This is a genomic window from Mesorhizobium sp. CO1-1-11, assembly GCF_020164995.1.
Lineage (GTDB): Bacteria > Pseudomonadota > Alphaproteobacteria > Rhizobiales > Rhizobiaceae > Mesorhizobium > Mesorhizobium australicum.
Map to the genome: position 1 here is coordinate 55,407 of NZ_JAIUHE010000020.1, position 55,192 is coordinate 110,598.

The 55,192-nt window shown below is 64.1% G+C and carries 58 protein-coding genes and 1 riboswitch (2 of these 59 only partly in view); of the genes, 34 read left to right on the forward strand and 24 right to left on the reverse strand.

Annotation, left to right across the window (positions count from 1 at the left end):
• Together ispG and LB554_RS22505 are read right to left on the reverse strand one after the other, a co-directional pair.
• Nucleotides 1-782 carry the 5' portion of a flavodoxin-dependent (E)-4-hydroxy-3-methylbut-2-enyl-diphosphate synthase gene (gene ispG / locus LB554_RS22500; protein ID WP_140616683.1) on the reverse strand. The gene continues 472 nt to the left of window position 1, outside the view, so only the first 782 of its 1,254 coding nucleotides appear in the window; it begins with the start codon at nt 780-782; the stop codon falls past the left edge of the window.
• A 333-nt stretch (nt 783-1,115) separates the two neighbouring features.
• On the reverse strand, nt 1,116-1,295 hold the full coding sequence (locus LB554_RS22505; protein WP_015315338.1) for a YdcH family protein: 180 nt from the start codon (nt 1,293-1,295) through the stop codon (nt 1,116-1,118).
• A gap of 238 nt (nt 1,296-1,533) precedes the next feature.
• On the opposite strand from LB554_RS22505, the gene LB554_RS22510 reads away from it, so the two are divergent.
• Entirely contained in the window at nt 1,534-1,737 is a 204-nt protein-coding gene (locus LB554_RS22510) for a YdcH family protein (protein WP_015315337.1), read from the forward strand.
• Nucleotides 1,738-1,766: 29 nt separating this feature from the next.
• Here the strand turns inward: LB554_RS22510 and LB554_RS22515 are convergent, their stop codons facing one another.
• Nucleotides 1,767-2,555 (reverse strand): IclR family transcriptional regulator, encoded by a 789-nt coding sequence (locus LB554_RS22515; RefSeq protein WP_140712663.1) that lies wholly within the window; start codon nt 2,553-2,555, stop codon nt 1,767-1,769.
• Between the two features lie 170 nt (nt 2,556-2,725).
• Between LB554_RS22515 and LB554_RS22520 the strand changes: the two genes are divergently transcribed.
• The 10 genes from LB554_RS22520 to LB554_RS22565 all read left to right on the forward strand — a co-directional run bounded on the left by LB554_RS22520 (nt 2,726) and on the right by LB554_RS22565 (nt 11,010).
• Nucleotides 2,726-3,556: a transporter substrate-binding domain-containing protein gene (locus LB554_RS22520; protein ID WP_224587062.1), complete on the forward strand. Its 831-nt coding sequence runs from the start codon at nt 2,726-2,728 to the stop codon at nt 3,554-3,556.
• A gap of 73 nt (nt 3,557-3,629) precedes the next feature.
• On the forward strand, nt 3,630-4,295 hold the full coding sequence (locus tag LB554_RS22525) for an amino acid ABC transporter permease (RefSeq protein WP_015315334.1): 666 nt from the start codon (nt 3,630-3,632) through the stop codon (nt 4,293-4,295).
• Between the two features lies 1 nt (nt 4,296).
• Nucleotides 4,297-4,947, forward strand: coding sequence for an amino acid ABC transporter permease (locus LB554_RS22530; protein WP_224587018.1), 651 nt, complete (start codon nt 4,297-4,299; stop codon nt 4,945-4,947).
• A 5-nt stretch (nt 4,948-4,952) separates the two neighbouring features.
• A complete protein-coding gene (locus LB554_RS22535) occupies nt 4,953-5,747 on the forward strand; it encodes an amino acid ABC transporter ATP-binding protein (RefSeq protein ID WP_224587020.1) in 795 nt (264 codons plus the stop codon).
• Nucleotides 5,748-5,784: 37 nt separating this feature from the next.
• The gene (locus LB554_RS22540; protein ID WP_015315331.1) at nt 5,785-6,246 is read left to right on the forward strand and encodes a RidA family protein; all 462 of its coding nucleotides are present in this window, start codon (nt 5,785-5,787) and stop codon (nt 6,244-6,246) included.
• A 25-nt stretch (nt 6,247-6,271) separates the two neighbouring features.
• Entirely contained in the window at nt 6,272-7,477 is a 1,206-nt protein-coding gene (locus tag LB554_RS22545; protein WP_141906882.1) for an aminotransferase class V-fold PLP-dependent enzyme, read from the forward strand.
• 415 nt (nt 7,478-7,892) lie between these two features.
• Entirely contained in the window at nt 7,893-8,432 is a 540-nt protein-coding gene (locus LB554_RS22550; RefSeq protein WP_041163301.1) for a sigma-70 family RNA polymerase sigma factor, read from the forward strand.
• Nucleotides 8,429-9,340, forward strand: a complete 912-nt coding sequence (locus LB554_RS22555) for an anti-sigma factor family protein (RefSeq protein WP_224587022.1) — start codon at nt 8,429-8,431, stop codon at nt 9,338-9,340. The genes LB554_RS22550 and LB554_RS22555 overlap by 4 nt, the downstream gene beginning before the upstream one ends.
• Before the next feature lie 99 nt (nt 9,341-9,439).
• Entirely contained in the window at nt 9,440-9,937 is a 498-nt protein-coding gene (gene purE / locus LB554_RS22560; protein WP_023773946.1) for a 5-(carboxyamino)imidazole ribonucleotide mutase, read from the forward strand.
• The gene (locus LB554_RS22565) at nt 9,934-11,010 is read left to right on the forward strand and encodes a 5-(carboxyamino)imidazole ribonucleotide synthase (RefSeq protein WP_224587023.1); all 1,077 of its coding nucleotides are present in this window, start codon (nt 9,934-9,936) and stop codon (nt 11,008-11,010) included. The genes purE and LB554_RS22565 overlap by 4 nt, the downstream gene beginning before the upstream one ends.
• Before the next feature lie 12 nt (nt 11,011-11,022).
• Here the strand turns inward: LB554_RS22565 and LB554_RS22570 are convergent, their stop codons facing one another.
• Complete coding sequence (locus LB554_RS22570) at nt 11,023-11,442, reverse strand: lysozyme inhibitor LprI family protein (RefSeq protein ID WP_015315324.1); 420 nt, start codon at nt 11,440-11,442, stop codon at nt 11,023-11,025.
• A gap of 242 nt (nt 11,443-11,684) precedes the next feature.
• Here LB554_RS22570 and ykgO point away from each other — a divergent pair, with 242 nt between their 5' ends.
• The 4 genes from ykgO (at nt 11,685) to LB554_RS22590 (ending at nt 14,284) form a co-directional block, all read left to right on the forward strand.
• Nucleotides 11,685-11,810, forward strand: coding sequence for a type B 50S ribosomal protein L36 (gene ykgO, locus LB554_RS22575; protein WP_006327841.1), 126 nt, complete (start codon nt 11,685-11,687; stop codon nt 11,808-11,810).
• A gap of 109 nt (nt 11,811-11,919) precedes the next feature.
• A complete protein-coding gene (locus tag LB554_RS22580; RefSeq protein ID WP_224587025.1) occupies nt 11,920-12,567 on the forward strand; it encodes a tetratricopeptide repeat protein in 648 nt (215 codons plus the stop codon).
• 93 nt (nt 12,568-12,660) lie between these two features.
• Nucleotides 12,661-13,728, forward strand: coding sequence for an alpha/beta fold hydrolase (locus tag LB554_RS22585; protein ID WP_224587027.1), 1,068 nt, complete (start codon nt 12,661-12,663; stop codon nt 13,726-13,728).
• Nucleotides 13,729-13,780: 52 nt separating this feature from the next.
• Nucleotides 13,781-14,284: a hypothetical protein gene (locus LB554_RS22590; RefSeq protein WP_140616892.1), complete on the forward strand. Its 504-nt coding sequence runs from the start codon at nt 13,781-13,783 to the stop codon at nt 14,282-14,284.
• On the opposite strand, the gene pyk is transcribed toward LB554_RS22590, so the two are convergent.
• Complete coding sequence (gene pyk / locus LB554_RS22595; protein ID WP_224587036.1) at nt 14,254-15,687, reverse strand: pyruvate kinase; 1,434 nt, start codon at nt 15,685-15,687, stop codon at nt 14,254-14,256. The genes LB554_RS22590 and pyk overlap by 31 nt on opposite strands.
• Entirely contained in the window at nt 15,684-16,130 is a 447-nt protein-coding gene (locus tag LB554_RS22600; RefSeq protein WP_174361986.1) for a DUF1036 domain-containing protein, read from the reverse strand. Before LB554_RS22600 ends, pyk begins: the two co-directional genes overlap by 4 nt.
• A gap of 286 nt (nt 16,131-16,416) precedes the next feature.
• On the opposite strand from LB554_RS22600, the gene LB554_RS22605 reads away from it, so the two are divergent.
• From LB554_RS22605 to LB554_RS22615, 3 genes are all read left to right on the forward strand, one after another.
• Nucleotides 16,417-17,214, forward strand: coding sequence for an N-formylglutamate amidohydrolase (locus tag LB554_RS22605; protein WP_224587039.1), 798 nt, complete (start codon nt 16,417-16,419; stop codon nt 17,212-17,214).
• A gap of 11 nt (nt 17,215-17,225) precedes the next feature.
• Complete coding sequence (locus LB554_RS22610) at nt 17,226-17,534, forward strand: DUF1244 domain-containing protein (RefSeq protein ID WP_015315317.1); 309 nt, start codon at nt 17,226-17,228, stop codon at nt 17,532-17,534.
• 98 nt (nt 17,535-17,632) lie between these two features.
• Nucleotides 17,633-18,814, forward strand: coding sequence for an MFS transporter (locus LB554_RS22615; RefSeq protein ID WP_015315316.1), 1,182 nt, complete (start codon nt 17,633-17,635; stop codon nt 18,812-18,814).
• On the opposite strand, the gene LB554_RS22620 is transcribed toward LB554_RS22615, so the two are convergent.
• Complete coding sequence (locus tag LB554_RS22620) at nt 18,772-19,686, reverse strand: LysR family transcriptional regulator (RefSeq protein WP_224587041.1); 915 nt, start codon at nt 19,684-19,686, stop codon at nt 18,772-18,774. The genes LB554_RS22615 and LB554_RS22620 overlap by 43 nt on opposite strands.
• Nucleotides 19,687-19,800: 114 nt before the next feature.
• On the opposite strand from LB554_RS22620, the gene LB554_RS22625 reads away from it, so the two are divergent.
• A complete protein-coding gene (locus LB554_RS22625; protein WP_140712641.1) occupies nt 19,801-20,010 on the forward strand; it encodes a DUF680 domain-containing protein in 210 nt (69 codons plus the stop codon).
• A gap of 89 nt (nt 20,011-20,099) precedes the next feature.
• Entirely contained in the window at nt 20,100-21,077 is a 978-nt protein-coding gene (locus tag LB554_RS22630) for an SDR family oxidoreductase (protein WP_224587043.1), read from the forward strand.
• 44 nt (nt 21,078-21,121) lie between these two features.
• Here the strand turns inward: LB554_RS22630 and LB554_RS22635 are convergent, their stop codons facing one another.
• The 6 genes from LB554_RS22635 to LB554_RS22660 all read right to left on the reverse strand — a co-directional run bounded on the left by LB554_RS22635 (nt 21,122) and on the right by LB554_RS22660 (nt 29,053).
• Nucleotides 21,122-21,280: a DUF3309 family protein gene (locus LB554_RS22635; RefSeq protein WP_015315312.1), complete on the reverse strand. Its 159-nt coding sequence runs from the start codon at nt 21,278-21,280 to the stop codon at nt 21,122-21,124.
• Between the two features lie 96 nt (nt 21,281-21,376).
• Nucleotides 21,377-24,553, reverse strand: coding sequence for an efflux RND transporter permease subunit (locus tag LB554_RS22640; protein ID WP_224587044.1), 3,177 nt, complete (start codon nt 24,551-24,553; stop codon nt 21,377-21,379).
• A gap of 80 nt (nt 24,554-24,633) precedes the next feature.
• The gene (locus LB554_RS22645; RefSeq protein WP_140874806.1) at nt 24,634-25,809 is read right to left on the reverse strand and encodes an efflux RND transporter periplasmic adaptor subunit; all 1,176 of its coding nucleotides are present in this window, start codon (nt 25,807-25,809) and stop codon (nt 24,634-24,636) included.
• A 537-nt stretch (nt 25,810-26,346) separates the two neighbouring features.
• Nucleotides 26,347-26,523: a hypothetical protein gene (locus LB554_RS22650; protein WP_181171150.1), complete on the reverse strand. Its 177-nt coding sequence runs from the start codon at nt 26,521-26,523 to the stop codon at nt 26,347-26,349.
• Between the two features lie 92 nt (nt 26,524-26,615).
• Nucleotides 26,616-27,746, reverse strand: a complete 1,131-nt coding sequence (locus tag LB554_RS22655; RefSeq protein WP_224587047.1) for a patatin-like phospholipase family protein — start codon at nt 27,744-27,746, stop codon at nt 26,616-26,618.
• A gap of 218 nt (nt 27,747-27,964) precedes the next feature.
• A complete protein-coding gene (locus tag LB554_RS22660) occupies nt 27,965-29,053 on the reverse strand; it encodes a citrate synthase/methylcitrate synthase (protein ID WP_224587048.1) in 1,089 nt (362 codons plus the stop codon).
• Between the two features lie 93 nt (nt 29,054-29,146).
• Between LB554_RS22660 and LB554_RS22665 the strand changes: the two genes are divergently transcribed.
• Complete coding sequence (locus LB554_RS22665) at nt 29,147-30,289, forward strand: citrate synthase (RefSeq protein WP_140712630.1); 1,143 nt, start codon at nt 29,147-29,149, stop codon at nt 30,287-30,289.
• Between the two features lie 20 nt (nt 30,290-30,309).
• Here LB554_RS22665 and phaR read toward each other — a convergent pair whose 3' ends face one another.
• Nucleotides 30,310-30,918 (reverse strand): polyhydroxyalkanoate synthesis repressor PhaR, encoded by a 609-nt coding sequence (gene phaR / locus LB554_RS22670; RefSeq protein ID WP_015315307.1) that lies wholly within the window; start codon nt 30,916-30,918, stop codon nt 30,310-30,312.
• 81 nt (nt 30,919-30,999) lie between these two features.
• Entirely contained in the window at nt 31,000-31,227 is a 228-nt protein-coding gene (locus LB554_RS22675; RefSeq protein WP_140616661.1) for a hypothetical protein, read from the reverse strand.
• On the opposite strand from LB554_RS22675, the gene LB554_RS22680 reads away from it, so the two are divergent.
• The 7 genes from LB554_RS22680 to LB554_RS22710 all read left to right on the forward strand — a co-directional run bounded on the left by LB554_RS22680 (nt 31,214) and on the right by LB554_RS22710 (nt 39,240).
• Nucleotides 31,214-32,392 carry an acetyl-CoA C-acetyltransferase gene (locus LB554_RS22680; protein ID WP_015315306.1) on the forward strand — a complete coding sequence of 393 codons (1,179 nt, stop codon included), beginning with the start codon at nt 31,214-31,216 and terminating at the stop codon, nt 32,390-32,392. The two genes, LB554_RS22675 and LB554_RS22680, sit on opposite strands and share 14 nt — an antisense overlap.
• A 106-nt stretch (nt 32,393-32,498) precedes the next feature.
• Nucleotides 32,499-33,224 carry an acetoacetyl-CoA reductase gene (gene phbB / locus LB554_RS22685; protein ID WP_015315305.1) on the forward strand — a complete coding sequence of 242 codons (726 nt, stop codon included), beginning with the start codon at nt 32,499-32,501 and terminating at the stop codon, nt 33,222-33,224.
• Nucleotides 33,225-33,420: 196 nt separating this feature from the next.
• The gene (locus tag LB554_RS22690; RefSeq protein ID WP_140822543.1) at nt 33,421-33,723 is read left to right on the forward strand and encodes a hypothetical protein; all 303 of its coding nucleotides are present in this window, start codon (nt 33,421-33,423) and stop codon (nt 33,721-33,723) included.
• Between the two features lie 232 nt (nt 33,724-33,955).
• Nucleotides 33,956-37,324, forward strand: coding sequence for a helicase-related protein (locus LB554_RS22695; protein ID WP_224587064.1), 3,369 nt, complete (start codon nt 33,956-33,958; stop codon nt 37,322-37,324).
• 10 nt (nt 37,325-37,334) lie between these two features.
• Nucleotides 37,335-37,721, forward strand: coding sequence for an RNA-binding S4 domain-containing protein (locus tag LB554_RS22700; RefSeq protein ID WP_224587050.1), 387 nt, complete (start codon nt 37,335-37,337; stop codon nt 37,719-37,721).
• A gap of 229 nt (nt 37,722-37,950) precedes the next feature.
• Nucleotides 37,951-38,289, forward strand: coding sequence for a ferredoxin FdxA (fdxA, locus tag LB554_RS22705; protein WP_015315302.1), 339 nt, complete (start codon nt 37,951-37,953; stop codon nt 38,287-38,289).
• Between the two features lie 369 nt (nt 38,290-38,658).
• Nucleotides 38,659-39,240, forward strand: a complete 582-nt coding sequence (locus tag LB554_RS22710) for a CarD family transcriptional regulator (protein ID WP_015315301.1) — start codon at nt 38,659-38,661, stop codon at nt 39,238-39,240.
• A gap of 78 nt (nt 39,241-39,318) precedes the next feature.
• On the opposite strand, the gene LB554_RS22715 is transcribed toward LB554_RS22710, so the two are convergent.
• The 3 genes from LB554_RS22715 to LB554_RS22725 form a co-directional block, all read right to left on the reverse strand.
• The gene (locus LB554_RS22715; protein WP_140874794.1) at nt 39,319-40,089 is read right to left on the reverse strand and encodes an amino acid ABC transporter ATP-binding protein; all 771 of its coding nucleotides are present in this window, start codon (nt 40,087-40,089) and stop codon (nt 39,319-39,321) included.
• Nucleotides 40,086-40,766 carry an ABC transporter permease subunit gene (locus LB554_RS22720; RefSeq protein ID WP_141906739.1) on the reverse strand — a complete coding sequence of 227 codons (681 nt, stop codon included), beginning with the start codon at nt 40,764-40,766 and terminating at the stop codon, nt 40,086-40,088. The genes LB554_RS22715 and LB554_RS22720 overlap by 4 nt, the downstream gene beginning before the upstream one ends.
• 135 nt (nt 40,767-40,901) lie before the next feature.
• Nucleotides 40,902-41,675: an amino acid ABC transporter substrate-binding protein gene (locus tag LB554_RS22725; RefSeq protein ID WP_140616657.1), complete on the reverse strand. Its 774-nt coding sequence runs from the start codon at nt 41,673-41,675 to the stop codon at nt 40,902-40,904.
• Nucleotides 41,676-41,976: 301 nt separating this feature from the next.
• On the opposite strand from LB554_RS22725, the gene LB554_RS22730 reads away from it, so the two are divergent.
• A complete protein-coding gene (locus LB554_RS22730) occupies nt 41,977-42,840 on the forward strand; it encodes an RNA polymerase factor sigma-32 (RefSeq protein WP_015315297.1) in 864 nt (287 codons plus the stop codon).
• Nucleotides 42,841-42,856: 16 nt separating this feature from the next.
• Here LB554_RS22730 and LB554_RS22735 read toward each other — a convergent pair whose 3' ends face one another.
• The 4 genes from LB554_RS22735 to thiB form a co-directional block, all read right to left on the reverse strand.
• Complete coding sequence (locus LB554_RS22735; protein WP_023784820.1) at nt 42,857-44,326, reverse strand: M48 family metalloprotease; 1,470 nt, start codon at nt 44,324-44,326, stop codon at nt 42,857-42,859.
• 229 nt (nt 44,327-44,555) lie between these two features.
• Entirely contained in the window at nt 44,556-45,332 is a 777-nt protein-coding gene (gene thiQ / locus LB554_RS22740; RefSeq protein ID WP_140874790.1) for a thiamine ABC transporter ATP-binding protein, read from the reverse strand.
• Complete coding sequence (gene thiP / locus LB554_RS22745) at nt 45,325-46,953, reverse strand: thiamine/thiamine pyrophosphate ABC transporter permease (RefSeq protein ID WP_224587051.1); 1,629 nt, start codon at nt 46,951-46,953, stop codon at nt 45,325-45,327. Before thiP ends, thiQ begins: the two co-directional genes overlap by 8 nt.
• A 68-nt stretch (nt 46,954-47,021) precedes the next feature.
• Nucleotides 47,022-48,020, reverse strand: a complete 999-nt coding sequence (gene thiB, locus LB554_RS22750) for a thiamine ABC transporter substrate binding subunit (protein ID WP_224587052.1) — start codon at nt 48,018-48,020, stop codon at nt 47,022-47,024.
• Nucleotides 48,021-48,063: 43 nt separating this feature from the next.
• Nucleotides 48,064-48,178, reverse strand: a riboswitch (TPP riboswitch).
• 86 nt (nt 48,179-48,264) lie between these two features.
• Between thiB and LB554_RS22755 the strand changes: the two genes are divergently transcribed.
• The 4 genes from LB554_RS22755 to LB554_RS22770 all read left to right on the forward strand — a co-directional run bounded on the left by LB554_RS22755 (nt 48,265) and on the right by LB554_RS22770 (nt 51,439).
• On the forward strand, nt 48,265-48,924 hold the full coding sequence (locus tag LB554_RS22755; RefSeq protein WP_140662666.1) for a thiamine diphosphokinase: 660 nt from the start codon (nt 48,265-48,267) through the stop codon (nt 48,922-48,924).
• A 1-nt stretch (nt 48,925) separates the two neighbouring features.
• A complete protein-coding gene (locus LB554_RS22760; RefSeq protein ID WP_141906743.1) occupies nt 48,926-50,746 on the forward strand; it encodes an ABC-F family ATP-binding cassette domain-containing protein in 1,821 nt (606 codons plus the stop codon).
• Nucleotides 50,747-50,897: 151 nt separating this feature from the next.
• A complete protein-coding gene (locus LB554_RS22765) occupies nt 50,898-51,140 on the forward strand; it encodes a type II toxin-antitoxin system CcdA family antitoxin (protein ID WP_140822558.1) in 243 nt (80 codons plus the stop codon).
• Nucleotides 51,140-51,439, forward strand: coding sequence for a CcdB family protein (locus LB554_RS22770; protein ID WP_015315289.1), 300 nt, complete (start codon nt 51,140-51,142; stop codon nt 51,437-51,439). The genes LB554_RS22765 and LB554_RS22770 overlap by 1 nt, the downstream gene beginning before the upstream one ends.
• A 40-nt stretch (nt 51,440-51,479) precedes the next feature.
• Here the strand turns inward: LB554_RS22770 and LB554_RS22775 are convergent, their stop codons facing one another.
• On the reverse strand, nt 51,480-53,243 hold the full coding sequence (locus tag LB554_RS22775; RefSeq protein ID WP_015315288.1) for a hypothetical protein: 1,764 nt from the start codon (nt 53,241-53,243) through the stop codon (nt 51,480-51,482).
• 77 nt (nt 53,244-53,320) lie between these two features.
• On the reverse strand, nt 53,321-54,619 hold the full coding sequence (locus LB554_RS22780; protein ID WP_015315287.1) for an adenylosuccinate synthase: 1,299 nt from the start codon (nt 54,617-54,619) through the stop codon (nt 53,321-53,323).
• 211 nt (nt 54,620-54,830) lie between these two features.
• Here LB554_RS22780 and LB554_RS22785 point away from each other — a divergent pair, with 211 nt between their 5' ends.
• Nucleotides 54,831-55,192, forward strand: partial view of a DMT family transporter gene (locus LB554_RS22785; RefSeq protein WP_224587053.1) — the 5' portion only. It continues 535 nt past the right edge of the window; 362 of the gene's 897 nt are visible here — the first part of the coding sequence; its start codon is at nt 54,831-54,833; its stop codon lies off the right edge, out of view.

Genomic DNA, 55,192 nt, shown 5'->3' on the forward strand with positions numbered 1-55,192 from the left:
ATGCCTTGCTGCAAGAGGATGCCCATGGCCGCGGAAGACGCGACGATGCCTTTGGAGCCCATGCCGGCCTCGGTGAGGCCGAGATGCAGCGCATGGTTGGAACGGGTCGCAAGCTCGGTGTAGACGGCGATCAGGTCCTGCACGCCGCTGACCTTGGCCGACAGGATGATTTTTTCGCGGCCAAGACCGATTTCCTCGGCCATCTCGGCCGACAGGATCGCCGACTGCACGATTGCCTCGCGCGTCACTTCCTGCGCCGTCAGCGGGAAACCCTTGTCCTGGTTGTCGTCCATCAGCCGCGTCAGGAGCTCCTGGTCAAGCGAGCCCCAGTTGACGCCGATGCGCACCGGCTTGTCATGTTTGATCGCCATCTCGACGATCGCCGCGAACTGCCGGTCCTTCTTATCCTTGAAGCCGACATTGCCGGGATTGATGCGGTACTTGGCCAGCGCCTCGGCGCAAGCCGGATGATCGGCCAGGAGCTTATGTCCGATATAGTGGAAATCGCCGACCAGCGGCACGTTGATGCCAAGCCGCTGCAGCCGCTCATGAATGCGCGGCACGGCGGCGGCACTTTCATCGCGGTCGACGGTGATGCGCACGATCTCGGAGCCGGCGCGGTGCAGCGCCGCGACCTGCGCGACTGTCTGGTCGATATCGGCCGTGTCGGTGTTGGTCATCGACTGAACGACCACCGGCGCGCCGCCGCCGACGACCACGCCGCCGACATCGACGCCGACCGAGGTGCGGCGGGGGAAGGGAGAAGAAAAATATCCGGTCATGCCGGCAGCCTTTTGTCTCTGGAGCGCTATGCGTCTCTCTGAAGCGCGTGCGTCCACCTGGACGCACAAGCCGGGGCCGATGCGTTGAAGTCCGGCATGAGGTGGAGGAGCAAAGATGGCTTGTCAATGGCGACAGGTCGCCACTGGCAGCAATTGGTCCCGGCCGGGACCTGAAACAGCACACGAGCTGGCAGCGGCCAGGCGGGCAAAATGGGTCCGAAGGATATTAGTTTCCGCTTATGGTGCAGCGCTGAAAATCGCAATCACTGCACCGGCGGCTGGCGCCGCCGGCAAGGAAGACCGCCAGTGGTGAGCGGCTATGTCAGGTGAGGATCAATGCGTGGTTGGTTGCGCCCTCAGTTTCTCAATCGCATCCTTGAGTGCCAGCTTGCGTCGCTTGAGATTCCCGATTTCGAGGTCATCAACCGACGGGTGATTCATCGCGTCATCGATTTCGCGTTCGATGTCGCCGTGTTTCCGCTGCAACTCATCAAGATGGGATGCAAGAGACATGATTGGTTCTCCCTTTCATGGTTTCCTCGATTGCAGCCGCCAAGGCACGTCCACCGCAGGTCGTATCTGTGACGGCACAATGACAGTGTGCCACCATCGAGCAGCGATGTCGAATGCTGCGTGGTAGCATTCCACGACAACGTGAAATGTGATATGGGCTGCGCGCCGGTGGCAGAAATTGCCGCCCCCGCCCAACCAGGCCCAGTTTTGGGCGCCGCAGACGTGCAGACGGTAGAGAATGTCCGATCAGGAACAGGCCGATACTCGCCTCGAATTTTCCCGGCTGAAGCAGGAACACGCCGATTTCGATGCCGCGATCAACGCGATGATCGCCATGAATTGCGACCCGCTGCAGATCCAGCGCATGAAAAAGAAGAAGCTGTTCCTCAAGGACCGACTGATGAAGCTGGAAGACAGGATCATTCCAGACATCATCGCCTGAGACGGAATCGCGCCGCCGGCACTTTCCGCCTATGCGCCGATCGAGAGCCCGGCGGCGCGGCCGCGCAGCAGGCCGATGAGATCGGCGGTCCGCTCCTCCGACGTATCGATCGGAACCACCAGGCACATCGTCGCCTCGACCTTGCCTGGCGCTGAAAAGACCGGCACGGCGAGGCATTTCGTATAGGCGTCGACCAGGCCCGAGGTGACGCAGTAGCCGGTCACCCCTGCCTTTGCGATGTCGGCGATGAAATCGTCGAGCCGCAGCTTGCGCCCGTCAGGCAGCACGAGATCGTCATCAGACACCATGGCTTCGATCGCAACTCTATCCAGCCCCGCAAGCAATAGCCGGCCAGACGCGGTCCAGGGCAGCGGTATCTGCAGGCCGGTGGCCGAACTGATGCGGAACGGCCTGGTACCAGGGCTGGAATGGACGATCGTATAGCGGCCGCTCTGCAGCATGCACAATTCCGAGGTCTCGCCCGTCTCGCGCGACAGATGGTCGACCTCCTGGCGCCCGCGCCGCAACAGGTCGTTGCCGCGCACATAGTCCATTCCGTAGAGGTAGAGCTTCTTGCCGAAATAGACGCGATTGCCGTCGCCGGCCATTTCCAGAAGGCCGGCGTCGACCAGCGACCGCACCAGCGTGTAGGTGGTCGAACGCGGCGCATTGACGCCCTTGGCGAGATCGCCAATCCCGATCGCACGCTGCGTCATGTGAAGGAACTCCAGGATCTCCAGGACCCGGTTGAGGCCCTTTTCACGGGACCCCGGCGCCTTCTCGTCGGCCGAAGCAGCCAAAACACTACCATCTTGCATTGTCGATTCCCGGTGCTAGTATCTGTCTTGTACAGGATACATGCGTCTCTTGTAAGAGACAATCTTTGATAATCACTGCCGCGTGTATGGGCTGTGCATAGGGGAACACAACACGAAAGGAGGTCGCCGTGAACGACACATCCGGAAGACGTGATTTTCTGAAATTGGGAATGGCGGGACTTGCCGCGGCCGGCGTGCTGGCAGCCGTCGATGCGCAGAAGGCCGCCGCACAGGCCGCATCCGACAGCCTGCTGCGCACCGTGCTCGACAGAGGCAAGCTGATTGTCGGGACCGGCAGCACCAACGCGCCCTGGCATTTCGAGAACGATGCCGGCGAACTGGTCGGCATGGATATCACCATGGGCCGCATTCTCGCCAAGGGCCTTTTCGACGACCCGACCAAGGTCGAGTTCGTCATGCAGGATCCGGCCCAGCGCATTCCCAACGTGACCACCAACAAGGTCGACATCACCATTCAGTTCATGACCATGACGGCGCAGCGCTCGCAACTGATCAATTTCTCCCGGCCCTACTATGTCGAAGGCGTTGCCTTGCTGACCCTGCCGACCGCCGAGAACAAGACCTTCGACAAGCTGCTGGCCGGTGGTTCGGCGACACGCATTTCCATCCTGCAGAATGTCGACGCCGAAAGTTCCGTCCACTACGCTCTGCCGCAGGCCCAGGTGTTGCAGATCGACACCCAGGCGAACGTGCTGCAGGCGTTGGAGTCCAAGCGCGCCGACGCCGCTGCGGTCGACCTGTCCACCGTGCGCTGGCTCGCCTCGCGCAATCCCGACAAGTATTTCGATGCGGGGAAGAGCTGGTATTCGATGCTTTACGGCGCCGCACTGCGGCAAGGCGATTTGGACTGGCTGACCTTCGTCAACCAGACTTTCACCATCGCCATGTTCGGCCATGAATCGGCGCTCTATGACGCCGCCTTCAAGGACTATTTCGGCCAGGAGCCGCCGGCGCGTCACCCAGGCTTCCCGGTCATCTGATCCCGGATTGCGGAAGGGGGGCGTTGTCGCCCTTCCGCAATCGACCCGACGTCCTTCACACCGAGGCGGATGCATGGGCTATGCCCTTAATTTCAACCTGATCTGGCGGCATTTCGACAAGCTCTGGGGCGGCCTGCTGCTCAGCCTCGAGCTTGCCGTGATCTCGATCGCCATCGGCGTCGTCATCGGGCTGGTGCTCGCGGTCTGGTATGTCTCGGCCGGACGCGTGGTGCGGGCGGTGATCGCCGCCTATGTCGAATTCATCCGCAATGTGCCGCTGATCCTGCTGGTTTATCTCGTTTTCTATGGCCTGCCGACCGTGGTCGACCTGGCCTACAGCGCACCAACCTCGTTTGTATTGACCCTGTCGGTCTATAGCGGCGCCTATCTGGTCGAGGTGTTTCGCTCCGGGCTCGAGGCTGTCCCGCGCGGCCAGCTCGACGCCGGCAAGGCGATCGGCCTGACCCCGTGGCAGAGGCTGTTGCACGTGCGCCTGCCTACAATGCTGCGCATCACGCTGCCGGCGCTCTCCAACACCTTCATCTCGCTGTTCAAGGACACCTCGATCGCCTCGGTCATCTCGGTGCCCGAACTCACCTTCGGCGCCCAGTGGATCAACTTCAACACCTTCCGCATCGTCGAGGTCTACCTGGTCACCACGGCGATGTATCTGGTAACCGGCTATGCCCTGCTTTTCGGGCTGCGGCTCGTCGAGCGCCGGTTCAGGGCGGCGCGCTGACATGCTGAGCCAGATCCTCTACGCACTGCCCTTCCTTGCCGAAGGCTTCGCCGTGACCTTGTGGGTGTCGCTGCTGGTCGTGGTGCTGTCGCTCATCGCCGGCGTCCTGCTGGGCGTCGGCCTGGTCTATGGTCCCGCCCCTTTGCGCTGGGCGGTGCGCATCTTCTCGGACACCATTCGCGGCATTCCGATCCTGGTGCTGATGTTCTTCGTCTACTACGGCCTGCCTGCAATCGGGCTGCATCTGCCATCGTTCTGGGCCGCGGTGTTCGCGCTCACCCTGTTCAAGACGGCGCAGGTCATCGAGTATCTCAGGGGCGCGGTCGGCTCGATCCCGAAGGGACAGTCCGAAGCCGCGATGGCGATCGGGCTGACCTTTCGCCAGCGCCTCACCTACGTCATCTTTCCGCAGGCCTTCAGGCGCTTCCTGCCGCCCTGGATCAATGGCGTCACCGACGCGGTCAAGGGCAGCGCGCTGGTGTCGCTGCTCGGCATCACCGATTTGATGCAGGCTATCAACCAGGTCATCGGCCGCACCTATGAAGCGATGCCGCTCTATATACTGGGCGCGCTCCTCTATTTCGCGGTCAACTACGCACTCTCGCTCGCCAGCCGGCGGCTCGAGCGGCGTTTCTCCTTCATCCGGGAATAGCAACGATGTCCGAAGCCCCAAACGCCGGTCCCGCGCTGCTCGACGTGCGCGATGTCTCCAAGGCCTTCGGCGCCGTCGACGTGTTGCGCTCCGTCAGCCTTCAGGTGAAGCGCGGCGAAGTGGTGACCGTCATCGGCCCTTCCGGCAGCGGCAAGACCACGCTGCTGCGCTGCGTCAACTTCCTGGAGAGCTACGACAGCGGCTCGATCCGCATCGACGGCAAGGAGGTCGGTTTTCGCGAAGCCGGAACGCGTCAGCGCCGTAGCGAACGCGATCTTGCCGCCATGCGCGCCGAGACCGGCATGGTGTTCCAGAGCTTCAACCTCTTCCCTCACCTGACGGCGGCCGGCAACATCATGCTGGGTCTGACCAAGGTGAGGGGAAAGAACGAAGCCGAGGCGCGATCGATTGCCGAACACTGGCTCGGGCGCGTCGGCCTTGGCCACAAGGCCGACAGCCTGCCGGCCGAACTCTCCGGCGGCCAGCAGCAGCGCGTCGGCATAGCCCGCGCCGTGGCCATGGAACCGAAGATCCTGCTGCTCGACGAGATCACCTCCGCGCTCGATCCCGAACTCGTCGGCGAGGTGCTGGCCGTGGTGCGCAGCCTCGCCGAGGATGGCATGACCATGCTGATGGTAACCCACGAAATGGCCTTTGCCCGCGACGCTTCGAGCCGCATCGTCTTCATGGCCGATGGCGGCGTCAGCGCCGTCGGGCCGCCGAAGGATATCCTCGCGGCGGAGACCAGCAACGAACGCCTCCGCACTTTCCTGGCGCGCTTCCGAGCCTCGCATTTCTAAACTCAGGCGGCCAAAGCCGCCCAAGGAGCCTTCATCCATGACGCCTTATATCAGGCTCGCCGAACTCGGCCTGACGCTGCCCGAGCCGCCGACGCCGATCGCCAACTTCGTCACCCATGCCGAGAGCGGGCGGCTGATCTTCCTCTCCGGCCAAGGGCCCCTGCGCGCCGACGGCACGCTCTGCACCGGCAAGGTGGGCGAGGACGTGACGGTCGAGCAGGCCTATCAGCATGCCCGGCTGACCGGGCTCAATCTGCTTGCCGTCATGCATGCAGCCGCCGGCGATCTCGGCCGTATCGTGCGCGTCGTCAAGCTGCTCGGCTTCGTCAACGCGACGCCGACCTTCAGCGACCATCCGAAGGTGGTCAATGGCTGCTCGGACCTGTTCGCCGACGTCTTCGACAAGATCGGCGGCCATGCCCGCTCGGCGATCGGCGTCGGCTCGCTGCCTGGAAACATCACCGTCGAAATCGAAGCGGTCGTCGAGATCGCCGCCTGACCTGCCACCCACGGGATTAGCTCACATGAAAACCTCTTCCGACACCGGCTCCAACACCACCATCCGCGAACGGCTGGGATTGCGGCCGATCATCAACGTCTCGGGCACCATGACCGCGCTCGGCGCCTCGATCATCGTCCCGGAAGCGATCTCCGCCATGGCTGAAATGGCCTCGCAATGGGTGGAAATGGACGATCTGCAGCGCGCCGCGAGCACGGTCGTCGCACGCCTCACCGGCGGCGAGGCCGGCTTCATCACCGCTTGCTGCGCCAGCGGCATCACCATGGCGATCGCCGGTGCGATGACCGGAACCAGCCTGCTCGCCATCGAGCGCCTGCCCGACGACACTGGCGACCTCAAGTCAGAGGTCGTCATCCAGCTCGGCCACATCGTCAATTACGGCGCCCCGATCGACCAGTCGGTCCGCGTCGCCGGCGCCAGGGTGGTGCCCGCCGGCACGGTCAGCGTCACCCAGGACTATCATGTGCGCGAAGCGATCAACGAGCGCACGGCGGCGGGTCTCTACGTCGTCGCCCACCACACCGTGCAATACGGCATGCTGTCGCTGGAGGAATTCTGCGAGATCTGCCACGCCAAGGGCGTGCCGGTGATCGTCGACGCCGCGTCCGAATATGATCTGCGCGGTTTTCTGGCGCGCGGCGCCGATGTCGTCATCTACAGCGGCCATAAATTCCTGAGCGGGCCGACCAGCGGCATCGTCACCGGCCGCAAGGATCTGGTGCGGGCCGCCTATCTGCAGAACCGCGGCGTCGCGCGCGCCATGAAGGTCGGCAAGGAAAGCATCGCCGGCACCATGGCGGCGCTCGAAGCCTGGGAGAAGCGCGACCATGCCGGAATCCGCCGGCGCGAGGAAGCAGCGCTGAACCTGTGGAAGGACGCGCTGCAGGGACTGCCCGGCATCGTCGCCATCATCATTCCCGACCCCACCGCCAATCCACTCGACCGGCTGCAGATATTCGTCTCCCCAGAGAGCCGCTTCACCGCCGCCGGTCTTGCCTCGGCCCTTGCCGCCGGCTCGCCGCCGATCATCGTGCGCAACCACGAGGTCGAGCGCGGCCATTTTTTCCTCGACCCCTGCAACCTTCACCCCGGCGAGGCGGAGATCGTCGCCGAACGTCTGCGCGCCGTGCTGACGGCGAAGGAGCGCCCGGCCGACGCGATGAAGGTCGCCCGCAAGGATTCGTCAGGCGTCTTGCGCTGGCCGGATTGATCGCTAACCGAGCATGCCGACGGCATCGGCTGATCACGCGACTGTGAACAGCCGGATTTGCCCACGCGGGAATAAATCGTCTCTTCAACAAGTCTCCTCGACATACGCCACGGCTGGCGTTGAGGAGACTGGCATGCCCCATCATCGCGAGCACAGCGAACACGGCTGCGGCGTCAGCCGCCGTCATGCGCTGCCGAGCATGATCGTCATCAGTCCCTTCTCCATGGCGCCCCTCCTTTTCATAGCGCCCCTCCTTTCATAGCGCTTGACACTGGTGACGCAGATGAATTCACTTTCAGCAAGGCAGACGACTTTGCCCGTTTCCGGGGGCTTTGCTCCTGCAAGCCAGGCAAAATCGCTGTCGCATCTTGAGGCGGCACGGCCTGTCCGCTCCGGAGAGGATCATGGTGCTGCTTTGAGCGACAGGGCCCTGGCAGAGCGTTTCAACGACGTAGTGCTGCCGCATCTTGGCGACGCGCTGGCGCTTGCCCGCTGGCTGACCGGCAATGCCGCCGACGCCGAGGATGTCGTTCAGGACGCCTGCATCAAGGCGCATGCCGGCATATCAGGCTACGCCGGCGGCAATGCGCGTGCCTGGCTGCTCACCATCGTGCGCAACACCTCCTACACCTGGATGGCGCGCAACCGGCCGCGCGGCATGATGGCCGTCGGCGACCTCGGCGATCTCGACGACATGGCGGCCGCCCATGGCACCAGCCTGCCGGACGAGGATGGTCCGGAAGCGAGCCTGATCGCCAGGGCCGACACGGCGGCACTGGAGGCTGCGATCGCTGCCCTGCCGCAGCCGTTTCGCGAAACGCTGGTGCTGCGCGACATCAACGGCCTCAGCTATCGCGAGATAGCGGCCATGCTCGACGTGCCGATGGGTACGGTGATGTCCAGGCTGGCCCGCGCCCGCGGCCTGCTGGCGTCCGAACTGGGGAGAGCGCCATGACCGGCCATGACGATGGACTGCCCAATGATCCCGAAGGTGTCAGACTGATGATCCACGCCCTTGTTGATGGCGAGCTTGATGCGGCGGCGGCCCTTGCGGTGGAGCGTCGCATCGCCGCCGATCCCCGGCTTGCCGCCGAACATGCCCGCATCCTTGCCTTGCGAGGCGCGGTCAGCCGCTTGCCGCGCCCCGACGTGAGCGACGCCTTTCGGGCCCGCATCGCGGCGATCGGCATGGCCAGCACCGAGCAGCCGGCGACAGCCGAGGCAGCAGAGCCGCAGCGCGGCACGCCGTCGGCGCTGCCGGGCTTGATTGCCGGCGCTGGCGTCGGCCAGCGGCGTGAAGCCGGGACGCGTCCTTCGCTGGCGCGGAGATCGCCGAGGGCAAGCCGCTTCGGCTCGTTCGACTGGCGCGCCATGGCGGCATCGATCATGATCAGCGCGGTGCTGGCCAGCGGCGCAACGCAATGGGTAATGTTCAACGGCGCCGAAGACGGCTTGGCCGCGGCCGTCGCCAGCGGCCATCGCCGCAGCCTGCTCGCCGCGAGCCCGATCGACATCGTCTCCTCCGACCGCCATACGGTCAAACCGTGGCTGGACGCCCGCATCGGCGTCTCGCCGCCGGCGCCGGATCTTGCCCAGGAGGGTTTCGCTCTTATCGGCGGCCGGGTCGAGGTGATATCAGGCCGGCCGGTACCGGCACTGGTCTACCGCCACCGCGAGCACCTGATCACGCTGGTCGCCGAACCGCAGCAGGGCGGCAAGACCACCCAGCCGGAGGATCTTTCCTCCGGCGGCTTTTCGATGGTGCACTGGAGCGACGGCGCCTTCTCCTATTGGGCGATCTCCGACATGGAGCGCCCCGAGCTCGACGACTTCGTTGCTCGCTTCCGCAAGGCGGCGGTATGAGCCGGAATGTGGCCGTCGGCATCTCTCCGATGGCCTGAAATCCTTGCGGCCCCGCACGAATTCCGCTAAGGCGCGCCTTTGTCGCCGGGGAGCAGAAGCTTGGACGATCAACGCGCCGACGTCGCCATCATCATGGGCAGCCAATCCGACTGGGCGACGATGCGTCAGGCAGCGGAGACGCTGGAGGCGCTTGGTGTGCCCCACAAACGGCTGATCATTTCGGCGCACCGCACGCCCGACCGGCTCTATGAGTTCGCCAAGGGCGCCAAGGCCGCCGGCTACAAGGTCATCATCGCCGGAGCCGGCGGTGCCGCGCATCTGCCCGGCATGACGGCGGCGATGACGCCACTGCCGGTGTTCGGCGTGCCGGTGGAGTCGAAGGCGCTGTCGGGCCAGGATTCGCTGCTTTCCATAGTCCAGATGCCGGCCGGCATTCCTGTAGGAACGCTGGCCATCGGCAAGGCTGGTGCGGCCAACGCCGCCCTGCTGGCCGCCGCCGTGCTGGCGCTCAACGACGACAAGCTTGCTCAGCGCCTCGATGCCTGGCGCGCCTCGCAGACCGCCAAGGTCGCGGCCGAACCGACGGATACGCCGTGAGCCTGCCCGCCGGATCGACCATCGGCATCATTGGCGGCGGCCAGCTTGGCCGCATGCTGGCAATGGCCGCCGCCCGGCTCGGCTACCGCACCATCGTGCTGGAGCCTCAACCGGATTGCCCGGCGGCCCAGGTCGCCAACCGGCAGATTACGGCCGCCTATGACGATCCGGCAGCACTTGCCGAACTGGCGGCTGCAAGCGCCGTCGTCACCTATGAGTTCGAGAACGTGCCGGTCGCCGCCGCAACCGCGCTTGCCGCCAAAGTGCCGGTCTATCCGCCGCCGCGCGCGCTTGACGTGGCGCAGGACCGGGTGAGCGAAAAGACATTCCTCAACGGCATCGGCATCGCCACCGCCGCGTTCCATCAAGTCGACACCGACGACGAGCTGGCGGCGGCGCTGAAGGCCTTCGGCGGCAGCGGCATCCTCAAGACGCGGCGAATGGGTTACGACGGCAAGGGCCAGCGCGTCTTCCGCAACATGGAAGCCGGCGGTTTCGCCGGCACCTGCGAGGCGATGGGCAATGTGCCGCTGATCCTGGAAAGCTTCGTGCAGTTCGAGCGCGAGATTTCCGTCATCGCCGCGCGAGGGCTGGACGGCACTGTCGCCGCCTACGATCCAGCCTGGAATGTGCACCGCGACGGTATTCTGCACACATCGACCTTGCCGGCCGGCGTTGCGCAGGCGACCGCGCGGGACGCGAAAGACGCGGCGACGAAAATCCTGTCGGCGCTCGACTATGTCGGCGTCATCGGTGTCGAGTTCTTCGTACTGGCCGACGGCTCCCTGCTGGCCAACGAGATCGCGCCCCGCGTCCACAATTCCGGACATTGGACCGAAGCCGCCTGCATCGTTTCGCAGTTCGAGCAGCATATCCGCGCCATTGCCGGCCTGCCATTGGGAAGCTCGAACCGTCATTCCGATTGCGTCATGGAGAACCTGATCGGCGACGACGTGCTGCGCGTTCCCGCCTTGCTCGCCGAGCCCGACCTGATGCTGCACCTCTACGGCAAGGCCGAGGCCCGGCCCGGTCGCAAGATGGGTCATTTCACCCGCATCAGCCGCCGCGGCTGATACCAGACACGCCTATTGCACCTCGTCGCTGTCCGCGTCGGGGCTGGCGCAACTTGCATCGCCTTCCTCGCAATTGGCGGAGGCGGCGAGCTGCTTGATGCGATCATTGGTCAGCCTGGTCAGGCATTGCGAGACCTCCATCGCATGGATGGACCCGCCTTGGCTGGCGGCGGTGTTATGCGCGCATTCGGCATCCCGGAAGCTGATCCAGGCGCGTTGTGCCACCTGAAGCAATCTCTTGCCATCGGCATCATCGGAGCCGATCAGCGCCTGATAGGCCGCATTGAGCCTGGCGTCGGCCGCCTGATAGTCCTCGCCGGCACAGATATTCATCATCTGCTGGCTGTCGTCGGAGCGGTCGCATTCTTGCCCTCGGGCAGCCGAGCTCGCCGCCAGGATGACGAGGCAGGAGGAGAGGAATATTCGGCGCATGGTCGTTCCCAAATCGCTTGCGATGGACGACATCATCCCAGCCGGCTCATGGCCGCGCAATGCCACGGGGCCGACATGGCGGATATTTGATGATATCGGGACGCGGAGCGCGCTTGCGGTTGACTTACGGTTGACATGGGCAAGTCTCCTCGTTTATGAGCCACCCACCGTTCAAAAGGCGCGTCTTCTGGCGCGCCTTAAAAATTCGACCCCGAACCGGGTCCAGACCGACAGGCAAGACCATGAAGATCAAGAATTCGCTCAAGGCGTTGAAGGCGCGTCACCGCGACAACCAGCTGGTTCGCCGCAAGGGCCGCGTTTACATCATCAACAAGACCGCCCCGCGCTACAAGGCGCGCCAGGGTTGAGTTTTCGGCCGGAGGCTTCTCGTCTCCGCCCATTGATGCTTGTCGGCCAGCCGACCTTCCCACGCTAAAATCACTTTGATGTTCCGCCGCCCGGGATTAAACTCGGGCGATGCGGATTGTTTTTGTATTCTTGACGACTTTGCTGGTTTCCGGCGTCATCCCCCTGCCGGCCCAAGCCGGTGATCGGCCGATCGCGGTGGCGGCCGCGGATGGTCAGCCGGCGCCCGCCGATGCCCAGCCAGCGGCTCCGGACACTCCGGCCACGCCGATGACGAAACAGGCCCGGCTCGACAAGTTGTTCTCCGACCTGAAGCGCGAGCGCAACGAAAAGGCCGCCGAGCGCATTGCCGGCAGCATCTGGAACGAATGGTTCCAGTCCGGCAGCGCCTCGATCGACCTGATGATGCAGTGGTCGCAAAAAGCGATGAATGATCAGAAATTCGACGTCGCGCTCGATTTCCTGGACCAGGTGGTGACCTTGCAGCCTAGCTACGCCGAAGGCTGGAACCGTCGCGCCACCGTGCATTTCATGATGAAGAACTACGGCAAGTCCATGGCCGACATCGACCGCACGCTGCAGCTCGAGCCACGCCATTTTGGCGCGCTGTCGGGCCTGGCCCAGATCATGGCCGAGACCGGCCACAAGCAATCGGCGCTCGAGGCCTGGCAGAAGGTGCTGGCCATCTACCCGATGATGCGCAGCGCCCAGAACCAGGTCGCGACCCTGTCGGAAGAGCTTGCCGGCGAAGGCATTTGATAGATCAGGAAATAGCCATTAGGCGCTGGCGCTGGAGCCAGCCCTACTGCCCTACCCCACAACTTATCCCCCTCCATCCCCGTATATCCCTGCATGAACCTGATCTATGCCGCGCTCGCCTTCCTGATGGCGCTTGTCCTTGCCCTGGTCGGCGTCACCCGCGCCGGCTCGTGGCTGATCGAGCGCCGCGGTCCTTCGGTCGGGGCGTTCGCCGACATCGACGGTGCCCGCATCCACTACGTCCACCTCCCCGCCCCAGCCAGTGCGGATCTGCCGCCGATCGTCTTCATCCATGGCGCCAGCGCCAATTTGAAAGACCAGATGCTGCCACTCAGGCCGCTGCTTGAAGGCCGCGCCGAAATGCTGTTCTTCGACCGGCCTGGTTTTGGCTGGTCCGGCCGCGGTCCAGGCAACAATGAGGACCCATCGGCGCAAGCCGCAACCATCGCCGCCCTGATGGACCGTCTCGGCATCAAGAAGGCAATTATCGTCGGCCATTCCTTCGGCGGCGTGGTGACGGCGGCTTTCGGCCGCGAGCATGCGGACAAGACGCTCGGGCTGGTCTTCCTGGCGCCGGCGACCCATCCCTGGCCGGGCGGCGCGACGTCCTGGTACTACGACCTGACCACCATTCCGGTGGTCGGCCGGCTGTTTTCCGAGACGCTGACCTATCCTGCCGGGACGCTGTGGATGGCGGACGCCACGACCTGCGTCTTCTCACCCAACAAGGTGCCCGACAATTATCTCGCCGCAACCTCGATCCCGCTGGTGCTGAGGCCGTCGGCCTTTCGCGCCAACGCCACCGACGTTGCCGGCCTCTATCGCTATGCGCTCGCCGCCGCACCGCACTACAAAGAGATCACGGCCCCGACCGTGGTCATCTCCGGCGACCGCGACAAGGTCGTCTATGCCCGGATCCACTCCGTCGGCCTGGTGCGCGACATCCCGGGTGCCGAGCTCGTCTGGGTGCATAATCTCGGTCATAAGCCGGACTGGATCGCTTCCGACCTCGTCGTCGGCGCCATCGAGAAAGTCGGCGGCAAGGATATCGATCTGGAAGCAATCGCCAGGACGGTGGAGGCACGGATTGCCGGCGACACGTATGGCACGGGCAAATGCGCCGACATCAAAGAACCTGAAGCGGAGCTCGCGCCGACCTGATGCGTGCCATCCGAAAACGGCCACCGCAGCCCGCCATTGGGATCAGAGCGGCATGTACGTCCTGAAACACGGCATAAAGAGAAATCCGGAAAAGCGATGGGCGCTGCCGGATCGCATCTTCTTCGGTCACGGGGCATGCGCCATTCTCGCCGGCACCTTCCTCAAGCATCCGCCTTTGGAGGGATTTTACGGCGAACGGATCATTCCTGACGAAGGCTTTTCAGGAAACCATATCTATGTGACGAACGGCCTGATCGCTTTCGACTATCATGGCTATTGCGCCCGAGAGCGGTTGCTCGAACACCATGAAAGAAGCTGGGCTTCGCGCAACGCCGGATGGCGTTGCACGATTGCGAAAGTGGATTTCGATCTGCTCGATAAGACCGAACTCAACCGGCGAAAGATGCTCGGCCCGGATCAGTATCTGCATGACCCCATTCCTCGCGCGCGACGGTTCCTCCAGCGAAAAAACCACGCGGAAGCCGCGGTAAGAGCGCTCAGGACTGCAACGACGCTGGGGGCCGACTACCGGCCGGCTGTTTCCGATCCGACATAGGCGATGCGCAGCATGTTGGTCGATCCCGGAGTCCGTAGCGGCACGCCTGCGGTGATGATGACCCGGTCGCCCGGCTTGCCGAAGTCTTCTTCCAGCGCGATGCGGCAGGCGCGGTTGACCATATCGTCGAGATCGGTGGCATCGGGCGAGACGACGCAATGCGTGCCCCATAAAAGCGACAACCGTCGCGCCGTGTTGAGGATCGGCGACAGCGCGATGATCGGCACCTGCGGACGCTCGCGCGCGGCGCGCAGGCCGGTGGTGCCCGATGCCGTGTAGGTGATGATCGCCGACAGTTTCAGCGTCTCGGCGATCTCGCGGGCGGCCAGCGAAATGGCATCGGCGCCGGTCGCTTCCGGCTCCGAACGCTGTGCGTTGATGATGCCGGCATACGTCGGATCGGTTTCGACCTTGGCGGCGATGCGGTTCATCATCGCCACCGCTTCGACCGGATAGGCGCCCGCCGCCGATTCCGCCGACAGCATGATCGCGTCGGCGCCTTCGAAGACGGCGATCGAAACGTCGGACACTTCGGCGCGGGTCGGCACAGGGGCGGTGATCATCGATTCCAGCATCTGCGTGGCGACCACCACCGGCTTGCCGGCACGGCGCGCGGCGCGCGTGATCTGCTTCTGGATGCCGGGCACCGCCTCCAACGGCATTTCGACGCCGAGATCGCCGCGGGCGACCATCAGCGCGTCGGACAGTTCGATGATCTCGGCCAGCCGGGCCACGGCCTGCGGTTTTTCCATCTTGGCCATGATCAGCGCCCGGCCACGGGCGATCTTGCGCGCCTCGGCCAGATCTTCCGGCCGCTGCACGAAGGACAGCGCGACCCAGTCGACGCCCGTGGCGAGCACCGCGTCGAGGTCCTTGCGGTCCTTCTCGGTCAGCGCGCCGACCGGCAGGTCGGTATCTGGCAGGCTGACGCCCTTCTTGTCGGAAATGGTGGTGCCGGCAATAACGGTGCAGACGATCGACTTGCCGTCGCTCTTTACCGCCTTCAGTTCGAGCTTGCCGTCGTCGATCAGGAGGCGATGGCCAGCCTCGACCGAGCTCAGGATTTCAGGATGCGGCAGGTAGACCCTTGTCGAGGTGCCGGGCTCGGGATTGTCGTCGAGCGTGAAGGTCTGGCCCAGCGTCAAGACTTCCTTGCCATTGGCGAACTTGCCGACGCGCAGCTTCGGGCCCTGCAGGTCGGCCAGGATGCCGATCGGCCTGCCAACTTTTTCCTCGACCGCGCGGATGCGGGCGACCAGCGTGCGCATCAGCTCATGATCGGTATGGCTCATATTGATGCGGAACACATCGGCGCCGGCTTCGAACAGCTTTTTCAGCATCTCCTCGGAGGAAGATGCCGGACCGATTGTGGCTAGGATCTTGACCTTGCGGCTACGTCTCATTGACTATTCGTTCCCGGGGCGGCTGGAGCGCCTCCCGTTGCGGGCTCGTCGGTGAGCTGGACCATCCAGCTTGCCTGCTCGCCCGTGTCATATTCCTGGAATCCGGCGCGCTGGAAGCCCCTGGCGACGCAGTCGCTTACGCCGGCAATCTTGAACTCTTTTTCAGCCACGCACATGTTGATCGGGCCGTCCCAGCGTCCACCGCGCTCGGCGTCTTCTGCATAAAGATAGTAAAACCTTGATGACAGCGGTCCTTCGATCAACGTCTTGCAACTCGATCCCTCGATGTGCCACCAGCCCTCGGTGATCCAGCCGGCCTTGGCCCGATAGCCGATACCGACGCCGACCAGGTTCTGCGTGGCGTTGCAGACGCGAAAGTCGGCGCGCGCCGGTGAAGCTGTGACCATCGCTGACAGTCCCACGGCGAGCGTCAGGAGCGGCATGGCTAAGGCAAAGCGCGCGCGCTGCCCGCCGTCGGAACCCATCCTAAAACCCCTCAAGAACCACATCAGCATCTCTCTGCGCCCCTTTTCGGAAAAGTCCGGGCGCATGTCAACGCGCCGTTTTGACCAATTCCAATCGATTTAGGAAGGCTCCCGGCGCACGACCGTCGCCCCGTGCCAGATTTCCCGGGAAACCTTGGCTAAACAACGGCATTGCGTACACGTCGTCTTCGTGGAATGACGATAGCATCCTCCCCGAAGGCCAGCGAACGACCATTTTCCGCCAATGACCCGATCCACAGTTTTCGCGCCCTTCGACATCGTCGAGGGCGACCGCAAGCGAGGCATCGTGCTTCTGGCGGATCACGCCCGCCGCGACCTGCCGGAAGAATATGGCAGCCTGGGGCTGCCGGCGGCCGAATTCGACCGCCATATCGCCTATGACATTGGCGCCGAAGCTGTGACGCGCGAACTGGCGGCCCTGCTCGATGCGCCGGCGGTGCTCGCCAATTTCTCGCGGCTGCTGATCGACCCCAACCGAGGCGAGGACGATCCAACACTCATTCGCCAGCTTTACGACGGCACCATCATTCCCGGAAATTATCCCCTGGCGCAGGAGGAACGCGAAAGGCGGCTCGATCGCTTCTACCGCCCTTATCACGACGCGGTCGGCGCCATGATTGCGTCAGTCGCGCAGGCTTCAGGGCAAGCGCCTTTCATCTTCTCGGTGCATTCCTTCACCCCTGCCATGCAGGGCAAGCAACGTCCGTGGCATGTCGGTATCCTGTGGGACAAGGACGACCGGGTGGCGCGACCGCTGATCGATATGCTGGCCGAGGACAAACAACTCGTGGTTGGCGACAACGAACCGTATGATGGCGCGTTGCGCGGCGACACCATGTTCAGGCACGCCATCGTCAATGGCTATGCCCACGCGCTGATCGAAATCCGCCAGGATCTGATAGCGGACCAGAAGGGCATTGTCGCCTGGGCCGGGCGGCTCGCACCGATCGTTGACGCGATCGACCGCCGTCCCGATATACATGCGGTAAAGATGTTCGGCTCGCGGACCGGGCCGCTATGACGGAGGTTTCGATGACCGAACTCAGCAACGAACAGAAGCGCGACTTCGAGGCCGCCGCCTTTCGGCGACTGGTCGAGCATTTGCGTGAACGGGGCGACGTGCAGAACATCGATCTGATGAACCTCGCCGGCTTCTGCCGCAACTGCCTGTCGAACTGGTACCGCGAAGCAGCCAATGCCGAAGGCGTCGAGCTCGGCAAAGAGCAATCGCGCGAGATCGTCTACGGCATGCCCTATGCGCAATGGCAGGCGCTCAACCAGATAGAGGCTTCGGACGCCAAGAAGGCGGAATTCGAAGCACGGCGCCCCAAGGATCACTGAGCCCGTTTAGCCCAAATGCTTTCCCACAACAGCGCTTGACTGAAAATTGAATCGATCTAATTTGCCGCGCAAAGCCATTTTCTGACCGGATTCGTGCCATGAACGCTTCGAACGCCATGCAGACTGCCATTCGCGGGCGATGGGCCGTGGCGGCCATTTTCCTCGCCAATGGTTTCCTGACCGGCAGCTGGGCGCCGCAGATTCCTGTCTTCCTGACCCGGCTGGACATCTCGAAATTCACGCTCGGCCTGCTGATCCTTTTGTTCGGCGCCGGCGCGGTCACCGCCATGACATGGTGCGGCCACCTGATCTCCAAACACGGCTCGCGCACCGTGCTGCGCTGGTTCGGCCTGTGCGGCAGCCTCGGCCTGCTGGTCGTGGCGCTGGCACCCGACGTGCCGCTGGCGGCCATCGCCATGTTCATATTCGGCGGCTCCATCGGCGGCATGGATGTCGCCATGAATGCGAATGCGGTGGTGGTGGAACGGCGGCTGGGGCGCGCCATCATGTCCTCGTCGCACGGCTTCTGGAGCCTCGGCGGTTTCGCCGGCGGCGCCCTCGGCGGCTTCGCCATCCAGACCTATGGCCACCTCGCCCATGCCGCGGTGGTGACCGTGCTTGCCTTCGCGGCAATCGCGGCGGCGGTGCCCCACATCGTGGCCGAAAACAAACCGCAGGCGGTCGAGCATCATAAATTCGCTCTGCCGGCAAACCCATTGGTCTACCTCATCGGCCTGATGGCCCTGTTGACGATGATTTCAGAGGGCGCGGTGCTCGATTGGGCGGCGCTGTATCTGCGGCAGGAACTCGGCGCCGACCTCGCCGTCGCCGGTCTTGCCTATGCCGCCTTCTCCGGCGTCATGGCGATCATGCGCTTTTTCGGCGATGGCGTCCGCAACCGCTTCGGCGCGGTGATGACACTGCGCGGCTCGGCCATCGTCGCGGCCGCCGGCATGCTGATCGCCGGCCTGTCACCTTCGCCTTGGCTCGCCATATCAGCCTTTGCGCTTTGCGGCTTCGGCATCGCCAACATGGTGCCGATCATCTTTTCCGCCGGCGGCAACCAGGAGGGCATGTCGTCGGGCACCGGCATGAGCGTCGTCACCACCATGGGCTATTCCGGTATTCTGGTGGCGCCGTCGGCGATCGGCTTCGTCGCCGAGCATTCCAGCTTCGGCCCGATCTTCATCGCCATGTCGGCTCTGCTGATCGTCGTCTTGCTGATGGCCGGTTTGGCTCACCGCGCCGAATTCGCTCCGGATGCCGCCCCTGCCGAATAGTGCTTCAATTCCTCGTGGAGAAAATCAGCCACGCGGCGGACGCGCACGCTGGTGCGCACGTCGCGATGCATGGCCAGCCATACCGGCAGGGCAGGCAAGGGCAGGCCGGGCAACACTTTTTCGACCAGCGGATCGCGGTCTGCCAGCGGCTCCTGGCCAAGACCAACGCCGTTTCCCGCCCGCACGGCTTCCCAAAGCACGATCTGATTGTCGGCCCTGAAACGAAAGCTGTTTCGGGTGACCGGGATGCCATACTGGGAAAAGGCCCGGATCATCTCGTCGCTGCGATCGAAGCCGATCAGGGCGTGATTGACGAGGTCGGCCGGCCCCACCGGGCGCCCGCACCTGTCGAGATAGGATATGGCCGCGCAGGCGCAGAGTGCGATATCGCAGACCTTGCGCGCCACCAGTTCGTTCTGCGCCGGCTTGACCATGCGGATGGCAATGTCGGCATCCCTGCGCAGCAGGTTCTCGACCTGGTTCGAGGCAACGATCTCGACCTCGATGCCGGGCTCGTCGACGCCGAGCCGCGCCATCATGTCGGGCAGCACATAGGCCGCTACCACCTCACTGGCCGCGATGCGCACTGTGCCTTCGATCGCCTCGACCGAACCCAGAGCGAGCCGTGAAAAGGCGCTTGCCTGCTCGCTCACCGTCTTGCCGCGCTCGAACAGCGTGGCTCCCGCTTCGGTCAGCGCATAGCCGCTTCGGCCGCGCCGGAAAAGCGTGACGCCGAGCGCCTGTTCCAACTCGCCGATGTGACGGCCAAGCGTCGGCTGGCTTGCCGACAGCTTTCGCGCCGCGGCCGACAGGCTGCCGGTTTCCGCCACGGTGACAAAGCTCTTGATCAGGTTCCAGTCAACGTCTTCCATTCAATAATGAATATCAAAACTGCATTCGTAGTCAATTTTAATTCATCGATGAAGCGATCATATTCACCCTGCAAACACCGATACCGACTGCAACAACCAATCAGGAGTAATACAATGACCAAGATCGCAATCGCAACCGCCGCCCTCTTCATCGCCGCCAACACGGCTTTCGCCGGCAGCGACAAGTTCGGCTCGGACAATGCCAGCCAGCCAACCGTCGTCACCACCGACAATGTGACCACCACGTCGATCAGCAAATCCGAGGCGACCAATCAGAAGCCAGCCGTCCAGGGCAGCAACCGCGACCTCTTCGGCAGCCGGTGAACGGCGGCCCTCGAAAATCCAGAAGCGGCGGGCTCGTCCCGTCGCTTCTAGGCAAACCCCGCACTTGAAAACAAATAAGGAGACGAAGAATGACCAAGATCGCAATTCTCGGCGCCAATGGCCGGCTCGGTCGCGTGGTTGCCAAGGCCTTCATCGACGCCGGCTTCGACGTCCGCGCCGTCACCCGTACCGGCATGGTGCCGGCCGAGCTTGAGGGCGCCACGGCGGTTGCCGGCGATGCGCTGGACCGTCAATCGCTGATCCAGGCCACCGAGGGCGTCGACATCATCTTCAACGGCCTCAACCCGATCTACACAGACTGGGGCAAATGCCTGCCAATGGCCGAAAATGTCATGGCCGCCTGCCATGCCAACGGTGCGCAGCATCTCTTCCCCGGCACCGTCTACAATTACGGCTCGCCTATGCCGGCGGTGATATCGGAAGACACGCCGTTCCATCCGACGACCGAGAAGGGCCGCATCCGCTGTGCCATGGAGGATCTGTTCCGCCGTGAGGCCGAGGCCAGACGGGTGCGCACCATTGTTCTGCGGGCCGGCGATTTCTTCGGCGGCACCGGCAGCGGCTCCTGGTTTGACCTGATCGTCGCCGCCAAGATCAACAAGGGCATCTACACCGCGCCCGGTCCGGCCGACCTCGTGCATGAATGGGCCTATTTGCCGGATTTCGCCGTCGGTTTCGTCGCGCTGGCCCGCAATCTCGACAAGCTCGGCTTCTATGAGGCGCTGAACTTTCCAGGCCATGCCGTCACCGATCTCGAGATCAAGGTGGCCGCCGAGAACGCCATCGGCCATCAACTCAAGATGACTTCCATGCCTTGGTGGGTGCTGCGCGCCGGCAGCCCGTTCGTGGCGATGTGGCGAGAGATCGTCTCGATGTCATACCTGCGCTTCGAGCCGCACCGGCTGGCCTCGACGCGGCTGGCAGGCATCATCGGCGAAATCCCGCATACGCCGCTCGATCAGGCGGTGAACAAAGCCTTGCAGGATATCGGCATCGCCGTCGCCCACCCGTCGCCAGGCCGCCTGATCGAGCTTGCTGGCAGGTGAGAACGGCTGCGCTCGGTAAGGTCCGGCGGCGAAATCGTTGCCGGTCAGATCCTGCCCAGCACAAGCAGGATCAGCACCACGACCAGGATGACGCCGACAATGCCCGATGGTCCGTAGCCCCAAGAGCGCGAATGCGGCCATGCCGGCACAGCGCCGATCAGGATCAGGATCAGGATGATAACGAGAAGTGTGCTGATCGTCATTTTGAGCCCTCGCCGTCTGGTTGCATTCGAGGGAACAATGCAAAAGGCCGCCCGGTTGTTCCCGGACGGCCTTTGTTGCTTGGCCTGCGAAACGCTCTATTCCGCCGCCTTCGGGAAGCTGACTGCCGGCTCGGCGCCGACATCTGCCAGAGGCCCTTGGGACGATATCTCGCCCTGGCCGCGCCGGAAGAGACGGCTGATTAAGCCGCGTCGCGCGCCGGGCTTGACCTTGGCGCGGGTGAACACCATCAGCATCGACGGCGTCACAACCAGCGTGAGAATGGTGGCGAAGGACAGGCCGAAGACGATCGCGGAGGACAGCGAAATCCACCATTGCGTCGACGGCGCATTGATCGTCGTCTCGTGATGGAAGATTTCGAGCCCAAGGCCGAAGGCGATCGGCAGCACGCCGAGAATCGCCGACACCGCCGTCAGCACAACCGGTCGCGCACGCTCGCGGCAGGTCTGCAGCACCGCGTCCATCTTGTCCCAGCCCTCCTCACGCAACCGGTCGTAGGTGTCGATCAACACGATGTTGTTGTTCACCACCACGCCGGCCAGCGCGATGACGCCAATGCCCGACATGACGATGCCGAACGTCTCGCCCGTGATCAGCAGTCCAAGGAACACGCCGATTGTCGCCATGACCACGCAGGACAGCACCAACCATACGCTGGTGAACTTGTTGAACTGCGCCAGCAGCACCAAGAAGATCAGGAAGATCGCCGCGCCGAAGGCCTTGCTGAGGAAGGCGCTGGCTTCCGCGCTGTCCTCGTTCGATCCGGCGAGCTTCCAGCGTATTCCGCTGCCCAGATTCATATCGGTGACGGCCTGAGTGACCTGCTGCTGGACTGCCGCGACCTGTTGGCCGGCGGCAACATTGGCCTGCACCACCACGGTTCGGGCACCGTCGATGCGGTTGAGGATGCCGACCGTCGGCTCGGGTTTGCGCACGACGAAGTTTGAGATCGGCACCGACCCTTGCGAGGTCTGCACCCTGAGCTCGTCCAGCGTCGACAGCGTGCGCCGGTCTTCCGGAAGACGCAGGCGGATGTCGACGGCGTCATCGGCACCAGCAGGCCGGTATTCGGAGAGCTTCAGTCCGTTCGTCACCAGCTGCACCACGGTGCCGACCGAAGTCGGGCTGATGCCGTATTGCGCGGCCTTGGCGCGGTCGACCTCGAGAGCCCAGTCGACACCGGGCGGCGGCAGGCCATCGGAAATATCGATGACGCCCGGCACCTTGGCGATACGCGCCGCGACGGCGCGCGCCTTGTCGTCGAGGCCGGCTGGATCGACGGCCGATAGCCTGATCTGGATCGGTTTGCCGGTCGGCGGACCGGCTTCCGGCACGCGCACCTCCACGTCGACCCCGGGAATGCCGGCCATCACGCCGCGCAGATCGCTTAGGATCTGGTTGGCGGACTTGCGTTCGCGCCAGTCGATGAATTCGTACTGGATGACGCCGACGACGTCCTCGGGCACGTCCTGGCCGCCGCCCTGCGTCTTGCCGACGCGGGTGTAGACCGACTTCACGCCAGGCCACCCGAGCAACCGGCTCTCGGCGATCTTGGTCGCCGTATCCATTTCGGCCAGCGAAAGGTTGCCGCGGGCATGCACGTAAAGCAGGCCGTAGTCAGGTTCGACGCTCGGGAAAAACTCGACGCCGGCACCGTACTTTGAATAGCCAACGAAAATACCGGTCAGCAAGACGACGGTGAGCACCATCACGGTGATGGGAAAGCGCACCGCCTGCTTGACGACAGCCATGTACCAGCCGTCGCGATTGCCATCCTCGTGATGCTGCGGCGCCTTGGCGAATATAGCGCCCAGCGTCGGCGCGAAGACCAGCGCATAGAGCATCGAGGCCGACAGCGTGACGATCAGCGTGATCGGCATGTACTTCATGAAATCGCCGATGATGCCGGGCCAGAACAACAGCGGCGAGAAGGCGGCGATACGCGTCATCGTCGCGGCGATGACCGGGCCGGCCATGCGCTTGGCGGCAAGCGCGAAGGCTTCCTGCTTCGGCATGCCTTCGCTCATCCGTCGTTCGGCGAACTCGGTGACGATGATGGCGTCGTCGACCAGCATACCGACCGCCAGGATGAGGCTGAACAGCACGATCATGTTGATCGTGTAGCCCATCATGGCAAGCAGCAGGATGCCGATCAGGAACGACGAGGGGATGGCCAGGCCGATGAGCAGCGAGGCACGGCCGGACAGCGCGTAGAGGATGACGATGAACACCAGGATGACGGCGATCATCACGTGGTTCTGTAGGTCACCCAGCAGCTGGTTGACGAAGACTGACTTGTCCTGCGTGTAGGTGACGTGCATGCCCTCGGGCATCGTCTTGACGAAGGTATCGGACACCTCCCTGACCTTGGTCAGCGTATCGATCAGATTGGCGCCGATGCGCTTCTTGACTTCGATGGCGATGGCCGGCTTGCCGTTGAGGCGTGTGATCGTCGTCGCGTCGGCGAAGGTCGAGCGTATCGTCGCGATGTCCTTAGCCTGCACCACGGCATTGGGCCCGGCGACCACGGGAAGTGCCGCCACATCCTCGGGTGTCTCGATCAGCGACGGCACCTTGACGGCATATTTGCCTTCCGAGCCCTCGATATTGCCGGCGGCGACCAGGCTGTTGGAAGCACCGACAGCGCCGATCAGCTGGTCGAGCTGCAGGCCATAGGACGACAGCTTCATCGGATCGATGACGACCTCGACCAGATCGTCGCGCGAGCCCTGCAACGAGCCTTCGAGCACGCCGGGCACTTCCTCGATACGATCACGCAGTTCGCGCGCCGCGGCCGCCAGCACGCGTTCGGGCAATTCGCCGGACAGCGTGACGACGAGCACCGGAAATTCGGAAATGTTGACCTCGGTGACGACAGGCTCCTCGGCCGCCTGCGGCAGGTCGGCCTTGCCGTCCTGCACCTTGGAGCGGGTGTCCTGCAGTGCCGTCGCCAGGTTCGTCTGCGGCTGGAACTCGACCAGAACGTAGCCGCCGCCCTGGAAGGCGGCCGAGCGCATCTCCTTGAGGCCCTTCAGGCTTTTCAACTTGCTTTCCATCGGCCGCAGCAGAAGACGCTCGGAATCCTCCGGCGAAATGCCTTGATAGATCAGGCTGACATACATCATCGGAATCGGAACGTCGGGTTCCGCTTCCTTCGGTGTCGATTGATAGGCGACCCAGCCTGCAATCAGCAGGAAGACCAGGACCGAGATGGTCAGGCGGGCATTGTTGATTGCGAGTCTGACGATATCCATGACTTATGCCTGCTGTTGCTTTCGGGAGTGGCGAACGGACATGCTGTCGCCGGACAAGGCCCGGCGCCGGCGCCCATGCGCTACTGCGTCCCGGCGGTGGCTTCGCCGATCAACTTGTTGATGGTAGCCTGGTCGGCCTCGACCGGATGGACCTCGTCGCCTTCCTTCACCAGTTCCTGGCCGGCAACGATGATGCGCGCATCGGCCGGGATGCCGCCAAGCACGAGACCGGTCGGCGTATCGTCGACCAGATCGATCGGGAAGAACGCCACCTTGTTGTCCTTGCCGACGGCACGGATGCCGAGGTCGCCCTTGTCGCCGAGCGTCACCACCGAGCGCGGCAAAAGCACCGCGTCGGTCGGCAGCGCGCTGAGCTGGATTTCGGCCGTCATGCCGGCAGGCACCGAGCCATCGGCATTGGGGATGGCAATCTCGACACGGAAGGTACGGGTCGCCGACGAGGCGTCGCGGCTGATGTAGCGCACGGTGCCTTCGACGGTCTGGCCGCTGACCAGCCGAACGCTGGCCTTGTCGCCGATCTTGAGATAGCCGAGGTCGCGCTCGCTGATTTCGCCGCGCGCGATCACCGGATCGAGCTTGAGGATCGTCGCCACCTCGCTGCCCTGCATGACGGAGCTGCCGAGTTCCACCGGCACCCGGTCGATGACGCCGTCGAACGGCGCCTTCACTTCGTTGCGGTCGAGCTCGGCCTGTGCGGTGTCCAGCTGCGATTGCGCCTGGGTCAGGTTGGAGCGGGCGGTGTCGAGCTGCAGCTTCGGCAAATTGCCTGTCTTGGCCAGACGCTCGGCGGCGTCGAGTTCGGCCTTGCGCTGCGCCACAAGCTGCTTGGCGTTGTCGACCATCGAGATCTTTTCCTCGGCGGCGAGCATCAGCACCAGGTCGCCGGTGTTGACGTGGTCGCCCTGCTTGACCGGCAGCTTGTCGATGACGCCGGCGACGCGGGTTGCCAGCACCGCGCGCTTGTCGGCTTCGGTCAGCCCGGAAATGCGGATGGCGCGCGCATAGGTCTTTCGCGGCGGCGTCACCACAGCGACGGTACGCAGCGGGGCTTTCGGTTCGGCTTCCGCCGTCTTCGGCTTGCTCGCGTCCGGCGTCTTGCCCTGCTCGGCTTCGGCTGCCTTGGCCTTGTTCGCCGCTACGCTGCCGACCGACGAGAACTCGCCTGTCGCCATCCACGCCGCGAAACCGATGAGCACAACAATGGCTGCAAGCTTGTGAAACCTGATTTTAGGCATCGTCATTTTTCCACTGCGGGTTCGGCCAGCACCGCGTCTGATGACGCGTGCGCGTCGCCGATATGGGTGCGCGCTCGACCGTGTTCAAATTGCCGTGATCGGCGAGCGCGCTTCTACATCAAAGTTGCATCGCAATATAGCCCCAAAGTTGCAGCAGCATTGCGTAGCCGAACAAGGTGTGGCCGCCATGAAACGGTACTTCGTCACTTGCCAGGCTACTTGGTGAAGCCGGCCGCCGGCTCACGATCCGGCTCTGAAACATCGTCCACCGGAGACCAGCGCGGCTCGCCACAGGCCCGTCCGGTCGTCTCCGAAATATAGCCGCGATCCGCATTGCGTCGCCGATCGAAGTGCAGGCACAAACCGACGATCCGCGTCAGTGTGATCGGCGAGGGGCAATGATCGAGACACCATAACACTCGATTAAAGGGCTGGAATTGTTCGAAAAAAAGGCACGGCAACCTTTCAGGTCAGGTTTGCCGCCGCCAAGGCCCCGAGGTCGAACCTGATGCTGAAAAACTCAACGCGCCCGCATTCTTACGCCTTGGACCATCGCGTCGCGATACGCGCGACATAGGGCTCGGCACGAGACAGGTGCGGGAACACCGGGTGTGTTTCGTCCCATTCGCAATTCGGGTCGAGCATTGCGCCCGATCCCTTCGGACGTCTTCCGCCCGGCGTCATCTGACCGTTGGTGGCAACAGGCGTCAGCATGATGACGGCTCTTCCGCACGCCAAGGTTGCTGTCACGCCAGCAGCGCTGGACTACGCGCTGCTGCGGAGACCCCGCCATGCCGCCGGCGGGCTCAGGCCCGACGGCGCTCTGCCTCCGGATTCTTGCGAACGGCGAGAAACTCCTTCACGCGACGGCCCGGTGCTGGACCGCGGACCGGCTTGAAACCGTCGTCGAGTTCGCCCGAGAGATCGAGCGTGGCATGCTTGCCGACGGCAGCGTAATTCTCTTCAAGCCAGTCGCTGGCGGCGGTGCGGCCGAGGTCGCGCAGATAGGTCAGGAAGGCCCATTCGGCATTGACCTTCGAGGATGCCGACAGGCCCTTGAACGCCTCGTCGGCATCGATGCGGTGCATGCGGATGTCCCGGTATTCGCCATGCGGCAGACGCCCGGCGGCGATCAGTTCCTTGACGAAGGCGATCGAGCGGAATTCGCGCAGCAGCCCGGCATTGAAGGTGATCTCGTCGATGCGGTTCTGGATCTCGTTGGCGCTTCTCGGTGTTCCCTCGCGCACCACCGGGTTGATCTGCACCAGAAGCACGTCCTCGGTCGCCGCCGTCTTGAAGAACGGATAGAGCGCCGGATTGCCGCCATAGCCACCATCCCAATAGGGCACGCCCTTGATCTCGACAGCACGGAACAATTGCGGCAGGCAGGCCGAGGCCATCACTGTGTCGAGATCGATCTCGCCGTCGGAAAACACTCGCAACTGCCCTGTCTCGACATTGGTGGCGGAGATGAACAGTTCCATCGGCTTGCAGGCATGGACATTCCCGAAATCGATCTCCTGCGCGACGACGTCGCGCAGCGGATTGAGGCCGAGCGGGTTGGCGACATAGGGCGAGAATACCCGCGACATGGTGTCGAAGAAGACATAACCCGGCGTGTTCTCGATCGACCAATTGCCCCAGGCGACATCCCACGGCATGCGTTGCACCGGGCTGAACCGTCCCTTCGCCGCCACCGCGCGCCAGAAATCGTCCAGCTTCTTGCGCGCGCCCTCGACCCCGCCTGTGACAAAACCGTCAGCCAGCGCCACAGCGTTCATCGCGCCGGCACTGGTACCGGACACCGCCGATATCTCCAGCCTGCCATCCTCCAGCAGCCGGTCGAGCACGCCCCAGGAAAAGGCGCCATGCGAGCCGCCACCCTGGAGAGCGATGTTGATCTTCTTCTTTTCCTCCGCCTTGCCGTTCTTCGTCATGGCGTTCCTGTCATCCTGATTCGCCGGCCCGCCCCCACGTCATTCGAAGGAAGCAGCTATCGCCAGCTTATGTTGCAGTGCAGCATATAAGGATGGGCCAAGGCAAGAACACGAACACGCTCGCGTGATCACATGAAATTTCGGTCATGCGAAAGCCAATCGCTGCATGCGGAGAGACCGCGGCTTTCGAAACAGACATGAAGCCAGGCAAATGGGAGCTAGGCGACGAGGTCCGGCACAGGCCCGATATAGCGTGACTGCGGACGGATCAGCCGTCCGGTGGTCTGCTGCTCGCGCGCGTGCGCAACCCACCCGGCGACGCGTCCGGCTGCGAAGACATTGCTGAACGCCTCGGGCGGAAACCCTGCCGCCTCCAGCACCAGTGCGGTGTAGAATTCGACATTGGTCTGCAGCGAACGCTGCGGCTTGGCGACCCGGAGCACGTCGAGCGCGGTTTGCTCGACCGTCTCGGCGAAAGCCAGCCGCCTGCCGGTGTCGCCCTCACCGCCAAGCTTGCGCACCACCGCTTTCAGGACATCGGCACGCGGATCGCGCACGCGGTAGATGCGGTGACCGAAGCCCATGATGCGTTCGCCATGCGCGATCTCGTCGCGCAGCCAGGTGGCCGCATCGCCATGCGCGGCGATGGCGTCGAGCATCTCGATGACCGGGCCGGGCGCGCCGCCATGCAGCGGCCCCTTGAGCGCTCCAAGCCCGGCCAGCACCGACGATGTCAGGCCCGCCAGGGTCGAAGCGACGACGCGGGTGGCGAAGGTCGAGGCATTGAGGCCATGATCGCAAACGGTCACCAGATAGGTGTCGAGCGCGTTTGCCAATGCCGGCGACGGGACCGATCCCCTGAGCATCCGCAACATGTCGGTGGCATGATCCGCCTTGCCGTCGGGTGCGATCGGCTGCTCGCCGCGCCGCAGGCGCAGCAAGGCCGGCGTCAGCACCGCCGGCGCAGCGATCAGCCGCAAGGCGTCCGCCAGCGTTTCGCCATCCGGCAGCAAGGCCATGCCGGCGCGCATGGCGCTGTAGATTTCGAGCGGCGCCAGCAGGCGCAGCGAAGGCGCGAGCCGGTCGAAGACCTCGGTGCGTGCCCCGCCTAACCTTGCCGCCAGTTCGGCGTCACCGGACAGATCGTCGAAGAAGCCGTCCAGCAGCAGGCGGACGACCCGGGCGTAACTCCATCGTCCAGCCAAGTCCCCAAGCGAATGGCCTCGGATCGTCAGGCGGCCGCCCAGGCCATCCACGTCGGACAGCACGGTTTCGGCCGCCACCACCTCATCGAGCCCGTTCGCCATGGCCTTGTCTCCTTGAAGCTTTTCCTGGTGGGAGATAAGGATGGGCGCCATAAGCATCAATCTTGATCAATAGAATCAATATCCGAGCTCGATATGTCCGAATGGTTGTCGCGGGAAGAGGCGCTGGAAAGGCTCCGGGTGAGGCCGCAGACGCTCTATGCCTATGTCAGCCGCGGCCGCATCGGCATGCGCCCGGATCGGGCCGATCCGCGCCGCAGCCAGTACCGCGCCGACGACATCGCGGCGCTGGCAACGCGAAGGGCGCGCGGGCGCAGCCCCTCGGCCATTGCCGAAAGCGCGATCGCCTGGGGCGAGCCGTCGCTCGTCACCGCGATCTCGACCGTCTGGCACGGCAACCTCATCTATCGGGGCCGGGATGCCGTTGCGCTGTCCGACCATGCCACGCTGGAAGAAACCGCTGGACTGCTCTGGGCTCTGTCCGGCCCGGTCCATTTCGAAGCATCGCCACCAGATGCGCCGCGCCCGACCGGCCGCGCCCAGGCGTTCGTGCAACTCGCTTTGCTTGCCGGCCAGGCGCGGTCTTCGCTTGGACGAAATGCTGCCTCGCTGTGCACTGATGCCGCACGCGCGATCGGTGTGCTGGCCAGCGCCCTCGGTGCCGAGGCGGGGCCGGAACCGGTGCACCAGCGATTGGCGCGGGGCTGGTCGGTGGACGATGAAGGCGCGGATGCGATCCGGCGTGCGCTTGTGCTGCTTGCCGATCACGAACTCAACGCGTCGACCTTCGCGGCCCGCGTCGCCGCCTCGACCGGAGCCTCGCCCGCCGCTTGTCTGCTGGCCGGCCTGACGACACTGTCAGGTCCCCGCCACGGCGGCGCCGGCGAAGCCGTGATGCAACTCGCCGAAGACGCGGGACGGCATGGTGCCGATGCCGCGATCCGGCACTGGCTTGGCCACGACCGGCCACTGCCGGGATTCGGCCACCAGCTCTATCCCGAGGGCGATCCCCGGGCCACGGCGCTTCTGGCGGCCTTCGACAACACCGATGAAACATTGCGGTCGCTGGAAACCGCCGCCATGGCGGCGACCGGCGCCCAACCGAATATCGATTTTGCCCTGGCCGTGCTGGCGCGCAGCCTTGGCTTGCCGCGCGATGCACCGTTCCACCTCTTCGCGCTTGGACGCAGCGTCGGCTGGGCGGCACATCTGGTCGAACAGATCGTGACCGGCAGCATCATCCGGCCGCGCGGCCGCTATGAGGGATTGCTGCCGTAAATCGCGTGAGCGCTATGCGCTCACGACATCGTATCGAGCTTGCGCTGCATGGCCGCGATCTGGTCCTTCAACTGCTGCAGATCGTCGGACTTCTCCGGCGCTTCCTTCCTGGCCGGCTCGGCGGGGGCCGCTGCCGGTGCCGAGCCGGCGGGCGGAAAAGGCGTGAACAGCCGCATCGCGTTCTGGAACATTTCCATGTTTCGGCGCGTCTGTTCTTCCAGCGCCTTGATCGGCGTCGCCATCTTCATCACGTCCAGTGGCGACTTGCCGATGGCGCCCTTCATCTGCTCGCGGAACCGCTCTTGTTCCTTGGAGAAGGCGATCATCGATTGCTCGAGGAAACTCGGCACGATCATCTGCATCTGGTCGCCGTAGAAGGCGATCAGCTGGCGCAGGAACGGGATCGGCAGCATGTTCTGCCCGTCCTTGTTCTCCAGCTCGAAGATGATCTGGGTCAGCACCGGATGCGTGATGTCGTCGCCGGTCTTGGCGTCCTGGACGGTGAACTCCTCGCCCTTCTTGACCATCTCGGCCAGATCCTCGAGCGTCACATACGTACTCGTCCCCGTATTATAGAGGCGGCGATTGGCGTATTTCTTGATAATGATAGGGTCGTCTTTTGCGGCCATCTGCATCCTCCCCGGATCCCGGCACGCCTGAGTAAGCAGCCGGTAACGATTGCGCCCTTTTTGAGGATATGCGCAAAAGCCCTACAATTCCAAGCAGTTTGTGCACTGCGGGATCATATAATGCTGCATAGCAGGCAAAATATGCTGCGCGGCAGCGACCGGACCGCCGACACCACGATGCGCGGCCCGCTTGCGGCGCATCGGCGCCATGCCGATTTCCGGTTTGACTTGGGGGTGGGAAAGGGCAAAAAAGTCCTCAACGGCACAACAACACCCTTGAAGTCTGGAGAAGAAAATGTCCGCTTCCATTGTCATTGCCAGCGCCGCGCGCACGGCTGTAGGCTCCTTCAACGGCGCCTTCGCCGCCACGCCCGCGCATGAGCTCGGCGCCGTCGTCGTGCAGGAACTTTTGGCGCGTGCCGGGGTCGAACCGGCCGAGATCGACGAGGTCATCCTCGGCCAGGTGCTGACCGCGGCGCAAGGCCAGAACCCGGCCCGCCAGGCCTCGATCCTTGCCGGACTGCCCAAGGAGACCACCGCCTGGGGCCTCAACCAGGTTTGCGGTTCGGGCCTGCGCGCCATCGCGCTCGGCATGCAGCAGATCGCCACCGGCGACGCCAAGGTAATCATTGCCGGCGGCCAGGAATCGATGTCGCTGTCGCCGCACGCCGAGCACCTGCGCGCCGGCGTCAAGATGGGCGACTACAAGATGATCGACACCATGATCAAGGACGGGCTGTGGGACGCCTTCAATGGCTACCACATGGGCAACACCGCCGAGAACGTCGCCCGCCAGTTCCAGATCACCCGCGACGACCAGGACCAGTTCGCACTGGCCTCCCAGAACAAGGCCGAGGCCGCGCAGAAGGCGGGCAAGTTCAAGGACGAGATCGTCGCCTTCACCATCAAGGGCAAGAAGGGCGATACGGTTGTCGATCAGGACGAATACATCCGCCACGGCGCCACGATCGATGCCATGACCAAGCTGAAGCCGGCCTTCGACAAGGATGGCACGGTGACCGCCGCCAATGCCTCCGGCATCAATGACGGTGCCGCCGGCGCGCTGCTGATGAGCGAAGCGGAAGCCGCAAGGCGTGGCATCACCCCGCTGGCGCGCATCGCCTCCTGGGCGACCGCCGGCGTCGATCCGGCGATCATGGGCACCGGACCCATTCCCGCTTCACGCAAGGCCTTGGAACGGGCCGGTTGGTCGGCAGGGGATCTCGACCTTGTCGAGGCCAATGAGGCGTTCGCCGCACAGGCCTGCGCCGTCAACAAGGACATGGGCTGGGATCCCTCGATCGTCAACGTCAATGGCGGCGCCATCGCCATCGGCCACCCGATCGGCGCCTCGGGCGCCCGCATCTTCAACACGCTGGTCTTCGAAATGCGCCGGCGCGGCGCCAAGAAGGGGCTGGCCACCCTATGCATCGGCGGCGGCATGGGCGTCGCCATGTGCGTGGAGGCTTTCTGATAGACTTTGGACGGGCGGCGCAAGCCGCCCGTTTCACATGTGGTGCCTGTCGTAAATCCAGTGCCTGCCAAGCCCGACAACAGGGCGATTTCAAAAGGGGAAATGCATGACCAAGGTTGCAATCGTCACGGGTGGATCGCGTGGCATCGGCGCGGCGATCTCGATCGCTTTGAAGAACGCCGGCTATTCGGTTGCCGCGAACTACGCCGGCAATGACGAGGCGGCGGCGAAGTTCAAGGCGCAGACCGGCATTCCGGTCTACAAATGGTCGGTCGCCGACTATGACGCTTGCGCGGCCGGTATCAAACAAGTCGAGGCCGACCTCGGCCCTGTCTCGGTGCTGGTCAACAATGCCGGCATCACCCGCGACGCCATGTTCCACAAGATCACCCGCGAGCAGTGGAAAGAGGTGATCGATACCAATCTGTCCGGTGTCTTCAACATGACCCATCCGCTGTGGGGCGGCATGCGCGACCGCAAGTTCGGCCGCGTCATCACCATCTCCTCGATCAACGGCCAGAAGGGCCAGGCCGGTCAGGTCAATTACTCCGCCGCCAAGGCCGGCGACATCGGCTTCTCGAAGGCGCTCGCCCAGGAAGGCGCCCGCGCGGGCATCACCGTCAACGTCATCTGCCCTGGCTACATCGCCACCGAGATGGTCAAGGCAATCGACGAAAAGGTGCTCAACGAGCGCATCATCCCGCAAATCCCCGTGGGTCGCCTTGGCGAACCGGAAGAGATCGCGCGCTGCGTGGTCTTCCTCGCTTCGCAAGATGCCGGTTTCATCACCGGCTCGACCCTCACCGCCAATGGCGGCCAGTACTTCGTCTGAGACGTCTGCTCGCGCAGTCCAACGCTGCGGATTCATGCGTACCCTGCGATAAGCGGACCGGAAAATCGGTCCGCTTCCAAATGGCGCCTGACTCTTGGAAGACGCCGCTGTGACGCAATGCCCCAATCCGGCACGCAAAGCTTAATGCCGGTAGGCGCGTCTGTGCGAACCCTGTGATCAAGCCTGTGGATTCTCGGTGGATAAGCTGTTCACAACACAAGATATTGGGGGAACAAAAAGAGAAAATACGGCCGGCGCTGCTTTGTCGCCGATTCGTTCCGGCTTTGAGCCCAATGTTAAGATTAATGGCCGCGATAAGCTGCTATTCTTTAACGTCGAGTTTAGAAAGATTAACAGTTTCATAAGTTTAACGGGGCGCGCACCGTATCGCCCTCATCGTTCCCGGCGAAAGTTAACGGAAGGACCCGCCCAGCATAAAACGGGCCAGTTCGGCGATTCAGCATGTGGTGAGACTCGTGGAAACAAAATCCATATCTAGCCGTGAACAAAAGCTGAATCTGACGGAGTCGCCGATTCGTCGCTGATTCGTTCCAGACTCGTTCCAACTGTTAAGCAGGGGCTGATTTGCGGAGTGAGACGGGCGTCTCCGGAACCCTGCCGGAACATTCTGCTTTCGCTTCGCGCCCGAAATCCCTATGTGTCGGCTGTCATACGCGCCGTCCTGGCACGCTCCCGACCACGAGAGGCCAGAAAGCCTTATTTCCGAGCCGATGAACATCCAGCCGAAACACACCGAGCCGCTGATCCTGTCGGGCCGCGACGTGACCGCCGTGCTTGGGCCGACCAACACCGGCAAGACCCATCTCGCCATCGAGCGCATGGTGGCGCACGAAACCGGTGTCATCGGCCTGCCGCTGAGGCTGCTGGCCCGCGAGGTCTACACGCGCGTCTGCGAAAAGGTCGGTGCCAACAAAGTGGCGCTGATCACCGGCGAGGAGAAGATCCAGCCGCCGGGCGCCAGATATTCGGTCTGCACCGTCGAAGCCATGCCGCGTGAAACCGACGCCGCCTTTGTTGCCATCGACGAGGTGCAACTGGCCGGCGACCTCGAGCGCGGCCATATCTTCACCGACCGCATCCTGCATCTGCGCGGCCGCCAGGAGACGCTGCTGCTTGGCGCGGCCACCATGCACGGCATTCTCCAGCGGCTGCTGAAAGGCATCTCCGTGGTGACGCGGCCGCGGCTGTCGCATCTGGCCTATGCCGGCTCCAAGAAACTGACCCGCTTGCCCAGGCGCACCGCGATCGTTGCCTTCTCCGCCGACGAGGTCTATGCCATCGCCGAACTCATCCGCCGCCAGCAGGGTGGTGCGGCCGTCGTGCTCGGGGCGCTGTCGCCCCGCACCCGCAACGCCCAGGTGGCGCTGTTCCAGTCGGGCGATGTCGACTATCTCATTGCCACCGACGCGATCGGCATGGGCCTCAACCTCGACCTCGACCATGTCGCCTTCGCCCAGAACCGCAAGTTCGACGGCTACCACTACCGCAATCTGACGGCGGCGGAGCTCGGCCAGATCGCCGGCCGCGCCGGCCGGCATCTGCGCGATGGCACGTTCGGCGTCACCGGCCAGGTCGATCCGCTGGACGAGGACCTGGTCCAGAAGATCGAGGGCCATGACTTCGACCCGGTGAAGGTGCTGCAGTGGCGCACCGCCCAATTCGATTTCGCCAGCCTCGATGCGCTGAAGCGCTCGATCGAGACCAACGCCCCGGTCGAGGGTCTGACACGCGCGCTGCCGGCCGTCGATGCGCAAGCGCTCGAACATCTCTCCCGCGACGAAGACATCCGCGCGCTCGCCACCAACGCCAAGCGCGTGGCGCTGCTGTGGGAAGCCTGCGCCCTGCCCGACTATCGCAAGATCGCGCCTGCCCAGCATGCCGACCTCATCGCCTCGATCTACATGGATCTCGCCCGGCAGGGCCATGTCGACGAGAACTACATGGCCGAACAGGTGCGCCGCGCCGACACCACCGAGGGCGACATCGACACGCTGTCGCACCGCATCGCCCAGATCCGCACCTGGACATTCGTGTCGAACCGGCCCGGCTGGCTGGCCGATCAGGCACACTGGCAGGAAAAGACGCGCGAAATCGAAGACAGATTGTCGGATGCGCTGCATGAGCGGTTGACGAAACGCTTCGTAGACCGCAGGACTTCCGTCCTCATGCGGCGCCTTAGAGAAAATACCATGCCTGAAGCCGAAATCAGTCCTACCGGAACCGTCCTTGTCGAAGGCCATCATGTCGGCGAGTTGCAAGGGTTCCGCTTCACCGCCGACCAGACCGCCGGCGGCGAAGACGCCAAGGCCGTGCGCACTGCCGCGCAAAAAGCGCTTGCCGCCGAGTTCGAGGCACGCGCGGAGCGCTTCGGCGCCTGCGCCAATGGCGATCTCGCGCTCGGTTCGGACGGCACGCTGCGCTGGATCGGCGCGCCGATAGGCACGCTGGTCTCGGGCGAAGACGCGCTGAAGCCGCGCCTGGTGTTGCTGGCTGACGAACAGCTGACGGGTCCGGCGCGCGACAAGGTCGCGGCGCGAGCCGAACGCTTCGTCAATTTCCAGATCGAGTCGTTGTTGAAGCCGCTGGTCGATCTGAAAAACGCCGAGCAGATTTCCGGCATCGGCCGTGGCATCGCTTTCCAGCTGGTCGAGAATTTCGGCCTCATCAACCGTCGTGACATCGCCGAAGAGATGAAATCCTTGGACCAGGAAGGCCGCGCGGCGCTGCGCCGGCTTGGCGTCCGCTTCGGCGCCTACCACGTGTTCGTGCCGGCGCTGATCAAGCCGGCACCCGCCGGGCTGGTGACGCTGCTGTGGGCGTTGAAGAACGACGGCAAGGACAAGCCAGGCTTCGGCGACGTCGTCCACGCGCTGGCGTCGGGCCGCACCTCTGTTGTCATCGACCCGGCCTTCGACAAGGCCTTCTACAAGCTCGCTGGCTACCGCAATCTCGGCCGCCGCGCCGTGCGCATCGACATTCTGGAGCGGCTGGCCGACCTGATCCGCCCGGCGACCAACTGGAAGCCCGGCCTTGGCCAGCGTCCGGACGGCGCCTATGACGGCCAGTCCTTCATGGTGACGCCGCCGATGATGTCGATCCTTGGCGCCACCGCCGACGACATGGAAGAGATCCTCAAGGGTCTTGGCTATCGCGCCGAGCCGAAGCCGGCCGCGGAAGTCAAGGCACGGCTGGAAGCGCAGGACAATGCCGCGCGGGAAGCCGCCGCGGCCAGGCAGGCAGCCGAAGAAGCAGCCCGCGCGGAACAAGCCAAGGCGGCGGAAGAGTCGGCCGCCGAGGGAGCCGAACTGGTGCCGGATGCGGCAACCGACGTGGAGACGGAGGTTCCAGCAGAAGTCGCCGCCGACGCGCCGGTGGAAGCTGTCGCGCAAGAGCAGGCGGAAGCCACCGCTGAAGTTGCGGAGGAACCTGTAGCCGAAGCCGCTGTTGAAGCCGCCGAGCCGGCGCCGGTTGAGCCGCGGGCCGAACCTGAAACTGCCGAGGTAGACGCGGCACCCACGGAGGAAACCGCAGCGGCGGAGCCCGCCGTCGAAGCCTCCGCGTTGACGGAAGCCGCCGAACCGGCTGCCGTGGCGGAAGCCGCCGGCGAACCCGTGCCGGAAGCCGAAGCTCCAAAGCCGATCCTGCTGTGGCGCCAAGGTCGCTTCGACCAGCGTCCGCGTCATCGCGACGGCCGCAACAACCGGCCGCAAAACGGACAGGCGCGCGGCCGAAGCAACGCGCCGGCCGGCGGCGAACAGGCAGCAGCCGCGCCCGCGGACCGTCCCGCGCACGAAGGGCGCCGCGACGGCGCCGGAAAGCCGCGCTTCGACCGCTCGAAGTTCAAGCCCAAGCCGCAAGCTGAGGGCGCTGAGCGCCGCGACGGCCGCCCGCAGGGCGAGCGTCCCGAGCGCCGAGAAGGGCGGCCAGACTGGAAGGGCGGCAGGCCGGAAGGCAAGGGTGCCGATCGCGGCGGAAAGCCCGCTTTCCAGCCCAAGCCGCGCGAGGAGCGCCCGGTGCGTTTCGATCCGGACTCACCCTTCGCCAAGCTCGCCGCCTTGCGCGACCAATTGAAGAAGTAAACTCGCTTCGATGGTTGCTGAAGGCCGTCAGCGCATCGACAAATGGCTGTTCTTCTCGCGCGCGGTGAAATCGCGCTCGCTGGCGGCCAAATTGGTGGTCGCCGGCCGCGTGCGCATCAATCGCGACAAAGCAGCGCAGGCCTCCGATCTGGTGAAGCCAGGCGACGTGCTGACCATCACGCTCGACCGGCGTATTTTCGTCTGGAAGGTGCTCGGCGCTGGCGCGCGGCGCGGCCCGTCCGAGGAAGCCCGCACCCTTTATCAAGACATGTCGCCCCCGACCGCACCGAAGGGCGACGCCCCGCCCGATGCTATCGCGGCGCTGCGCGAGGCAGGCAGCGGCCGCCCCACCAAAAAAGAGCGTCGCCAGACCGACCGATTGCGCGACGAAGATTGAGCCTGCCGATCGACGCAGATGTGCGCTCCCGCGGCAACGGCAACCAAAAGCGGATTTTGCACCGGCAAACCAACGTCGGTGAGGGATGCGGGACCGTCGCGGCACCGCCGATCTGAAATTCAATTCCCAAACTCTGGCGCCACTGGGAATGGCTACCCTTGCAAGCAGCCGATAAAGGCGTTACCTCACGGAAAAAGCCAACAAAAACGGGACGTCCCGGAGCCGACCGATGACCTATGTCGTGACCGACAACTGCATCAAATGCAAATACATGGACTGCATCGAGGTCTGTCCGGTCGACTGCTTCTACGAAGGCGAGAACATGCTCGTCATCCATCCCGACGAGTGCATCGACTGCGGCGTCTGCGAGCCGGAATGCCCGGCCGACGCGATCAAGCCCGACACCGAGTCCGGCCTCGACAAATGGCTGCAGATCAACACCGAATATGCCGATAAATGGCCCAACATCACCGCCAAGAAGGAGCCGCCGGCCGACGCCAAGAGCTTCGACGGCGAGGCCGGCAAATTCGAGAAATACTTCTCCGCCGAGCCCGGCGAAGGCGATTGACAACACCGCTGTAAAGGCTTGTATGACGCAGCGTAACAGGCACGCCGGATTAACCGCCTTGACAGGCGGCGATTGGTTGTGGCCTTCGCTTACGCAGCAAAACCTTGATTCTTCCGACTTTTTGTGTTACATCAGCGAAACATGCCGGTGACACAACGTCGATTTATGGCGCAGACGCCCCAAATCACTGAAAGGTGAAAATCCCATTCCGGACCAGAGCGATCTGGGCCAGGCGGTCGCAATTCTTGCGGTTTGCCGGTCCCGGCTTTTCCGGTGGGTTCATCTGTTGTGCGGCTAATGATCGGTGACCCCGATCACGTGAGTTCAGCCGGCACCGCCGCCGGCCCACAACAAGGAGTTCAGGGCGTAATGGCAACGATCACCCCGCAGAAGAAGTCCACAGCTGCACGTCACGGTTTCAAGACCGGCGAGTTCATCGTCTATCCGGCGCATGGCGTCGGCCAGATCGTCTCGATCGACGAGCAGGAAGTGGCTGGCCACAAGCTGGAACTGTTCGTCATCGACTTCCAGAAGGACAAGATGCGCCTGAAAGTGCCGGTCGCCAAGGCGACCTCGATCGGCATGCGCAAGCTGTCGGAAGAGGATTATGTCGAGCGCGCGCTGAAGGTCGTGCAGGGCCGCGCCCGCGTCAAGCGCACCATGTGGTCGCGCCGCGCCCAGGAATATGATGCCAAGATCAATTCGGGCGACCTGATCTCGATCTCGGAAGTCGTGCGCGACCTCTATCGCGCCGACAACCAGCCGGAGCAGTCCTATTCCGAACGCCAGCTCTACGAGGCGGCACTCGACCGCATGGCCCGCGAGATCGCGGCCGTCAACCGCATGTCGGAAACCGAAGCCGTGCGCCTGATCGAGGTCAACCTCAACAAAGGCCCCAAGCGTGGCGCCAAGGCCGACAATGAGGAAGCCGAGCAGGAAGAAGCTGCCTGAGCTTTTTCGTATTCAAGTTGACGAAAACCCGGCCTCGCGCCGGGTTTTTGTTTTTGGGGAAGGCCGCGATTGTCGCGCCTATGCGCCTCCCTCTTTCTCCGCCGCCTCCTGCTTCAGCGTGGCGATAAACCGCTTGGTGCGTTCGCGCTCCGGATTGCCGAACAGCTTGGCGGATGGCCCTTGCTCGACGATCACGCCGGCATCGAGGAACACCGCCTCCTGGGCGATCTTGGAGGCCAGGCGCAAATCATGCGTCGCCATCACCATGGTCGTTCCCTCGCTGGCGAGCTGACCCAGCACATCGACCACCTCCTGCGCCAGCTCAGGGTCGAGCGCCGAAGTCGGTTCGTCGCACAGCAGCACCTTCGGCGACGGCGCCAAGGCGCGGGCGATCGCCACGCGCTGCTGCTGGCCGCCCGACAGCGTCGCCGGCCAGGCATCGGCCTTATGCACCATGCCGACCTTCTCCAGCAGCGCGAGTGCCCGCTCATGTGCCTTCTGCGGCGACCATTTGAGCACCGTAACCAAGCCTTCCATGACATTTTCGATGGCGGTGCGATGCGGAAACAACTGGAAATTTTGAAACACCATGCCGGTCTGCAGGCGCAGACGCCTTATGTCCGCCGCCGGCACCTTCCCGCCCGGGCGGAACTCAAGCGTCTCGTCACCGATCCGCACCGTGCCCGAGGTTGGGATCTCCAGCAGGTTGATGCAGCGCAGCAGCGTGCTTTTCCCCCCGCCGGAAGGGCCGACAAGCGCGGTGACGCTGCCTTCGGCGATGGCGACAGTCACCCCCTTCAGCACGAGATTGTCCCCGAAACGCTTTTCGATGTTGGTGAGGCTGATCATGAGCGTGCCTCCAGGAAGCCGCCATAGCGGTTGAGCCGCTCCTCCAGTCGCGTCTGCAAGGCCGACAGTACCGAACTCATCGCCAGATAGAGGATCGCCGCCTCGACATAGAGGATGAGCGGCTCATAGGTGGTGGCGACGATGCGTTGCGCCGCCTGGAACATTTCCGGCACGGTGATGGCGGCGGCCAGCGACGTGTCCTTGACCAGCGAGATGAAGGTGTTGGAGAGCGGCGGTACCGCCACCCGTCCGGCTTGCGGCAGAATGGTGCGCCGCATCGCCTGGCTCCAGGTCATCCCGATCGAATAGGCGGCCTCCCACTGGCCCTTGGGCACCGAGCCGATGGCCGCCCGGATGATTTCCGACGTGTAGGCCCCGATGTTGAGCGTGAAGCCGATCAGCGCCGCAGTGAAGGCGTCAAGCAGGATGCCGACCGACGGCAGGCCGTAGAAGATCAGGAAAAGCTGCACCAGGAGCGGCGTGCCGCGGAAGATCCAGACATAGAAGCGCACGAGCGCAACCAGCGGCTTCGGGCCGAACAGCCTGCCGAGCGCCGCGCCCAGCCCTACCGTCAGGCCGAGCAGGAAGGACAGCAACGTCAGCGGCACGGTAAAGATCAACGCTGCCCACAGCAGCGAGGGCAGCGAGTCCAGCATCAGTTGCAGCCAGTGCGGCACGAAAGATCCTCCGGAATGGACGGGGAGCGTCATCGAAGCGAATGCCCCAGCCATATCACGACAAAAGCGGCGAGCCGTCAAAGACGACTCGCCGCTGGATACGTCACAGGGCGACAGCCGGCCCCGCTTGGTGAATTACTTCGAGACGTCCTGGCCGAAATAGGTGTTGGCGATCTTCTGGTAGGTGCCGTCCGCCTTGATGTCGGCCAGCGCCTTGTTGATGGCCGCGACCAGCTCCGGATCGCCCTTGCGCACGATGACGCCGGAGTAATCGGCATTCTCTTCCTGGGCGGCGATCTTCACATTGGCGTCGGGCTTGTGCTTCTTGAAGTCTAGGAACGACAGGCTGTCATTGATGGTAGCGTCCGCACGGCCGGTCAAAAGCAGCTGGATCGACTGGTCGAAGCCGTCGGTGCCGACCAGTTCGGCGCCATTGGACTCGGCCAGCTTGCCGAAATTGGATGTCAGCGACTGCGCCGACTTCTTGCCCTTGAGGTCGGCGAAGGTTTTGATGTCGGTGTTGTCGCCGCGCACGATCAGCACTGCCTTGGACGCGATATAGGGATCGGAAAAGTCGTACTTGGCCTTGCGGGCGTCGGTGATGCCGACTTCGTTGATGACGGCATCATAACGGTTGACGTCGAGGCCGGCGATCAGCCCGTCCCACTTGCCTTCGAGGAACTCAGCCTTGACGCCGAGCTTATCGGCGATCGCCTTGGCGATCTCGACATCGAAGCCAACCAGCGCGCCGGAAGCGTCATGGTAGGTGAAGGGAGCGTAGGTGCCCTCCGTACCGACCTTGATGATTCCGGCCTGCTTGATCTGGTCGAGATTGGCGCCGGCGTGGCCCGATGCGACGGCCAGGGCCTGCAACGTTCCGGCGATGATGAGTGACTTGAGCCATTTCATTTTTCTGTGATCCCGTCCTTGGCCGGTAACCCGGCATGTTGTGAGGGCTGGAAAATGACAGATGCAGGTCGAAAAAATAAGGAATGAAATTTCAAAGAGAGCGTCTTCCAGAAATCAAATTCTCCGGAAGGAATTCATTCGCAGGCTCGGAAGTTGCAGACAGCTGCGCGGACGCTAGCGCTCGCCCTGCCCGCACCGGCGGAACCTTTCTCGCGCATGACAGTTTTGGCTGTTGTAGGGCACGCCGCCGTCATTTCAAGCCGGTGTCTGCCATTTGCCTCGCCGAGCCACGGAGCGCCTTATGATGGAAGACACGGCAGGACGGATCATGGTCCGCGCGGCAATGAAGGCGCCCTATCTCGAGCGCGAGGAGGAGCATCGGCTGGCATTGCTCTGGAAGGAAGACAACGACCAGAACGCGCTGCACAGCATCACCGTCGCCCACATGCGGCTGGTTATTTCCATGGCCTCGAAATTCCGCCATTACGGACTGCCGCTCGGCGATCTGGTTCAAGAGGGCCATGTCGGACTGCTCGAGGCCGCCGCCCGTTTCGAACCGGAGCGCGAGGTGCGTTTCTCGACCTACGCGACGTGGTGGATCCGCGCCTCGATGCAGGACTACATCCTGCGCAACTGGTCGATCGTGCGTGGTGGCACCAGTTCGGCGCAAAAGGCCCTGTTCTTCAATCTCAGACGCTTGCGTGCGCGTCTCGCGAACGGCGCCGAGCCGCTCTCCAACACAAATCTCTACCGCGAGGTTTCGGTTGCGCTTGGTGTATCCGAGGCTGATGTGGCGATGATGGATTCACGGCTGTCGGCTCCGGATTCTTCGCTGAACGTGCCGCTGGCCGACGATGCGGGCGGCACCGAGCGGATGGATTTCCTGGTCTCGGACGATCCCTTGCCGGACGAAATTGTCGGCGACAAGATCGATGTCGCGCGCCGCTCGCTCTGGCTGAAGGAAGCGCTTCACGCACTCAACGCGCGTGAACTCAGGATCATCGAGGAACGCCGGCTGAATGACGAGGGGGCCACGCTCGAGGCGCTCGGCGAGACGCTCGGCATCTCCAAGGAACGTGTCCGCCAGATCGAGGCGCGCGCCATGGAAAAGCTCAAGGTCGCGCTGGTGAAGCAGAATCCGGAATTCATGGCGACCGCCGCCTGATCTCCCGCTCGGGCTTTTATTTGTCGGTGACGATCTTGACCTTGTCGCCGGCCGAAACCGCGGCCCCCGGCGACAGCGCATTGAGCACGCGGAACAGGTCGAGCTTGCGGTCGACGCCAACCATCTGCGCGGCAAGCGATCCCATGGTCTGTCCCGGCTGCACGGTGAGCACACGAATATGCAGTGGCTTCAGTGCCGCCTTCTCGGCGGGGCTGAGGATACGGAAGGAACCGCTGACCGAGCGCGCCACCGTTTCAAGCGAGGTGCTGGCCGAGGGGGCCGCGGTCAGCAATCGGTAAACCTGGCCGCCGGCGCGGATCACAGCGATATCGAACTGCCAGCCTTCGGCGCCTGCATGGGCGGTCGCCGCCTCATTGCCGTTGATGGTTTCCTGCTTGACGGTGCTGTCGTCGAGCCCGGCCACCCAGCCGCTTCTGATATAGTCGGTCAGGGCGCGGTTCTTGTCGATCGAAACGCCGTCGAAGCGGATCGCTATGTCGCCGGGACCGGTCGCCGTCACGGCCGCCGCCGAATTGTCGATGATGAAACCGTCCGGCACCGTGAACGACACGCCCAAGCCTGGATGCAGGAAGGTTTCGCCGCGCACATAGCCTTCTTCCGGCGTGTCGCCGTAAAGCAGGCCGTCTATGCCGGCGAGGAAGGAATCGCGGTCGCGTGTACCGAAGCCTGGCGCACCGAACTGGCGGGCGTGCCGCTGTGCCAAATCGATGCGTTGCGGCGTGTTGGGGTGCGTTGCCAGGAAGTCGAGGCTGGCGTCGGTGGCGCCGCTGATCGAGCGGAAATCGGTATAGGCCGACATCGATTGCAGGAAGCGGCCGGCGGCATAGGGATCGTAGCCGGCTTCGCCGATCGACTTTATGCCGATGGCGTCAGCCTCAAGCTCCTGGTTGCGCGAGAACTGCGCCAGCCTGAGCTTGCCGCGGATAAGTGCAGCCTTGGCGGTCGGGCTGTCGCCAAGCACATCGGAAACGACCTTGGTCGCCAGACCTTCCTCGGCCTCCAGCTGCTGGCGCTGCAGCCCATGATTGGCGGTGACGTGGCCCATCTCATGCGCGATGACGGCGGCGAGCTCGGACGAATCATTGGCCAGCGCCAAGAGGCCGCGCGTTATGTAGAGATAGCCGCCCGGCAGCGCGAAGGCGTTGACGTTGGGCGAATTGAGGATGGTGATGCGATAGGTCTGGGTTGGGTTCGCCGACACCACGGTCAGATTGCCGACCACCTTGGCGACCATGCGTTCGAGCTTGGGATCGGAATATTCGCCGCCATAGGTCGCCAGGATGCGCGGATGCTGCGCCTTGGCGAGTTCCGCGAGCTTGTTGTTGGCGGCGACATTGTCGACCGTGATCGGCTTGTCGGATGGCTGGAAGCCTGATTCCTGGACTTCCGGAGGCGTGAACATCTGGCAGCTTGCCAGCGCCACGGCAAAGCCGGCCAGCGCCAGAAAGCGCGCCAGCGGGTTCATTCGTAGCCTGTCAACGCCGATCGCCAGAACGGCTTCCTTTCAGGTCCCTGCACATGACCACATGCGCAAAACAAACTGCTACAGTATCCGTCACGCGCCCCTCGGAGCATGCGGCGGAAGCTGTAGGCAAATCACGGCCTGTGCCGGACCGGTATCGAGCGGACCTAGCCACACTACTCCAGTCATGGCAAGCAAGCGCCACATCGCATCGGGCCGGTTTGAGCGTAAATTATGTCCGCTTCCGGGCAATATCTCGTGATAAGGAATCCCCGGCACCGGCTCCGATATAGCGCCGGAATGCCTCCGGACCAGCCCCGGCAAAGAAATCATCCGCCGTGCCGATAGCGGCGACGGCGCCGTTCTCGATAAACACCAGCCTCTGACCGATGCGGCGCGCATCTTGCGGCTGGTGCGTGACGAACAGCACCGTCATGCCACGCTCGGCATGCAGGCCGGCAACCAGGTCGAGCATATCGTCTCGCAAGGCGGGCCCAAGCGAAGCGAAGGGCTCGTCGAGCAGCAGCACCGGGCGGTCACGCACCAGCACGCGAGCCAGGGCAACGCGCTGGCGCTCACCGCCGGAAAGTTCGCGGGGCAGCCGCTTCTCCTTGCCGGCAAGGCCGGTGCGCGCAAGCGCATCGGCGATCGCAGCGCGATCGCCTTCGGCCAGCCGCAACGATGGCGAACGGCCGAGCCCGACATTCTGCTCGACGGAAAGATGCGCGAAAAGGTTGTTTTCCTGAAAAACCATCGACACTGGCCGCGTCGCCGGTGGCGCGGTGCTGACATCGGCCCCGCCGATCAGCACGCGGCCGGATCGCGGCGGCTCGAAGCCGGCCACCAGATTGAGCAGCGTCGACTTTCCGGAGCCGCTCGGTCCCATGATGGCGGTGATTTGCCCCGCCGTGAACTCGGCATCGAAGGTGAACAACGTCTCGCCATAGCTGAACGAAACCTTGTCCAGCCGCACCGAAACCCCTTTGCCGCCAGCCGCCCCGTCAGACATTGCGGGCCGTCTCCTTTCCCAGCCGGTCCGCTGCCAGCACCAGTGCCAGGCAGACAAGGCCGAGCAGCAGCGCCAAGCCGGCGGCGTCCTCGGTTCGGTAGCTGCCCATGCGCGCCAGGAGAAGGTAGGGCAAGGTCTGCACGGAATCACTGCCGAACAGGGCGATGACGCCGAGATCGCCGAGCGACAGTGCCATGGCGAAGGCAAAAGCGGTGGCCAGCGGGCGCCGCAACGTCGGCCAGTCGACCAGCCACAGTCTTGACCAGCCGGAAATTCCAAGCTGCGCGCAAAGCCGCTCGTGACGCTCGCTTGCCGCATCATAGGCGGGACGGATGGCGCGCAGCGCAAAAGGCATCGCCATGACAGCGTTGACGGTGACGACCATGAGCGGGGCGATGGCAAAGACATCGCCGACATGGCGCAGCAACAGGAACCAGCCGGCGCCGACGACGATCGGCGGCACGACCAGGACAAACCCGGCGCCCGTATCGGTGGCATGTTCGAGCAGTGTCCTTGACCCGAAGCGGCGGTTCGACGCCAGCGCCCTGCGCGCCATGGTCAATGCCAGCGAAAGCATCACCGAAAGCAAGGCCGAAAGGAAAGCGAGCACGGCACTGGTCAGCGTCGCCTGACGGACAGTGGCCTCGCCGGCAAGCCGGCCGAGGTCGGCGCCAAGTCCGGCCGCCACGGTCGCCACCATCGGCCCGGCAACGAAGAGCAAGGCCAACACGATGAGCGTCGCGTTCAGCCACGCTTCGGTCCTGTTGACGGAGAGATAGCGGCGCGGCGCGACCGGCAGGTTGATGTCGGCGACGACGTCGGCTCCGAGCCGGGTCAACGCCAGCACCATGATGAAGGTCAAGGCGATCTGCAGCAGTGTCAGCGCGACAGCCCTCGCGGGATCGAAATCGAAGCGCAATGCCTGATAGATGCCGACTTCGAGCGTCGTCGCGGCCGGCCCGCCGCCGAGCGTCAGCACGATGGTGAAGGATGTGATGCACAGCATGAAGACAAGTCCGGCGACACCGGGCAGCGCAGCACGCAGCGTCGGCCATTCGATCAGCCGGAATGCCGGCCGCGCCCCCATGCCGAGCTGGCTCGCCAGCCGCCACTGGTCGGAGGGAATGGTCTGCAGCGCCTCGAGGAGCAGACGTGTGGCCAGCGGCAGGTTGAAGAAGACATGGGCGACGAGAATGCCGGACAGGCCATAGATGCCCGGCCAACCCTGGCCGCCGACGACGCTGAGAAAGCCGGAGAAATAGCCGGCGCGGCCATAGAGCGCCAGGATGCCGAGCGCCGCGACGATCGCCGGCAGCGCCAGCGGCACGGCGAAGAGCTGCAGGATCAAGGCGCGGCCGAAAAACCGTGGATGCCGCGACAGCGCCCGCGCCACGAGCAGGGCCGGCCCGACCGAGAGCAGCGTCGACAGGGCCGCCTGCCAGAGCGTGAAGCGCACGACCCGGAACAGGTAGGGATCGAACGCAGCCCAAGCGCCGGAAAAATCGCGAGCGCCTTCGACAAGCAGCCCCGCAAACGCGCCGCCGATCAAAATGGCGATGGCGGCGAGCCCTATCACGCCAGCTGTGATGCGGGGATCAGAGCGGGTTTGCACACCGCACATCAACGATTGGGTGAAGCTTAGGGAGCGTCGCCGTAGAGCGTTCATCTCACGAGATTAGCCCACAAAACCTACTTGCTCATCACCGCCAGCCATTCATCGACCCATGCCTTGCGGTTGGCCGCCACCTCCTCCGGGCTGAACAGCAAGGTTTTGGTCGGCTTGACCAGTTTGTCGAAGGCGGGGTTGAGCGGCTTGTCGGTCTTGCCGGCCGGGAACATCCAGTTGGTCTCGGGGATGGCGTCCTGGAATTTCGGCCCGGTCATGAAGGCCATGAACTTTTCCGCCAGCGGATTCTTGGCGCCGGCCGTGGTGATGCCCGCGACCTCGATCTGCAGGTATTCGCCTTCCTCGAACGAGGCCGCCTGATAGCGCTCGGTGTTCTCGGCGACCATGTGGTAGGCCGGCGAGGTGGTGTAGGACAGCACCATCGGTGCCTCGCCCTTGGTGAACAGGCCATAGGCCTCGCTCCAGCCCGGCGTCACGGTCAGCACCTTGGTCTTGAGCTTGGCCCAGGCCTCCGGCGCCTTGTCGCCATAGACCGACTTCATCCACAACAGCAGGCCAAGACCGGGCGTCGATGTGCGCGGGTCCTGGATGACGATCTTGTCGTCGGCGCTGCCCTCGACCAAATCCTTCAAGCTCTTGGGCGGGCTCTTCAGCTTTTCAGTGTCGTAGACGACGGCGAAGTAGCCGTAATCGAACGGGACAAAAGTGTCATCGGTCCAGCCGCCCGGCACCTTGACGTCCATTATTGCGCCATGTGGCGCGAACAGGCCCGAGGCCTTGGCATCGGCGGTGAGATTGGTGTCGAGACCGAGCACGATGTCGGCCTTGGTCGAAGCGCCTTCCAGCTTGACGCGGTTGAGCAGCGCCACGCCATCGGCGACCGAGACGAACTCGAGATCGCAGCCGCATTCTGCCTCGAATTCCTTCTTCACCACGGGACCTGGACCCCAGTCGGCGGTGAAGCTCTCATAGGTGTAGACGGTGAGCTTGTCCTTGGCCAAGGCCGGCCCGGACAGGGTCACTGCCGTGGCAGCGATCAGAGAATATAAAAGCGTGCGCATCGGCGCCTCCTTCGTTTGCGTTGAAAGGAATTGAGGCGTCGGAGTGTCCGAAACGTCTAATCCCTCCGCCGGTACAAACCGGATCAGGTTCAGCGGGTTGGCGACACTGCCTCTCAGCCGGCCCGCGAAATTCGCGTCCGGCACCCCGTTAGAGCATTTCGACACATAGGCCGGGCCGATGACCCGCGCAAGTGGGACTTTGCCGCCTTCCGTTTCCCGTGCCGGGCTGGTAAGGCGACGGGATATGAGCACATTCACCATCCTGCTTGGCGGCGACCTCATCCGCACGCCTCGGCTCGACCGCCAGGTCGAAGGCTCGCGCGTCATCGCCGCCGACGCCGGCATCGGCCATGCGCGGATGCTGGGCCTCGTGCCGGAACTGTGGGTGGGTGATTTCGACTCGGTCCCGGCTGATCTGCCCGCCGACCTCGCCGCCGTGCCGCGGCAAACCTTCCCGGCGGAAAAGGACAAGACCGACGGAGAACTGGCGATCGCGGCCGCACTGGAGCGCGGGGCGACCCGCCTTGTGCTGGCGGGCGCCTTCGGCGGCAAGCGCGCCGACCACGCCTTCCTGCATCTGGCGCTTGGCCTGCGGCTGGCCGAAGCCGGAATGGATGTGTTTCTGACCAGCGGCGCCCAGGAAGGTGTTCCCTTGCTGCCCGGCAGGGCCGGCTTCGATTATGCCGACGGCACGCTGTTCTCGATTCTCGGCTTCTCCGAACTCTCCGGCCTGACCGTCACCGGCGCCAAATGGCCGCTCGACAAGGTCGAGGTGGCGTTCGGTTCGTCGCTGACCATTTCCAACGAGGTCAAGTTCGGCAAGACCGGGGGCCGCCTCGACATCGCGCTCGGCCATGGCCGCGCGCTGCTGCTCGCCCATCCCTATCCATTGCCCGAAAGCTGACATGGCCCCGCCTCTTCTCAATCTCGACGGGATAAGACTGACCTTCGGCGGCGCGCCGCTGCTCGACGGCGCCGCCTTGACCGCTTCGGCCGGCGACAAGATCGCGCTGGTCGGCCGCAACGGGTCCGGCAAGTCGACGCTGCTCAAGATCGCCGCCGGCCTGATCGAACCACAGGACGGCGAGGTGTTCCGCCAGCCTTCGGCGACGGTGCGTTATCTGCCGCAAATGCCCGACATGGACGGCTTTGCAACCGTGCGCGCCTATGTGGAGGCCGGGCTCGGGCCCGCCGACGATCCCTACCGCGCCAGCTATCTGATGGAGCATCTCGGCCTGTCGGGCGAAGAACGGCCTGGCGACCTGTCCGGCGGAGAGGCCAGGCGCGCCGCGCTTGCCCGCGTCATGGCGCCGGAGCCCGACATCCTGCTTCTTGATGAGCCGACTAACCATCTTGATTTATCTGTCATCGAATGGCTGGAAGAAGAGCTCGTCCGGACCTCCTCGGCGCTCATCGTCATCTCGCATGACCGCCGCTTCCTCGAGCGCGTGTCGCGCGCCACAGTCTGGCTCGATCGCGGCCAGACGCGCAGGCTGGACAAGGGCTTTGGCCATTTCGAGGAATGGCGCGACCTGGTGCTGGAAGAGGAAGAGCGCGAACAGCACAAGCTCGGCCGCCAGATCGTGCGCGAGGAGCACTGGCTGCGCTACGGGGTGACGGCGCGGCGCAAGCGCAACATGCGGCGCCTAGGCGAGTTGCAGACCATGCGCCAGCGTTTTCGCGGCCATCGCGGCGCCGAAGGCACCGCGATAATGGTGGCAAGCGACGCCGCCGAATCCGGCAAGCTGGTGATCGAGGCCAAGAACATCGAGAAGAGCTTTGGCGACCTCACCGTCGTCAAGGGGTTCTCGACCCGCATCCAGCGCGGCGACCGCGTCGGCCTTGTCGGGCCGAACGGCGCCGGCAAGACGACACTTCTGAAGATGCTGACCGGCGAATTGGCGCCGGACGCGGGTTCGATACGGCTTGGCACCAATCTGGAGATCGCCACGCTCGACCAGAAGCGCGAGGCGGTCGACCCGCAAGAGACGCTGGCGCAATATCTGACCGACGGGCGCGGCGAGAACCTCGTCATCAATGGCGAGCAGCGCCATGTCGTGTCCTATATGAAGGATTTCCTGTTCAAGCCGGAACAGGCCCGCACGCCGGTGCGCGAGCTGTCCGGCGGCGAACGGGCGCGGCTGATCCTGGCGCGCGTGCTGGCACGGCCAGCAAACCTCCTGGTTCTCGATGAGCCGACCAATGATCTCGACATGGAGACGCTGGAACTGCTGCAGGAACTGGTCGCCGGTTTTGCCGGCACCGTCATCCTGGTCAGCCACGACCGCGATTTCCTCGACCGCACAGTCACCAGCATCATCGCGCCGGACGGCGGCGGCCGCTGGGTCGAATATGCCGGCGGCTATTCCGACATGCTGGCGCAGCGCGGCGGCACCAAGCTTGACGACCGCAAGGCGCGCGCCAAGGCGGAAGCCGGCGATGCGCCGGCACCGGGCAAGAGCGATCCGGCGGCGCCAAAAGGGCCGGCGAAGAAATTGTCGTTCAAGCAGAAGTTCGCGCTGGAGTCCCTACCCAAGAAGATCGAGGCAGTGACCGCGTCGATCTCGCGGCTGGAGAACAACATCGCCGACCCGGCCTATTACGAACGCGACCCGGCCTCGTTCCAGAAGACGATCGCCGCCCTCGACAAGGAGCGTGCGACGCTGGCCGCGCTCGAGGAAGAATGGCTGGAACTGGAGATGCTGCGCGAGGAGATGGAAGGGTGAAGAGCGGTCGGCCGTAGGCCGATCGATTGACAACGATTTGTCGACTGAAGCGACGAGCGCCCGGAGCCATAGTGGGGCGCTCCTTGCTGCGCCTGAGCATTGCCTCCACATCGGAATGCGCATACATTATGCGCATGTTGCGGAGGCCATTATGCGTAAGATTGCCTTGAATGCGATCCGTCAGCCAGCAAATCTGTCGATCGACTCGAACCTCATGCGGGAAGCCAAGGGGCTTAACGTGAATGTCTCGCGCGCTGCGGAAGCCGGCATCGCGGAGGCGGTGGCAGCTGAAAAGGGGCGGCTGTGGAAGCTTGAGAACCGTACCACGATGGATGCGTGGAACGACTACATCGACAAGAACGGCATCCCATTGGAAGAGTATCGGCAGTTCTGATGCCCCGCTATGATGTCTTCGCCGGTCGCGTTGAAGACAACTATTTGCTCGACGTCCAATCCGACCTGCTCGACAATTTCAAGACGCGGGTTGTCGTTCCGCTTCTGCCGGTCGCAACGGTGCCGCCGCCAATGCGAAAGCTTCATCCGATCTTCGAGATCAATGGACGGAAGCTGGTCATGGCGACACACCTGATCGCCACCGTTCCCGCAAGCGAATTGGTTGAAAGTCGGCTGAACCTGGCGAAGCATCACGATGACATCGTTGCCGCGCTCGACATGCTGTTCCAAGGATTCTGAACGGAGGCGACCGTCACGCCGCCCGTCTCAACCCGCCGTCTCAGCCCGCCGTCTTGGCCTGCCAGGCCTTGATCGCCTCGTCGAACACCTTCTCGCCGGGAATGCCCTTTTCCATGGTCAGCAGTGCCCGCCGTCCGGTCTTGTAGACGACCGGCACGTCGATCCAGTCCTGGCCGCGCAACAGGGTCATGTTGGCGTCTTCGTCGGCCTTGGTGTCGTTGAGCGCGACGAGGAAGAAGCCGTCGGCGATCTTGGCCGGGATGCCGATCAGCGGGCTGCCGGCGTCCTGTTCCGAACTCTTCATGGCAACGCGCAATATATTGTCGACGCCGCCGCCCTCGAACCCGTCTGGGGTCAGGAAGATCATCTCGATGATATGGCTGGCCGGCAGGGTCTGGTCGGTGTTGCGACGGATGGTCATGCGCAACTGGATGTCCTTGCCGGGAATGGTCGCCTCGGCACGGATCGCAGGCTCTGGCGGCAGGTCGCCGCCGGGCGATTCCTGCACCAGCGACCAAACGATGCTGCCGGGCTCGGCTGAACCCTGCGCGGTGCTGGTGCGCTCCTCATAGAAGATCGCCTTCTGGCCGACCGGAACCGAGGTTGGCGCCACGGCCGGAGCCGGTGCCGCCGGCGGCGTTGCGGCTGCCGGTGCGGGCGGCGGCGTGGCGGCGGCATCGGCCGGGGCCGCGGGCACGGTTCCGTTGGTGGGCGGTGTCGCGGGCGGGGTGCCCGCCGCGGGCGTGGTCGCGGCTGGCGCGCCTGCCGCGGGCGTACCGGCAGCAGGCGTATTGGCAGCCGGCGTATTGGCAGCCGGCGCGGGAACCGCCGGCGCTGCCGTGGCCGGCGCATTCGTTGCCGTTGGCGGTGTCGTCAGCGCGGCGACGGATTCGCCCTCGCCTACGCCGCTTTGCCCGCCGGCTGGGCCGGGGTCGGTCTCGCCGCCTTCAGGCGTCAGCCGCTGCGTGAACTTCGTGCCTTCCGCGCCGGTCGCGGGCGCCGGCGGCGTGGCCGCGGCATCGGTCGCCGGCTTGGCCGGCGTCGTTTTCACCGGCTCGGTTTTGGCAACAACCTTGCTGCTCTCCAGGCCCAGCATCTTGCCGAAGGCATCCTTGTTCAGCCAGATGCCGTAGCCGCCGCCGGCAACGACCAGCAGTGCGACGACGGCGGCGATCAGCCCGCCATAGCTGCGCTTGCGTTCGGCCGGCCGCAAACGCTCGAAAGTGTCGGTGGCGGCAGGCGCTTCGTCATCGGCAAAGACGTCGTCCTGGTCGTCGTCCCGATCCGCGTCCATCCCCGGCAAGGTCTTCTCGGAAAAGTCCGGAGCGGGCTGCACCGGCGCCGGCCTTTGCCAGCCAGGCTCGACCTTGGCGGCTGGAGCGGGCCGGTAGGGTTCGGGGTTCGCCGCCGGCTGTGCCGGCTTGTACGGCTCCGGCCTGACCGTGGCCGGGGCGGGCCGATACGGAGACGGAGCAGGAATTGCGGCAGCCTCCGCCTTGGCCGGCTGCTTGACGTGGTTCGACTGGTTCTTGTTGCGGTCGATGGAGGAAAAGATGTGTTCCAGTTCCGCGAGCGGATCCGGCTCGGGCACACTCTTGACATAGTCCCGCTCGACGCCGGCAATGGCGTCGTCCAGCGCGCGTTTCTGTTTGTCTATGGCCTCGGAAGCCAGCGGCGGCGAATATTCCGCCAGCTTCTTCGCCAGCATGGCGCGCACGCTGTTATAGATGCGCGTACGCTTCTCGGGCGTCTCGTCGCCGTGCTTCTCGAACGCGTTTTTCAGAACAGCAACGAAATCTGCCATGCTTCAGTCGACCTGTATTTTTTGCCTCCGCGCCGGCCCCCGCAAATCAGCCGCGATGCCCGGAAAGGCTTCAGAAACTAGTCTTGAAACGGATCGGTCACAAGTATCGTGTCGTCCCGTTCCGGGCTGGTGGAAAGGAGTGCGACCGGCGCGCCGATCAACTCCTCTATGTATCGGACATATTTGACGGCCTGGGCCGGAAGATCATTCCAGCTGCGTGCGCCGGCGGTGGTGCCCTTCCAACCCTCCAACGTCTCGTAAATGGGTTCCACGCGAGCCTGGGCGCCCTGGCTTGCCGGCAGATAGTCGATCGTCTCGCCGTCCAGCCTGTAGCCGGTGCAGACCTTGATCTCATCCAACCCGTCGAGCACGTCGAGCTTGGTCAGCGCGATGCCTTTGATGCCGTTGACGGCAACCGCCTGGCGCACCAGCACCGCGTCAAACCAGCCGCAGCGGCGCTTGCGCCCGGTGACGACACCGAATTCATGGCCGCGCGTGCCGAGGAATTCGCCGATCTCGTTCTTCTGCTCGGTCGGGAACGGACCTTCGCCGACACGCGTCGTGTAGGCCTTTGTGATGCCGAGAACATAGCCGATGGCGCCCGGGCCGACGCCGGAGCCGGCGGCGGCCTGGCCGGCGACCGTGTTGGACGAGGTGACGAAGGGATAGGTGCCGTGGTCGATGTCGAGCAGCGTGCCTTGCGCGCCCTCGAACAGGATGCGCTCGCCGGCGCGGCGCTTGTCGTCGAGCACCTTCCAGACGCGGTCCATGTAGGGCAGGATGTCGTTCGCGACCGAGGTCAATTCCTGCATGATCGCATCATGCGTGACTTCGTCATGGCCGAGCCCGCGACGCAGCGCATTGTGGTGCGTCAGCAGCCTGTCGACCTTCAAGGGCAAAGTTTCCAAATCCGCCAGATCCATCACCCGCACCGCGCGCCGCCCCACCTTGTCCTCGTAGGCGGGGCCGATCCCGCGTCGGGTCGTGCCAATCTTTGTTCCGGAATTTGAAGCGGCATCCTCGCGAAACCCGTCCAGCTCCCGGTGTACGGACAGGATAAGCGCCGTGTTTTCGGCTATTTTCAGGCGATCCGGCGTCACGTCCACGCCCTGGCCTTTCAGTTTCTGCACCTCGGCGACGAAAGCATGCGGATCGAAGACGACGCCATTGCCGATGATGGACAGCTTGCCTTCCCGCACGACGCCCGAAGGCAGCAGCGACAGCTTGTAGACCTTGCCGTCGACGACCAGCGTGTGGCCGGCATTGTGGCCGCCCTGGAAACGCACCACGACATCGGCGCGCTCCGACAGCCAGTCGACGATCTTGCCCTTGCCTTCGTCGCCCCATTGCGAGCCGACGACCACCACATTGGCCATGTTTCTTTTCCCTTGAGACGCCGCCGCGCGGCTTGGATATGGTTCGAAACGACAGGCCTCTATAACGTCAAGACCTCGCGAGTGCGACCTTTCTTTGCCGCCGAAAATGCCCTGAGGCACAACAATTTTCGGCTTTGACATCATTTACTTGGGCTGACCGGGGCAATAGGCCGGCAAACACCGCGGCCCATCCCGCGGCCGGAAGCCCGCGATGCATCGAAACGCCTACATGTTCCTGCTGCTCACCACCTTGCTGTGGGGCGGCAATTCGGTGGCCGGCAAGCTGGCGGTCGGCCACGTCTCGCCGATGACGCTGGTCTTCCTGCGCTGGATGCTGGCCGTGGCGATCCTGCTGCCGATCGGCTGGCGCACGATCCAGGAGGATTGGCCCGTCGTGCGCCGTCACTGGCTCGTGCTGGCGGCGCTTGGCGCCAGCGGCTTCACCCTGTTCAACACCATCTTCTACACCGCCCTCAACTACACCACAGCGATCAATGTCTCGATCGAACAGGCGGCGATGCCGATCCTGATCATGACAGCCAATTTCGTTTTCTTCCGCCTGCGCGTGAACTG

Bases quoted from the DNA above. Each gene is read 5' to 3' on its own strand.
- LB554_RS22505 (WP_015315338.1), bottom strand. From the start codon at position 1,295: ATGTCTCTTGCATCCCATCTTGATGAGTTGCAGCGGAAACACGGCGAC.
- LB554_RS22510 (WP_015315337.1), top strand. From the start codon at position 1,534: ATGTCCGATCAGGAACAGGCCGATACTCGCCTCGAATTTTCCCGGCTG.
- LB554_RS22515 (WP_140712663.1), bottom strand. From the start codon at position 2,555: ATGCAAGATGGTAGTGTTTTGGCTGCTTCGGCCGACGAGAAGGCGCCG.
- LB554_RS22520 (WP_224587062.1), top strand. From the start codon at position 2,726: ATGGCGGGACTTGCCGCGGCCGGCGTGCTGGCAGCCGTCGATGCGCAG.
- LB554_RS22525 (WP_015315334.1), top strand. From the start codon at position 3,630: ATGGGCTATGCCCTTAATTTCAACCTGATCTGGCGGCATTTCGACAAG.
- LB554_RS22530 (WP_224587018.1), top strand. From the start codon at position 4,297: ATGCTGAGCCAGATCCTCTACGCACTGCCCTTCCTTGCCGAAGGCTTC.
- LB554_RS22535 (WP_224587020.1), top strand. From the start codon at position 4,953: ATGTCCGAAGCCCCAAACGCCGGTCCCGCGCTGCTCGACGTGCGCGAT.
- LB554_RS22540 (WP_015315331.1), top strand. From the start codon at position 5,785: ATGACGCCTTATATCAGGCTCGCCGAACTCGGCCTGACGCTGCCCGAG.
- LB554_RS22545 (WP_141906882.1), top strand. From the start codon at position 6,272: ATGAAAACCTCTTCCGACACCGGCTCCAACACCACCATCCGCGAACGG.
- LB554_RS22555 (WP_224587022.1), top strand. From the start codon at position 8,429: ATGACCGGCCATGACGATGGACTGCCCAATGATCCCGAAGGTGTCAGA.
- LB554_RS22570 (WP_015315324.1), bottom strand. From the start codon at position 11,442: ATGCGCCGAATATTCCTCTCCTCCTGCCTCGTCATCCTGGCGGCGAGC.
- ykgO (WP_006327841.1), top strand. From the start codon at position 11,685: ATGAAGATCAAGAATTCGCTCAAGGCGTTGAAGGCGCGTCACCGCGAC.
- LB554_RS22580 (WP_224587025.1), top strand. From the start codon at position 11,920: ATGCGGATTGTTTTTGTATTCTTGACGACTTTGCTGGTTTCCGGCGTC.
- LB554_RS22585 (WP_224587027.1), top strand. From the start codon at position 12,661: ATGAACCTGATCTATGCCGCGCTCGCCTTCCTGATGGCGCTTGTCCTT.
- LB554_RS22590 (WP_140616892.1), top strand. From the start codon at position 13,781: ATGTACGTCCTGAAACACGGCATAAAGAGAAATCCGGAAAAGCGATGG.
- pyk (WP_224587036.1), bottom strand. From the start codon at position 15,687: ATGAGACGTAGCCGCAAGGTCAAGATCCTAGCCACAATCGGTCCGGCA.
- LB554_RS22600 (WP_174361986.1), bottom strand. From the start codon at position 16,130: ATGCCGCTCCTGACGCTCGCCGTGGGACTGTCAGCGATGGTCACAGCT.
- LB554_RS22605 (WP_224587039.1), top strand. From the start codon at position 16,417: ATGACCCGATCCACAGTTTTCGCGCCCTTCGACATCGTCGAGGGCGAC.
- LB554_RS22610 (WP_015315317.1), top strand. From the start codon at position 17,226: ATGACCGAACTCAGCAACGAACAGAAGCGCGACTTCGAGGCCGCCGCC.
- LB554_RS22615 (WP_015315316.1), top strand. From the start codon at position 17,633: ATGAACGCTTCGAACGCCATGCAGACTGCCATTCGCGGGCGATGGGCC.
- LB554_RS22620 (WP_224587041.1), bottom strand. From the start codon at position 19,686: ATGGAAGACGTTGACTGGAACCTGATCAAGAGCTTTGTCACCGTGGCG.
- LB554_RS22625 (WP_140712641.1), top strand. From the start codon at position 19,801: ATGACCAAGATCGCAATCGCAACCGCCGCCCTCTTCATCGCCGCCAAC.
- LB554_RS22630 (WP_224587043.1), top strand. From the start codon at position 20,100: ATGACCAAGATCGCAATTCTCGGCGCCAATGGCCGGCTCGGTCGCGTG.
- LB554_RS22635 (WP_015315312.1), bottom strand. From the start codon at position 21,280: ATGACGATCAGCACACTTCTCGTTATCATCCTGATCCTGATCCTGATC.
- LB554_RS22640 (WP_224587044.1), bottom strand. From the start codon at position 24,553: ATGGATATCGTCAGACTCGCAATCAACAATGCCCGCCTGACCATCTCG.
- LB554_RS22645 (WP_140874806.1), bottom strand. From the start codon at position 25,809: ATGCCTAAAATCAGGTTTCACAAGCTTGCAGCCATTGTTGTGCTCATC.
- LB554_RS22650 (WP_181171150.1), bottom strand. From the start codon at position 26,523: ATGCTGACGCCTGTTGCCACCAACGGTCAGATGACGCCGGGCGGAAGA.
- LB554_RS22655 (WP_224587047.1), bottom strand. From the start codon at position 27,746: ATGACGAAGAACGGCAAGGCGGAGGAAAAGAAGAAGATCAACATCGCT.
- LB554_RS22660 (WP_224587048.1), bottom strand. From the start codon at position 29,053: ATGGCGAACGGGCTCGATGAGGTGGTGGCGGCCGAAACCGTGCTGTCC.
- LB554_RS22665 (WP_140712630.1), top strand. From the start codon at position 29,147: ATGTCCGAATGGTTGTCGCGGGAAGAGGCGCTGGAAAGGCTCCGGGTG.
- phaR (WP_015315307.1), bottom strand. From the start codon at position 30,918: ATGGCCGCAAAAGACGACCCTATCATTATCAAGAAATACGCCAATCGC.
- LB554_RS22680 (WP_015315306.1), top strand. From the start codon at position 31,214: ATGTCCGCTTCCATTGTCATTGCCAGCGCCGCGCGCACGGCTGTAGGC.
- LB554_RS22675 (WP_140616661.1), bottom strand. From the start codon at position 31,227: ATGGAAGCGGACATTTTCTTCTCCAGACTTCAAGGGTGTTGTTGTGCC.
- phbB (WP_015315305.1), top strand. From the start codon at position 32,499: ATGACCAAGGTTGCAATCGTCACGGGTGGATCGCGTGGCATCGGCGCG.
- LB554_RS22695 (WP_224587064.1), top strand. From the start codon at position 33,956: ATGAACATCCAGCCGAAACACACCGAGCCGCTGATCCTGTCGGGCCGC.
- LB554_RS22700 (WP_224587050.1), top strand. From the start codon at position 37,335: ATGGTTGCTGAAGGCCGTCAGCGCATCGACAAATGGCTGTTCTTCTCG.
- fdxA (WP_015315302.1), top strand. From the start codon at position 37,951: ATGACCTATGTCGTGACCGACAACTGCATCAAATGCAAATACATGGAC.
- LB554_RS22710 (WP_015315301.1), top strand. From the start codon at position 38,659: ATGGCAACGATCACCCCGCAGAAGAAGTCCACAGCTGCACGTCACGGT.
- LB554_RS22715 (WP_140874794.1), bottom strand. From the start codon at position 40,089: ATGATCAGCCTCACCAACATCGAAAAGCGTTTCGGGGACAATCTCGTG.
- LB554_RS22725 (WP_140616657.1), bottom strand. From the start codon at position 41,675: ATGAAATGGCTCAAGTCACTCATCATCGCCGGAACGTTGCAGGCCCTG.
- LB554_RS22730 (WP_015315297.1), top strand. From the start codon at position 41,977: ATGATGGAAGACACGGCAGGACGGATCATGGTCCGCGCGGCAATGAAG.
- LB554_RS22735 (WP_023784820.1), bottom strand. From the start codon at position 44,326: ATGAACCCGCTGGCGCGCTTTCTGGCGCTGGCCGGCTTTGCCGTGGCG.
- thiQ (WP_140874790.1), bottom strand. From the start codon at position 45,332: ATGTCTGACGGGGCGGCTGGCGGCAAAGGGGTTTCGGTGCGGCTGGAC.
- thiP (WP_224587051.1), bottom strand. From the start codon at position 46,953: ATGTGCGGTGTGCAAACCCGCTCTGATCCCCGCATCACAGCTGGCGTG.
- thiB (WP_224587052.1), bottom strand. From the start codon at position 48,020: ATGCGCACGCTTTTATATTCTCTGATCGCTGCCACGGCAGTGACCCTG.
- LB554_RS22755 (WP_140662666.1), top strand. From the start codon at position 48,265: ATGAGCACATTCACCATCCTGCTTGGCGGCGACCTCATCCGCACGCCT.
- LB554_RS22760 (WP_141906743.1), top strand. From the start codon at position 48,926: ATGGCCCCGCCTCTTCTCAATCTCGACGGGATAAGACTGACCTTCGGC.
- LB554_RS22765 (WP_140822558.1), top strand. From the start codon at position 50,898: ATGCGTAAGATTGCCTTGAATGCGATCCGTCAGCCAGCAAATCTGTCG.
- LB554_RS22770 (WP_015315289.1), top strand. From the start codon at position 51,140: ATGCCCCGCTATGATGTCTTCGCCGGTCGCGTTGAAGACAACTATTTG.
- LB554_RS22775 (WP_015315288.1), bottom strand. From the start codon at position 53,243: ATGGCAGATTTCGTTGCTGTTCTGAAAAACGCGTTCGAGAAGCACGGC.
- LB554_RS22780 (WP_015315287.1), bottom strand. From the start codon at position 54,619: ATGGCCAATGTGGTGGTCGTCGGCTCGCAATGGGGCGACGAAGGCAAG.